Origin of the sequence: Mucilaginibacter gossypiicola, from assembly GCF_900110105.1 — a bacterium.
In the GTDB taxonomy this organism is placed as follows: Bacteria; Bacteroidota; Bacteroidia; order Sphingobacteriales; family Sphingobacteriaceae; genus Mucilaginibacter; species Mucilaginibacter gossypiicola.
Window position 1 is genome coordinate 1 of sequence record NZ_FOCL01000014.1, and the last position, 57671, is coordinate 57671.

The window sequence follows — 57671 nt, forward strand, 5'->3', positions numbered from 1 at the left end:
AACCTGGCCAGCTTTATTCATAAACAAGCTATTAAAATATTTGAATACAGCGATATTGACCTTCATGTAAATGCTTCAGTTAGCGAAACCGGGGTTGCCGTTAGCGGCGAAAAAAGACGGCAGATATACCTTCTTGTTAAGGAGGGCTTAAACAATATTGTCAAACATTCGGAGGCGCAAAACGCATTTCTGGAAATCAGTCTTTACAAAAAACGACTGCATATCAGTATTCGTGATGACGGCCGGGGCTTTGACCCCGATCTGCGTAAATACGAAACCATGGGGATCCGTAATATTTATGAGCGTGCAAAAATATTGAACGCTGATCTGAAAATTGAGACAGCACCTGGTAAAGGCACATCCATTAATCTTAAATTAAACCTTTAGGACTACCCCATAATAGGTATAAGTAAAGCCGGGATAATTTAAGATATTAGCATTTTATATTTACCGCAAGCATGCTTCAGATAATTTTGTTAGAAGATAATTTATATTACCGGCGAGGGTTGGAACAGATTATTCATGACATGAGTGGAGTAAGCCTAATGGGGTCATACGCTAACGCCGAATCCGTATTAAAAAAAATAAACCAGTTAAAACCGGATATCTTTATAGTTGATATTAACCTTGAAGGCATATCGGGTATTGAATTTATACGGCAGGCTAAACCCTTGCTTCCTGATACCGAATTTTTGGTGTGTACTATAAATGATGACAATACCAATATTTTTGAGTCGCTAAAAAGCGGAGCAACAGGTTATATGCTCAAAGAATCATCGGCCGATGAGATCAAAAATGCTATTACTGAAATTGCTGCAGGAGGTTCGCCCATGAGCGCTTATATCTCACGCAGGGTTATAGCATCCTTTAATAGTGCTGCTACAGCAAAACCAACCTCGGTTGCTGCCGAAAACCTGACGGAGCGTGAGGTTGAGGTACTTAACCATCTGGCGCGCGGCTTGCAATACAAAGAAATTGCAGATCGACTTGAAATTTCAACAGGTACCGTCAAAAAACACATTCGTAATACCTATGTCAAGTTACAGGTTCAAAATAAAGTAGAAGCTATTAATAAATTTCGCGCAATTTGATATACCACTTTTTCAGTATTGCAGGGTTTGGGGGTTAACCTTAATTTAGCGTCATAAAGAATTGAGGGGTGGATATTTAAATTAGCTACCTGTTAGTGATTTAAAACCTAAACCTTATCATAAATCTAAATTTGTTAACCGGCACGGTTGTGGCGGTTTTTTTTTGCGTAAGATTTTGCATGAAATGAAGATGTGCTAAGTGCAGATTTATTTTTCGGTATAATGCACGTCATTTAGCCTGATTCTATCTTAAATTTCTTCGATAATCGCAGTACAAATGCTTTGGTAGTATCTTCCAGCATAAAAGTTAAAGTTTATTATGCTTTTATGATAAGATTTGAACGAACCATTTACCAAGTCAGCTCCGTAAGACATATGTTAGAGAGTGAAATGTAATTAAACGACGAAGTGTGAAAATATTAGTTCAGGAATCTCTTAGCAACAAAGAGATTGAAGCCGCTTTTCGCTTATGGAATAATGAATATCCTGAAAAATTAAAGTTTGATGCAATCGAAGATTTTAATGGCTATCTCAACAATCTCGATGCAAAAATGCACTTTTTGCTAATTAACGAACAGGAGGGTATTGTTGGTTGGTCAGCAACTTTCTTTCGTGATAATGCGAGATGGTTTGCGATCATATTAGATAGTAATATTCATGGAATGGGTTATGGAACAAGTATGCTTGATGAAATAAAGAAGCGCGAAAACCAGCTTACCGGTTGGGTAATTGATAAAGATGATGTTCTGCGCGCTGATGGGTTCAGGTATAAATCGCCCCTGCAATTCTATATAAAAAATGGCTTTAACGTCCTTCCCGAATGTAGAATGGAGTCGGAAAAAATATCCGCTGTGAAAATTACCTGGCAACTCGCTGGTGAATTTGAACTCATTTAATCACAGCATTCCTGCGAAGTATTAATAGCCGCTAACTTGCAGGCTATTTAATGTACTCATGGTAGATATATTTAACGAACAATAACGGAGGTGATACCGTCCGGCCGCCCTATTGCTATTCTTTTGATTTCTTTGCGCGTATTCAGGTCAATCACATAAACGTAATTGTTGGGTGTACAGGAAACGAACATCCGGTTCATCGCTTTATCCATGTAAATCCCGGCGCCCTGGCCCATGTTTTCTTTTTGTTCTAACTGCTGCGTTATCCTGTTATAATATAGAAGGTCGCCGGTTTTAACGCTGACCACGCAAACCGTTTTACCATCGGGCGTAATGCCAATGCGGTGCAAACCTGGCACATGGGTATCAATGGTTGCTTTTACCTTCTTGTTTACCAGGTCAACAATGACGATGTGACCATCCGGCCGGGCTGTCCAAAGGTCCTTGCCGTCGGCGGTTATATCAAAACCTTCGGCACCAACACCCACATTAACCAAAGTTTGCCGCCATTCTATACGTTTCTTAGCATTTGCCGGTAATACACCTGTTGGTGGCATATACGGCGGTATCAGCTTCCTTTCGAAAATACTGATTGTGCCCGACTCTACATTGGTGGTATAAAAAGTATTGCCATCAGCGGTCATACGCATCAGATGGGTAAAATCCTGACCGGTTCCCAATACCCGTACCGGCTTATCCTGTTTCACATCGTAAGCTACAACAGCCTTAGATCCCTGCGCTGTGTACCAAAGCGTATCATTATGATAAGCCATACCGTGCGGTACATAAAAAGGTTGCGTATCAATATCCTTAACCGGTTGCATTTTTTTTAAATCGATGACATTGATAACATGCCCCGTGCCGGCAATCACTGCGTTAGATACGTAGGCGATGCTATTGTCTGTAGATAATTCTATCTCGTGTGGGTCTTCACCTACGGGTATCTTGTTAACAGGTTCGAGTGTTTTGTAGTCAAGTACCCACATTTTGTGTTCGCCTTTAGATAACAGCAATACATACTGTTTGTCTTGTGCAATGGCGAAAAGGCCGGTAAAAACAAGCAGTAACGTAAGTAGTAGTTTCATTTTGATCTATTTATTATAAGTGCCTGATGAAATATGCCAGGTAATTATTCGAGTAAACTTCAAATACTATCCCGAAAGGATGTTTCATATAACACTTGCGGTAACATTTATCGTCGGGGGTAATATAGAACATACGGGTATGCTTTGTTTACCGCTATGTGCAACAATTTTGTTAACCACGCTCTTCTCGCCTGTCTATCAGTGTTTAAATTTCACCTCTATATATCACCCGGATATGTTAGATAAAACCAAAGTTTAATTTTTTTTATGGATTTGGTATTTAAATAATAGTTAAGTAACGCTTTTAAACTTTAAAGTTGATTTTGTTATAACTATCTGGTATTTAATTGATTGTATTTTGTTTAATGAGCGTGGGGCAAATCTTGGCTTCTTATTATTGGTTGGAGTTTTTAAATAATAGAGAAATAATCCTAAAACAGTAAAAGAAAATCCCGATAGCGTAAATGATTTCTCAAATCTAAAAACGACTTTTGTTGTGTTTATTTAGACTTATTAAAAATAAGCGTATATTTAATTGTTACATGTTCAAACTTTACCTAATGCTTTATCTCAGCTGTTTTTGTTTGATAGCCGCCGCTCAATCCCCTTATAAAATAAGCGGGCAGGTGCTGAACGAGCAGGGAGAACCGGTAAACGCATCAAGCATCCTGATCAAAGAAAATTTAAGAGGTACTCAAACCGATACCATGGGCCGTTTTGTGATAGATAAATTAAAACCTCGCGAATACACGCTTATCATTTCGGCCCTTGGCTATGAAAAGCATTTTCAGTGTGTTGATATTAGACGGCAGTCTGTTAGCAATATCCGCATTCACTTAAAAATATCCGCTCAAAATCTCAAAGAAGTAAATGTACTTGGGAAACAGGAAAGTCATGATAACCTGATTGATCTTACCCGTACGCCCATGCCGTCAACAGTAATAACGCGCAAGCAGATAGAGATGATGGGCAGCCGCCGGCTGGATGAAGTATTAAAGGAGCAAACCGGACTGGCCATAGTAAATGACATAGGATCGGGTGCCAGGACGGTTGGTTTGCAATTACAGGGTTTTGATAGTGGTTATACCATGATCATGATTGACGGCCAGCCCATGACGGGCCGTAATTCGGGTAATTTCGACTTATCACGTATTACGGTTGCTAATATCGAGCGTATAGAGATTATTAAGGGTGCATCATCATGCCTGTTTGGGAGTGAGGCCTTAGCCGGGGTAGTTAACATTGTTACCCGTCAAAACATATCGCAAAGCCAGGGATTGGCCAGTTTGCGCTACGGCAGTTTTAATACGCTGGATGCCACACTTGAGGGCGAAACCCCTTTTGCAAAAGGCAAAGGTTCGGGTTATATATCAGGTAATTATTATCGTACCGATGGTTTTAACGCCAACCCTTACCTGAGCGAGGGTAAAACAGCCCCGCCTTATGATAGCTATACGATACAAGGCCGCGGAAGGTACACTTTAAGTACCATGAATGCGCTTAACATAACCGGGCGCTATGCTGTACGTAATTCAGTAAATCAAACTGCTTATAGTACAGTGCCAAGCCGGGATATGCTGGTAGAAAAAGATTTGAACGCCTCGGCTATTTTAAATACCAATTTTAATAACGGGCTGCGGTTAAAAACGCAATACTACCTTACCCGTTACGCTACCGATCAAAATATTACCAACCTGGCCAATAGCCAGGTGATACCTACCAACAACTTTGTGCAGTACCTGCACCGGGGAGAGCTACAGGCCTCGCAAACTTACTGGGGCAGCATGGTGCTTACAGGTGGCACCGGTATCCAGTACGAAACAATGAACAACAACTTGTACAGCGGGATTAAAAGCCAGTCGACAGCGTTTGTATATGCACAGGCTGATTGGAAACTCAGTGATGAATTGGGTTTGACAGGTGGCGTGAGGGGCGAGCACCATAGCCGCTACGGCAGCAGTTTGAACCCAAGCTTCGGCGTAAAATATCAACCTGTAAAACCGCTTACCTTAAAGGCGGCCATAGCAACCGGCTTTAAAACGCCCGATTTCAGGCAGTTGTACCTCAATTTTACAAACCTTGCCGGTGGGGGTTATACTGTGTTAGGTACCGATGTTTTCACAGCCGAGTTACAGAAGCTACAAGATGCCGGACAAATAGCTACCGTGTTTGCCAACGCCGCTAAAGTGAGCACACTTAAGCCCGAACGTTCGGTGGCTTACAGTGCAGGTTTTACTTTGCAGATAACGTCCGCTATAAAGGCCGATGTTAACGGCTTCTATAATGATGTGCGCAATTTTATTAATACAGATCAGGTGGCATCGAAGAAAGGTGGTCAGCAGATCTTCTCTTATTTCAATATAGACAGGGCCTTCCTTACCGGTGCGGATGTTGGCCTGAACTTTCGTGTTACTAAAGGATTTAACATTTCGGCAGGGTATCAATTACTATATGCTAAGGACAGGGGGGTAATTGATTCGATTAAAGCAGGCAAAGGAAATTATGCACAGGTTTATGATCCCAATACCGGTCAAACCCGCCGCTCTAAAGTTTCCGATTATTTCGGGCTTAATAACCGTTCACGTCATATGGCTAATATCAAGTTCACTTACGAATATGAGCCTAAAGGTATTACCGGCACATTCAGGGTTAATTACCGGGGCAAATATGGCTTCCAGGAAGCTAACCTGGCTAACCAGTTTCTTGACCCTTATGATACTTATGTATCCAGCTTTTTCCTCTTCAACGCTTCGGTGCAAAAAAAGCTGATGAACAATCATTTTTCGATACAGCTAACCGCCGATAATATCTTGAACTACCGTGATCAGCTGATGCCAGCACAAAGCGGTCGCACCATTATGCTTGGCCTCAACTATCGATTTTTTAAACAACAATAATAAACTCCGATGAAATTACTATCGACCTATAAAAACCATTATCAACAGCTGTTCATTGCCCTGGCTGTGGTTGCTGTCTTTAGCTCCTGTACTAAAGACCAGGTTAAACCACAGCTTCAGGATGGCAGCAGTACCGTAGTTACCGATTTGCCCGGCGATGTAGGCAGTACCATAAACACAGGCTTTAAAACTTTCTACTTCAGTTTTGCTACCGATAGTAAGGTGGATAGCACGGCCAAAAAAAGCACCGCCTGGGATATCTCTTTTGCAAGGGAATATAACTCATACGTAGGGATCAATAACGGTAACAATGAGGGTAGCTACGGTTTTGGGGGGCCGGGTAAAGGAGCGATAGTGGCCGTGAGCCAAACGTACGATTCGGTTAAGGAAGCTCCATCAGATGCAGATTTTCAAAGTAAGGGTGTAACCTCGGTGGGTTGGGATCCGGGTAATGGATTAGGGTGGTATTTCTATGATCTGAAAACGCACATCGCTGTACCTGTTAAGGGGCGCACTTATGTGTTGCGTACAGCTGAGGGGAAATATGCCAAGTTGGAGCTGGTAAGCATGTATAAAGGCGCACCTGCGGTAGTTACTGACCTTAACTGGCCATCACCTTACTTCACCTTCCGCTATTATGTTCAACAGGACGGTAGCCGTAATCTATCAACCAAAAACTAAAAACAATTAATCATGAAAATCAAACATATACTTCAAAAACGCACTACCCGCTCTTTAGCAGTACTTGCGGTTGCAGCTATAACATTTAACTCGTGTTCAAAAAGTGAAGGAGTAAAACCGGATGTTACAACACCGGTAGTTACACCCACCAGGGACGCCGATAAAGTACCTTACTATAAGTTGCAAAGGGTAGAGAATCTGGCCGCCCAAACTGATGATCAAAATCCCACCGAACCTAAAACAGAGATACTGTTCAGTTTAGATTATAAAAAGGAACAGCCCAACACTTATGCCAAAACCACGCTTTGGGATATTTCATTGAGCGGGCTTTACAATAGTTTTTTAGGACCGAATAGCAATACTGATGCCGGAAATTCCGGCTATCAGGGGCCGGGTAAGGGTGGTATTACCATTGTTCAGCAGGCTTTTGATGATGTGACCGCCATACCTGCCGCAGCCGATTTCAAAACAACCAAAGGTTTGATCGGTACAGACGACAAAGGCAGTTTCGGTACGGGAACCGGCTGGTACCTTTACGATTTTGGAGGAACTGAAGTTGGCGATGGTAGCGCCACTAAAGTACACGTAGCCTACGCCCTGGGCAATGCGCTTAAGCTGGCCGATGGTAGTACGCTACCTGCACGGACCGTCATTGTAAAAACAGCATCGGGCGATTATGCCAAGATCAAAATGATCAGCTGTTATAAAGACATTTTTACACCCGACCAAATGTTAACCAACTCGCCGCATATGTATTTCACCTTCGAATACATGATAGTACCGGCAGGCAGTACCAAATTCGAGATCAAGTAATACAGTCCTACACCCCATTATATGAAAACAAAATACCTGGCTTTTTTAATCGCTTTATTTATTGCAGGTTTCACTGCCTGTAAAAAAACTATCAATTACGATCCGCTGGCCCAAAACAGGATAACCGAATACAAGGTGGTAAATGTTCAGGATACCGTAATCTATGGTTCGATAGATAATATTCAAAATACCATTACCGTGTACGTGCCTTATTATTATGGCATGACGGTGATTCAGCCGAGCATTAAAGTTGATGCCGGTGCCATGCTAAGCACGCAGGCATTACCGGTTGAGGTAACCGATGCCTCACAAAGCTATACAGTTAAAGGTGCCGATGGCAGCACCAGAACTTACAAACTGATCATCGCGCAGCAAAACCCTCCTGCTTTAAGTTTAGAATGGTCGGATGCCAACCCGGTTGCGGTTCCGGGTGGCCAACTCACTGTAATAACCGGAAATTTTCAGAGTACTAATAAAACAACCTTGAAAATAACACTTCAAAGCGTTACATCTAATCAAATTATAACTCCTGATCCCAGTACTGCATTTATTCTTACCTGGATTGAAGGAAAAGGAACCTACATCTCAAGTGCAAATACACCAACCTCATTAGATAGTGGTTTGTATAAGGTTAATGTAAGCTTTTTAGGAAACAACGTAACCATGGATAAACCGGTGCATGTGTATTATCCCACACCGTCCATCGCCCCAACATGGAACACCCAAACTGTGGCCGCAGGCGATACGCTGGCTTTTATACCCAACGGAACAGGTTTGTTTTATGACCTGAAAACCGTTACCGCTAAAATACAAGGTCAAAATTATAACATCCCAATTAAAAGCACCAGCCGTTTAGGAGCAGTTATCACCTTCCCTGATGGATTGCCGGTAGGCAATTGGGGCAGTGTACCCTTCGTATTTCAGTTTGGCAATTTTAACCCGGTAACTACTACTGTGCCTTTAATAGTGAAAGCTAAAGGTGGTTGATAAAAGCATTATGCGCCTTGCGTACGAAGGCAAGTAATAATAACCTATGTATAAACAAAACCTTATGCCTATGAAGAAATAAAATTGTAAACACCAATACCAACCGGCAGCTCCTTGTGGGGTGTTAAAGGAATTGCAATACAATTTATCAAAGGCAACCCGTACATGTTTGCTAAGGGACAAATCAAAACGCGCATGTACAGGAGGCCCGATTAATGCCCAATAATAAATCAAATTTTTAAATACATCAAATACTTAAAATGAAAACAATTGTAAAAAACATATCAAAAACCGTTTTAGTTGTACTTGCCGCTTCTGTAGCTTTCACTTCATGTAAAAAAGATAGCAGCAGCAATGTAAACCCATTAAAAGCAAGTAACCAAACAGCAAGCGTATCGCCTACAAACACTTTGCTTTATGGCAACTGGGGCAACCCAACACCTGCTCCCGGAACATTTGGTACCAGGTATTTTAACCTGTCTACCGGTGCACAAGACTCAACCGGGACCATAGCTTATCATCTAACGTTTACATCTACCAATAACCTGCTTATTAAACCCCGTAGCGGTGCTACGCTTAAATATTTGAATACAACCAAAGCTTTTTCGGCACTTGACGCCAGCGATTTGGCCGCCGCTACAACGGTTACTGCCACCACCGGCATAGGTTTAAATACCGTTAGCGATTCGTTGAATACTACATTAAACGCTAACGGATGGTTAAATTATAATATTACCACCCACGTAGTTAGCTATACCCATAACGTGGTGTTTTTCCTTACACAAGGTACTACTACCTACGCTTTTAAAGCAACTGCTTCCAGTGCGCAAGGTACAGCAACATCAAACCGTGGCCTGTACTGGTTTGACCGCGGCGTACTTGTTCCGTAAGCATGCTAACGGTAGCACAGGTTGATAATTTTTAACCTGTGCCCGCTATTTTGATGGAGCAGCCTGCAGCGTTTGGCAGGGTGTTCCATCTGTTTTCATAATTCAATCAAAGCAATGAAAAAAAGAAACTTTTACTTATTTGTTCTTATGGGCATGGCAGTGCTTTTAAGCGTTTTAGCATCATGCAAAAAAGAATACCTAAAAACGCCTTTTAACCAGATAGAAACGTTTTCGGTAGCCGATTCGTTGGGTAACCAGTTAAAAGCATCTATAACTGGTGATAGTATAATTGTTTACTGGCCACCTTTTCAAACAGCGCCTTCAAAAGTAACGCCGCAAATAACAGTATCATCTGGCGCTACGGTAAGTCCGGCATCAGGCGCGCAGGTGACTTTTGCATCGGGCACAACCTATACCGTTACCGCGCAGGACGGCAGCCAAAAAACGTACAAGCTTATTCCTCTCATTAATCAGCCCGCGCCGGTGTTTGAGGTGCAAGAAACCGACGTTTTACAAATTGGATATTATTTGAAACTACGCGGGCAATATTTTATTACAGACACTAATCAAACAAAGCTTTACCTTACTAACAGCGCGAACAAAGATTTTCAGTTGAATTTAAAAAATGCTTCTTTTAATCCGTTTTATTTAAATGTACAATTACCGCAAAACAATAGTCTTGATACCGGCTATTATAAAGTTAAACTGGTAAGTGGTAAAAATACAGTTGTTAAGGGCCCGTATCATTTCGGCGTTCCGCAAATGCCCGTGTTAACTTCGCCCGATCTGGGTAAAAACGTGAAGCAGGGGCAAGTACTTACATTCACTATTCCAGGTCCATTTGCCAAATACTTTTATGGCACCTTTACCGGCGCACAAGCTTTGCTTTATATAGGCGATAATTTTGATTTAGCAACTGCCGACGTTACAAATTCTAATAACGGTACGTTAACAATGACAATTCCAACAGACGCACCGGTAGGTATCATTTACTATGTCGAGTTCCATGATAAGGATGGCAACTTTTTACATGATTGGGCGCCTTCAACATCGAATATCACTATAGTGCCATAACCCGGAATGATTTGCTGAGATGAATAGAGCGGGCGTATTTATGGGTATTTTACTGGCGACTTTAACTGTTGCCTGTAAAAAAGCGGAGGTTGGTTTGGATGCGCCGGTATCGCCGCTTACCGGCACGCGAACACAGTTTACACTCGATTCAATTTATTTGTACGCGAAACAGGTTTATTTATGGAGCAATTCCCTGCCTGCCTATAAAACATTTGATCCGCGGGCAAAGTATACTGCTTATGCATCGGCAGATGATGCTTTTAATACCGAGGTGTTCGATATTTCACAAATAGCTATCAATCCGTCAACAACAAAACCCTATGAGCTGCCTGTAAACGCGGGCGTGGCTAAATATTCCTACCTTACCGGGTATAATGGTAGTAGTGGCGGGGGACAAGCAGCTGTCGTGGCACCATCTTTAGATGCCATATTGAAGGATACGATTATTGATGAAAATATCGCTTATGTAGCATTGGGATCTTTCCCCAAACTAAGCACTTGTAAAAAAATGCTGGATGCTGCTTTCGCCAATTTGGGCACCACCAATCCTACCCGGTTAGTAATTGATTTGCGGTACAACGGCGGCGGTTATGTAGAAACTGCCGAGTATATAGCCAATCTTATAGCACCAGGGTCATTAACCGGAAAAGTGATGTTCACGGAGCAGTACAATACATTGCTTAGTGCGGGTGATGCTTCCATCCTTAAAAATCAAACTTACTATGATGCAAGTGGCAATACCGTAATTTATAAAGGCCGCACCGCCACAATGGCCGATGTAGATTATACTGAAACCGGCAATACGCACATGTTTGCTAAAACAACCGGATTCGAAACTGTAAAGGATATTTATTTTATCACTTCGGGCAGTACGGCTTCGGCCAGTGAGTTGCTCATCAGTGTTATGAAGCCCTACTTTAATGTAAGACTTGTTGGCGGCACCACATACGGCAAGCCGGTAGGCTTTTTTTCTGTTAAGGTAGATGTGTACAGCGTTTACCTGTCCGGATTTTTGATTCGGAATGCAGCGGGCTGGTCTGATTATTTTGAGGGCATGCCGCCAGATGTTGAAGTAGCACAGCAGGAAGGGGCAGCTTTAGGAGATCCGACCGAGGCTTGTTTAAAAGCCACTCTTGGTCTGATCAATGGCTCGTGGCCAGGTTTGGTACAACAGCAGGCTGCTGACAAAACGGTGCAGACTAATACTGTATTCAAATCAAGCCCGGTGAATGTTACAGTACAAGCATCCGGAATGATAGAGAACAGATTTAAATTGAAAAGTAATTAATAACAAAGAGAGCAATCTCTTCATAAAAACAAACTATATATGTTAAGTACAACAATTAAAGAGGCTACCAAAGATGCCCACCTGCAATTAGAAAAGAAAGTAGTTCAGCACCTGAAAGCCATCCGCAGCAAGCAGGATTATGCCGATTTGCTGAGGCGCTTTTACGCCTATTTTAATCATTTGGAGAGCGCGATTGCTCCTTTTATCACTGTTGATGTTTTGCCCGATTATCCGCAGCGCAGGAACTCATCCTATATTAAAACCGATATCGTGGATTTACGAGGAAATATTGATAACCTACCCAACACAACTGTTCCTGTGATCAGCAATGTCCAACAGGCACTCGGCGCTTTATATGTAATGGAGGGTTCTATTATGGGAGGAAGCATTATTGTGCAAATGCTGGCTAAAGGGGGAATTACCGAAGGCGTATCATTTTTTTCGGGTTATGGACCATCAACCGGACAGATGTGGGCCACATTTATCGGTGTATTGAATGGCTATGCTGCTAATGACGAACAAGAGGCTATAGCCGTTAAAACCGCTAACGAAACATTTGAACATTTTGCCGCCGTATTTGCCGAAGCGGAACTACCGGTTAACGGATAATTTGCCGTTGCTGCATAAGGAAAACTAAACCTGTTTATTGACTTGTATTGTTATGAAAATAAAATCGAAAATTGAAGGATCTGATGAGTGGTTGTTTATTGAAGAATTACCTGACGCCTATGCGCCGGGATCACAGTTCTCCGAAAAACATATTTCGATAAAGCGCGATCCGGTGAAAAAGTTGTTTTACTACCAGCTTAGCTCGGGCGGTTTATTTTTACTTCATTCAAGTATGCAGTTTAACAAGTCGGCGCGCATCCTGTCGGAAGTGGAGGGAGAGACGATAGCTTCACAGTTTGTTTTTTACGAGTCGGGTAATACGCTTTTGAAACCGGCAAAAAAAAACAGCTACGGCAGTAACAGGCATAATATCCGCTACGTTCCCTCATCAAAGGGCAGATACGAGGTAATACCCGATATGCAGTACAGCTATTTTTTAATGGTACTTTCTAAAGAGTATTATTTCCATCTGATAGACAGGCACGCTATCATCCATTCCTCTTTTGTTTCGGCCATTGCGGAAGGCAAATATACCTCGCTTGCCGTACAAGATTTGGCTGTAACGCCCGAAATGAAAAGAGTGATCACCGATATCTGCGAATGTAAAAAAACAGGCGAGGTCAAAAAATACTACACCGAATCGAAAGTGCTTGAACTGTTGATGCTTCAACTGGAGCAAATGCAGAAAGACAGTAATGAGGATGATGCCCCGCAAATCAAGACCGAAGATATTGAAAAGCTTTATCATGCTAAAGAGTTGCTGGATAAGGTTTACGTTAACCCGCCAACCATCAAGAAGCTATCAAGGCTCATTAACCTTAACGAGTTTAAACTGAAACAAGGTTTTAAAGCTTATTACGGCACAACCATATACGGATACATTACCCGGCTAAGAATGGAGACCGCCAAAACCATGATCATTAACGATCATAAAAGTATTGGTGAGGTGGCCCATGCCATAGGTTTTAAACACCAGGCACACCTAACCAGTGCTTTTAAAAAGTATTACGGCATTTTGCCAAGCCAGGTCAAGTTAAGCACTTAATTGGTTCAGGCTCGCTACCATTGATCCAATTATTATGGATTGCAACGCCAGTACTTTAATTTAATCTCTAACGGAACATTTGAATGGATGTTAATTGCTGTTCCGTAAATTTTATTTATATTGTTCAGGAAATCAGAAGCATTTCGTTTTGCTGCGCATCCTGCTAATCCGGTTAATTATTGCGACAAAAAAGTAACTGTCATGTTAACAGTTGCCAATTATCGAAGTGCAGGCTAAAAATTGCGACAGATGATTTACCTGAAATATTAATTAAGCTAAAGTGCAAAATTTTAAAGAAGATAATCATCCGACCTTAGACCCCAAATTGATTATAATTGGGGGATTTACCGCATTGGGTGGCTTGCTCATCTATGCGGTAATAGCATGGTTGGTGTGGTTTATGCTTCATTAAACAATTAACAAGAACTGCAGTGTTTTTTATTATTGCTCATAGCTTATTGTCATTATAAGCATTTTCCAACTTCAAATACGCTTTCGGGAGTTAATTGAATCTGTATTCGGATTTGTGTGGTCAATAACATTAAATTATGTTGATCAAGGCTAACACAATCAGAGTGTTCAAAATGAGACAGATATTGTTCGGTTTCATTACAGATTAATATTGCTGGTGAAGTTTAAGTGATTGTAAATGAGTGTATTGATAGCAAGGCACGGCACTTGGTGCAAAGTAGTAACTTGAATCAATATACTTTCCATATCAGCGCGTATGACCTGGTTTTTGTGGGGGCGATATTTATCGGTCTTACTTTTTCCTGCTTACTGTGTTTTGTCAAAAGCGCCAATCAGGCAGCAAATCGCTTTCTTGGGCTTGCTCTGGTCACAATTATTTTATGGATGATCAAAGTTTTGGGTGCTGACATTCGGCTTGAAAGTTATTTTCCGTATTGGAATTGGTTGCCCTTGCAATTCTTACTGGCTCTTGGCCCCCTCATCTTTTTTTATGTCATGAAATTGACGCAACCTGCGTACAGACTAAAACTAAGTAATATACTGCATTTCAGTCCGCTGTTGTTTGAGCTTGGCGCGCAGATACTTGAAATTGAAGGCCCCGCCAAAATAGGTAAATTGACTCATTATGCGGCGGCGTACCATTACCTGAACTCCGTATTACAATTATTGATATTAGGTTCGGTAGGCATATATTTATTCCTGTCACTGAGACTAATAGAACACTATTATCAACAACTAAAGTTCAATCGCGGCGACCGCCACCGTTTTGAATTAACCTGGTTGCGTCGACTGCTTACCGGTTTTGGAACTTTTTGGACGTTGTGGATACCGTACACAGCACTAAATTATTTCTATTATCATCATCCATTAGACGGAGAAATCTACTACCCTTTATATCTTCTTTTTGTGATACTGTTCATTCGTATTACAGCTTTGGTATTTTTAAGACAGCTCCCCGCAATACCGGTTAATGCTTCTCGTATCTCGTTGCCTCCCACAACAGATGGATCCAGGCAAAAGGGGGCCTGGTTAAAAAGGACAATGAATACAGAGCGGTATTATCAGGATCCTGAACTTAATTTAAGTTCTCTTGCCGAAAAGCTTGGGTTGAACCCGCACGAATTATCCCGGATCATCAATACCGTGTATAAAAAGAGTTTTAATGATTTTGTTAACGAATATCGTGTCAGGGAGGTTATCCGGAAAATGCAGGATCCTGATTATGATCATTTAACCTTACAAGGTATAGCTTTTGAGTCAGGTTTTAATTCTAAAACCACCTTTCATCGCCTGTTTAAAGAAATGACAGGCAAAAGCCCCGCTGAATATAAAAGTCAACAGAAAAAAGAACTCCCATCTTATAAACTGGAACTTCGTACTCATTCCGAACCGGTAATTTCGAACCAGAACACCACGCCAAAGTGGTCTCGCCGGAAATTAAACCGCAACTATATGTTCAGGAATTATGTAAAGATGGCATGGCGCAATCTGCTGCACAACAAGGTTTACAGCGCGCTTAATATTACAGGCCTTGCTACCGGCATGGCCGTGGCCCTACTGATTGGTCTTTGGGTATTTAACCAGTATTCTTTCGATCGTTTCCTGCCAGATTACGGGCAGGCCTACGCCGTTAAGGTAAATTATACCAACCAGCATGATGGTACACATACTGTAGGCACAGTAGCTATCCCGCTTGCAGATGCCCTCAGGACATCCATCCCCGGTATAAAGTATGTGGCGGAAGCTGACATGGACGATTTTCAGACACGCAACCTGACGGTAGGGGATAAGAAACTGCTTATAGACGGCGGAACGGTGGCACCGGATTTCCTGAATATTTTCCGCTACCCATTGTTAAAAGGCGATGGCAGCAATGTGTTGAAGGATCCCTATTCCATTGTGCTTGATCAAGCTACATCCAATTCATTGTTTGGAAATACCGACCCAATAGGCAGAACCATCAGGATAGATAATAAGCATGATGTGAAAGTTACCGGTTTAATGAAGAATTTTCCCGCTAATTCATCCTTCCAATTTCATTTTTTAATACCGTATAGCTATGCAGAGCAAACTGAAGATTGGGTAAAGAATGCCCGTACCCAATGGGACAATTCATCGTTTGAGATATTTGTTGGATTGCAACCTGGAGTTACGGCAGCACAGGTTACGGCCAAGATCAAAAACCTGATCTATGAAAACAATCCCAATGTAAGGGCATTTAAACCGGAGGTTTTCCTGCACCCTTTAAAGGACTGGCACTTATATGCTGATTTTAAAAATGGTAAAGTTGCAGGTGGTTTTATTGATTATGTGCGAATGTTTGGCATTATTGGATTATTGGTTTTACTGATAGCCTGCATCAATTTCGTGAATCTCTCTACCGCCCGCTCCGAAAAACGCGCACGCGAAGTAGGCGTTCGCAAGGCAATAGGCTCCAATCGCAAGGATCTGATCTTTCAGTTTTTGACCGAATCAGTTTTGATGACATTCGCCGCTTTTCTGCTGGCTGTTATTTTCGTTCAGTTAGCCCTACCGCAATTTAATAAGCTAACTGGTAGTTTAATACAAATACCCTATGGTAATCCGGTTTTCTGGTGTATCATGATAGGGTATGTATGTGCAACCGGCTTGCTGGCCGGCTGCAGGCCCGCTTTTTACTTGTCGTCATTCAACCCGGTAAAAGTGTTAAAAGGGGCATTGCAGATTGGCAAAGCGGCCACTACTCCCCGGAAAATCCTGGTTGTATTGCAATTCAGTTGCTCAGTGGCATTTATCATCAGCACGGTTATTATTTACAAGCAGATCAGGTATGCCAAAGACCGCCCTATAGGTTATAGTGCCGATAGGTTGGTTTCAACATTTATAACTAAAGATCTGGCCGACCATTATGAATCATTTAAGAATGATCTTGTCGCCTCAGGAATGGTAGAGAGCGTCACCAAGGCATCCAGCATGGTTACCAATATAAGCTGGCACACTAACATTGCAAGCTGGCCCGGGCAAATGGCAGGTGAACAGGCCATAAATGTAGGGGCAATTATTACCGACGATAATTATTTTACAACGGTTGGCATGAAACTGCTGAGCGGCGAAAATTTTTCAAGTGATTATAATACCGACACCAATAATATCATCGTGAACGAGACGGCAGTCAGGCGAATGGGACTAAAAGCCCCCATCAATCAATTGATTAGCTTCAATGGTATTAAAGGCCGATCGAAAATCATCGGAGTTGTAAAAGATGCCCTGATGGAGTCTCCGTTTACGGCAGTGGAGCCTTTGATCTTTACCCATGGCGAGTTCGGCACACAGATAATTTATCGTTTGACGCCAGGAATAAGTCAACATACTGCTATTGAAAAGATAGGGCATATATTTAATAAATATAATCCGGCTTATCCATTCACCTACTCATTTGTGAATGATGCCTATGATCGCAAATTTAATATGGAAACGCTGGTTGGCAAGCTTGCTGGTGTTTTTGCCGGACTGGCAATTTTTGTTTCATGCCTGGGTTTGTTTGGCTTGGCAGCTTATGTGGCCGAACAACGCACCAAGGAGATAGCTGTGCGCAAGGTGCTTGGCGCCTCTATCAGCCAAATATGGATGATGATTTCAGCAGATTTTATTCTGCTGGTGACCATCAGCTGTGTTATCGCTTCTCCTGTGGCTTGGTATTTCCTCCGCAACTGGCTGCAGAAATATGAATACAGGATTACGATAGGTCCAACTGTATTCTTGCTGTCAGCCGTAATAACCGTATTGATCACGCTGGTGACCATCAGTTTCCAGGCTATGAAGGCGGCTTTAACTAACCCTGTGAAAAGTTTAAGGAGTGAGTGATTCCGGCTCAGCCTGATAGGAAATATGTTTACAGTTAGGCTTCAATTGTTTCGACATCGTGTCGCTGGGCGGACAAGTGACACGATGTCTTAATTTGCTATTTTTTTACTTGTTGAGGTGTTAATTGAAAGGTAGTTAGGTAGATGTTTTTTCGATTTGCCATTTTGCTTAATTTATTTCAGGGTTAATTATGCTGACTGATCCTTAATTAATACGGCAGCCTCGCCGATGTAAAATGTTTCGCGCCCCTCCCAAAAACCGATTAGCGTCTTTCATATAATCGATTCATTTTAAGTACTCAGAGCAGAAAATTGATTGAACACATTCATGAAATGTCGATCCGGGATTTAACTACCTCCGGAATCGAAGAGTCCCTGCAACTTTTCTGCTCATCCGCCAGGTATTATATGAACAGGCGGCGTGATTTGAACATACCGGTTTTTCTCCGCCTAATTGATATTTACAATAGCTCGTAATTTCATACCCACCATAGTTAATGCGCTTTCCTTACTCTGCATGTAAATGCCTGAATCTGCCTGATGTGTTTTGATAGCAGTAATAATATGTTTGCCTTGACAATAGTCTCTGATTTATCCGGCATCAGTTGCAAATGCTGCCCCTGAATTTGGGATGATGTAAACCAATTATTATGACGGCGCTTTTCGTGAACCGGGATACTTTTCTCATTCTGCTAAACTGATAACGATTGCCCGGTGTGCATGCTACCGGGTATTAGTGATTAGTTGAACAAATCATAAAGACGAGCATCCAATGATTTAGCGTCATCTGGCAATAAACCAATTTGACAATTAACAATCAATTATGAAATTATCTTTACTTCAATGGAAGTATAGGCACAAAGCATTAAGTCTTTGTGCTATACCTGCAATTGTAAGCTGTATTTCCCTTAGTAGTACAGCAACCCTTGCAAATGCACATTCAGTTATTAAAAGCAGCACCTTTCACCTTGTTCCGGATAATGTTATCACAGGTACGGTAACCACAAAAGGGCAGCCAATGCCTGGTGTAACGGTGGCTGTTAAGGGGCAAAAAGGGGGAACAATCACCGATGCTAACGGACGTTTTACCATTAAAGCCGGTGATAACGCCATCCTGGTATTCAGCATGGTAGGCTTTGTGAAACAGGAAGTTCCTGTTGGTACAAAGACCAGTATCTCTGTTGAACTTGTTGAAGAATCAACCTCACTTAATGAAGTTGTGGTTGTTGGCTACGGCACCCAAACCCGCAAAGATCTGACATCATCCGTTTCCTCCATTAAAGGGGAGGACATTGCAAGGGTTCCGGTAACAAATCTTGATGCTGCCGTGCAGGGAAAAGTTGCCGGTGTGCAGGTAGTTCAAAACTCGGGTGCACCCGGCGATGAAACCTATATCCGCATCCGTGGTAACGGCTCTTTATTTGGTGAAAACAGGCCTTTGTACGTAATTGATGGTGTGCCGATGAATAATATTCCTGCGGGCGTATCTCCGCTTGGCGGCGATGGGCAGCGTATAACGGCTACCAATGATATTAACCCGAATGACGTAGAATCTATAGAGGTGTTAAAAGATGCTGCGGCTACTGCTATTTACGGTTCCCGTGCAGCAGCCGGTGTAATCCTGATAACTACTAAGAAAGGCAAGAGCGGACGGGCCCGCTTTAACTTTAATGCTTATACAGGTGTTGCAACTGTAACCAAAAGGCTCCCGCTGCTTAACGGAGATCAGTATGTGGACCTGATAACTGAAGAACGCGCCAATGCTAACCTGCCTGTTGACCCGGCAATTGTTAAAACGGGTACCAATACCAACTGGCAGGATGCAATTTTCAGAAACGCGCCTATTTCGGAGTACAATCTGTCAGTTTCGGGAGGGGATAAAAATATTACCCATTATTTATCATTCGGCTACCTGGATCAAACAGGCACAGTTGTAGGGCAGCAGCATTTCAAGCGCTTTAACGGCCGCGTAAACCTGGAATATAAAGCTACCGATAACCTGAAAATAGGCATCAGCGTTAACGGTATGCACTCCCTGAACAATCGTATCGACAACAGTTTCTCCGGGCAATCGGTACTTGCCAATGCATTGATATACAATCCCAATTATCCCATTTATAACGCCGATGGAAGTTACTATTATGACGTTAACCGCAGGGCTACCAACCCGGTAATGCTGGCCAATAACCTCCGTTTTGTATCTATTGTTGACCGCTACGTGGGGAATGTTTTTGGCGAATATGCCATCCTGCCCAATCTGAAGTTCCGCACAAGTTTCGGTATGGACAACCAGGGTATCCAGGACGATCGCTATCAATCCACAGAAATCAACAACAGGAGTGCGGCTACCGGTGCGGCCGATTTTTTTACGCAGATGCTTTGGCTGAACGAGAACACATTAACCTATACAGCTAATTTACCCAAGGGGCATTCACTTTCTGGAGTGATAGGTGAAAGTACACAGGTAACCAGTATCCGCCGTATCGGCGCGGCCGGAAACACCAGTGCTACAGATCTGATTGAAGCCATAACCGGTTTTACCAATCGCACCGAAGCAAGCGATTACCGCTCAAAATCTGGCTTGCTCTCTTACTTCGGCCGTGTTAATTATAATTACCAGGACAGGTATCTTGTACAGGTAGCAGCGCGTATTGACGGTTCTTCGCGCTTCGGTAACAACCAGAAGTATGGGTTTTTCCCGACAATATCCGGCGGCTGGCGTATCAGCAATGAATCGTTCATGAAGAACCAGCATTTTATTGATGACCTGAAACTGCGTGCAAGCATTGGTGTTTCGGGCAGCCAGGAAGGCTTAGGAAACGATTTTCCGTCATTGGCTACTTACGCAACCGCAGTTAATTACGGCACCGAACCAGGTATTGCAGCTTCAACGCTATCAAATAAAGATTTAAGTTGGGAAGCAACCACGCAAACCAACCTGGGGATTGACCTGTCTCTTTTCAATAGCCGTGTTAATATTACTGTTGATGCCTATCTGAAACAAACTAACCGTTTGATCTTTAAACTCGATCTGCCTTATACGTCAGGCTTCGCCCGGACAAATGGTGCTAACATCGGCAAACTGCAGAATAAAGGTATTGACATTAACGTGAGCACTGATAATATCAGGGGTAAATTTCGCTGGAGCACAAACTATAACATGTCCTTTAACCGGAACAAGATCACCGAACTTCCTCAGTTGGTTGTAGGCGATCCCAGCAGCTCGGATTTTACAGAAAGTTTGCCCGGCCTTTATGGCACAACACTGCCAACCAGTATCTACCGTGTGGGTGAAGCTGTCGGGTCGTTTTTTGGCTACAAAAGTTTAGGTGTAGATCCTGCTACCGGGAATATGATCTACCAGGATACCAACGGCGATGGAAAGATCAACGCTGCCGACAGGGTTATCATCGGGAATGCGCTGCCAAAATTCACAGGTGGCTTTACCAATACATTCAGCTATAAAGGGTTTGACCTTAGTGTTTTCCTTTATTTCTCCTATGGTAACCAGGTATATAACCAAACCCGGGCAATCCTTGAGCGCATGGCGGGCTACAACAACGGTAATACTACCGTTTTGGGCCGATGGACGCCTTCCAACACTAATACCAACGTGCCTAAAGCAATTTTTAATGACCCGGTTGTTACCAACAGCCTTACTAATGGTGAAATGTCTTCGCGCTGGGTAGAGAACGGCTCGTTCCTCAGGCTGAAAAACATTACGCTGAACTATAATCTCCCCTCATCATTTTTAAAAAGGATGCGGATCCAGTCGGCAAAAGTATTTCTGAGCGGCCAAAATCTTGCCTTGTGGACAAAGTATTCCGGTTATGACCCGGAAGCACAGAACCAATCGGTTAAAAATTCGCAGCTGGGTATCGATTATGCTGTGCAGCCGCAACCACGTACCATTAGCGCAGGCATCAATGTTAGTTTTTAATTCAACCATCATGAAAAAGTTTTTAATAACGCTCCTTATACCAGTATTACTGTTTAACTCATGTACCAAGGTACTTGACCAGGTTCCGCAGGATAAAATCACGGAAGAAAATTTTTATAAAACCCCGGCCGATGCGGAAGCTGCAGCTACAGGGATCTACGATGCTGTTCAGGCATTATCCACTCAATACCCGGTAGCCTTTGATGCAGCTTCGGATCTGGCCAATGCTTTACTGATCAATTACAGCCCTTTTTCGCAGCATGGTATCACTGTAGATAACGCCATAGTTGCTTCTTACTGGCAAAATAACTACACAGGCATTGGCAGGTGTAATGATGTACTGAAAAATGTACCGAAAATAGACGGCAGCTTATTCGCTGCCGGGCAAAAAGAAAGGATTTTGGCCGAGGCATATTTTACAAGGGCCTACTTTTATTTTAACCTGGTGAAGGCCTATGGCGGCGTGCCGCTGGTAACCATGCCTTACGATTCGTTTAACGCTGATTTCACCATCGCCCGTTCTACGTCTGATCAGGTATTCGCACAGATCGTGGCCGATCTGAAAAATGCTGAACCCAATCTTCCCTTAAGTTATGCTTCCAATATCGACACGAGGGGCAGGGCTACGCAGGGTGGAGCAAAAGCCTTACTGGCCAAAGTATACTTAAGCATGAAAGATTACAATAACGCTGCTGCTAAAGCATTGGAAGTAATGAACAATACTACCTATAGCCTTGTTTCTGGTGCTTCGGCATATTCGGCCATGTTTTCAGCTTCATCAAAAAACAGCAACGAATCTATTTTTGAAATCCAGTATGTAAGCTCATCGTCTGAAAGTAATGGTTTATTCAGTTTGTATGTACCTACGCCGGCCCCTTCAGGTATCCAGGGCGGTAGTTATCAGATAGTACCAACAGATAAGATCATCAATGCTTTTGAAGCAGGTGATATCAGAAAAAACGTTTCTGTGAGCAATAGCCCTGCCACGCCACCTGTACCGTATGTTGGGAAATATTTGAGGCTTACCAATGGTACCGATCCCAATATTATAGCCATCAGGCTTGCAGATATCATTCTTGTGCGTGCGGAAGCGCTTAACAACCTGGGGCAAACTGCCGAGGCAACGGAAGCACTTAACATGATCAGGAGGCGGGCATTTGGCCTGCCGGTAACAACAGCCTCTGTCCGTGATTTTCCCAGTGCAAACGATGTAGCTAACAGCTATAACCTTACACAGGCAATTGAAAATGAGCGAATGAAAGAGCTTTGCTTTGAAGGGCAACGTTTTTATGACCTTGTCAGAACAGGCCGTGCTGCGGCGGTACTTGGTATTTCGGCTAATCAAATGCTGTGGCCTATACCATTGCGCGAAGTTGGCCGTAACCCTAAACTACAACAAAATCCAGGCTATTAATTTCAATAATGATATCTATGAAAAAGAAAGTAATTTATGCGCTTCTGGCATGTTTTGCCGCAATGGGTACTAATTGTAAAAAGCAAATTGTAGCTGGCAATGGCCATTCAAAACCTGCTTTAACCACGGGTAATCAAAACTTACCTGCCTCCGTAAACGATTACACCGTAACGTGGTTCGGGAACAATTTTGCTGATGTCACTAATCACGTAGGTAATGCTGCCCGGTCAATGTGGGTTTCGCCCGATGGTATAGTTTATACAGCATCAGCCTGGGATGAAAAGAGCAGAAATATTGGCATCTACCAAAATGGTGTTACCATCGGTGCAATGGGGGGGACTAAAGATTCGCAGGGAAGCGCCATTGGTGGTGATTCGACATCTATCTATACAGCCCAGCAAGCCCCGAATGCCGGTTATATTGGTCGCTACGGTCGAACCACAAAAACGCGTAACCTGCTGTTTAAAGCAAGTAACGGAACTGGTGACGCCATTCGTGGGATTTTGGTAAACGGCAGCGAGATTTTTGTAAGTGATTTTGCCGGAAACCGGATTGGTGTATATAGTAACGCCGGGGTTTTACTAAGGGAGTGGACGGTTACCGAACCAGGACCGTTAGCAATGGATAGCCAATCCAACCTATGGGTTGCCCAGATGAGTACCGGCCAGGTAAAGAGCTACAGCACCGCAGGTGTTGCCGGTGCGGTAATTGATATGGGAGCCAATAGCAGGCCTTCTGCACTGTATTGTGATAAAGCAGCCGGGTTACTTTATATTGGCGATCAGGGGCCGGATCAAAACATCAAAATTTATTCAAACCTGTCGGCTACTCCGCAATTGCAATCCACCTTCGGCGTTACCGGTGGGTACCTGGAATCCACAACGGGTATCAGAGGGCAAACAGGGGATAAGCGGTTTACCAGGGTAGTAGGGATAGGAAAGGATAATACAGGAAAGCTGTATGTGCTCAATAACCCCTGGGGTGGCTCATGGGATTTAGGCCGCAACGGTGCTACTGATATTCATTGTTACAGCACATCCGGAACGTTGCTATGGGTATTGCAGGCGCTTAATTTTGAAGGTAATGCCGGGGCAGATTCCGGGACAGACGGCGCTGATTTTTACAGCGGGAACATTTTCTACACTTATAGTGGTACCGGCGGCGGAAGATTTAAAGGCAATACCATAGATCCGTTCCGGTACCCTACCGACCCTCGTATCAACCTTGCTGACCCATCAAGGGGATTGCATTTCGGGCATTTTGCCAATGTTAGCGGAAAAAGAATCCTGATAGCATGCGGTCAAAATCCTGATACTTTCTATAGCTTTTATTTTAACAGGAATACCGATGGTTATATCGGCATCCCGGGCGATTCTTTTACTAAGGTAAGGAACGGTTTTGCCTTAGATTCGTTGGGTGGGGTCTGGATCTCGCAGGATAAAACCAACGCTATTCAGTATTACGAACTTACCGGCTTTGCAGGCAGCGGAAAGCCGATCTGGGCTTCACCGGTAAGTACAGCTGTGCCCACAAGTATAGCACCTCTTAACAGGCTGGCCTATCTGCCCAATGGCGACAGGATGATACTGGCCGGCGGGAGCGCCGACTGGACGCTGATAGGCAACAGGATAGAAGTCTATAATGGATGGAAAGCTGGCAACCGTACTCCAAATACAGTTATAACCCTTACCAGGGGGCAGGCCAAATCATTAACTGCTTCGGGTAATTACGTATTTGTGGGCTATTATGCAGTACCTAATATCGATATTTTTGATCTTGCAACCGGTACCCTGGTACTAAGCATGACTACCAATAATGATGTGTACGTTGGCAACGATGTTGATTCGATGTACGGCATTAACGCCTACAGAAAATCAAACGGGCAATACCTGGTAACCAAAGATGATTACAATGCTAATAAGGTGGTACTTTATCAATGGACACCCGGCCAATAATAACCGCAACTTTAAATGAATACAATTATTTCGATACTATTAAAATGCCTGTTCCTGTTACTGTTAGGAAGTCCGCTTGTTGTAACTGCACAAATGACCTCTCCCGGGCAATGGGTAAATTACGACCAGGTTTTCAATCTCAAAACGGGTTTAAGGCAATATGACTACGATGTTGCGCTCATCCGTTCAAGTACCAATACCAATATACTTTGGCCCGGCGAACAGCCGGGCTATACCATTCAGGTTGTCAACAACTTGGATGGTCCTCTTGAGGTTAAAGGTAAACTGGAAATTATCAGGTACGGTACCAAAGGCAGGCCGAATGATGTGTGGCTGCCCGAAGTGGTAAAGTTTGCTACGGTGTCGTCGTCAGATCTACCCGTTTCCATTAAAACGAAAGGTTTTACCAATATCGAAGTAAAACCAAATATCCCGGCCACTTTTGGCGGATATGCCCTTGTTCTTGATTTGGGCCAATATGGTCGCCGCCTTGTTTGCAGTGTGGTAAGAACTTTTGCGGCCAATCCTAAAAGGCTGCAATATCCCAAGCAATCGCTGGATGATATGGATCCGGATTTTCTGCAGCGACTTGGCGTTCAGGCAATAAGGATGGGTGTTGATTATTTCCCAACAACTGATGCTGATTATCAGAGCAAATTATCTGCCTTGTACGAAAAACTAAAAAAATACCGCGACAGAAATATCACGGTTTTACTGATGTTTGGTGCAGGTACTGCAAAATTACCGCTTGATATGCCCCGAGCATTGTTAAACGATGAGGGCGTGATGCGAAAAACCAAACAAGATTGGGTTTGGGGGCCTTCTTCCGATCCTGATTTTGGGAAATTTGTGAACAGGTTCTGTGTGGATCAGGGCTGGCCGAAGGGCCCGGTTACTGCCGTTTCTTTATGGAATGAGCCATGGGAAGGAAGTTCAATTTCGGGCTGGCAGTCCGATATCCTGCGATACCGGGAAATTTATAAGGTAATGGCCGACGCCGTTTTAGAAGGCCGCAAAAAAGGTGCAGATGTATTGGTAGGAGGAGGGGATTCCAATTCGAATGCCTGGGACAAACTTTTTGCCGATGGCAAAATGACGTTCCTGCCCATCTTCGATTTTTGTTCCATTCATTACCAGGGTATGGAAACCCCAAGCATTTACCCGGAGTGGATCAACCGCAAATCGCCGAAAGGCAGGGTGAAGATCTGGGACACGGAAAGTTGGGTAGGCAACACGGATGACCGAATTGGGCTTACCGTAGCAACCAACAGATCTACCGGGTACGACCGTTCTATGGGGATCTATGCCGGATATCTTTCAACAGGGGGGAGGGGCTCAGAGCATTTTAAGCAAAAAGTCATGACAAATTCAGGTCATGTTATGATCGATAGGATCCCCGATGCCTGGTCACCTGCTGTTGGAGTAGGCGCGGTGCAGCATTTGATTGGAGAAAGGGATTTTAACAGGCTATTGTTTAAAAAAGGCTTGCCCTGGGTAATGCTGTTTGACGGTAATGACCATAACCCTGACGATGGCACAGCGGTTGTATGTGGTGATATTGGCGAGGCTTTTGGTGCCGAACGGCTGCTTTTCAGGAACGTTAGGGGTCTTAAGGAAATTGAGGATAAAGAACGGATCCGCAAGCAATTGAATGATAAATCGCTTAACACCGCTCAGAAAGACAGCCTGTCACATTTATTAAGAATAACTGAGCCACTTTCAGGCGGCTCAATGGTTATTCCTGCCGACAGCCACTTCAGGCTGTATGATTTTTACGGCAATCTCATTCCCCCCAATGCAGGGAATATTCAGGTTCCGCTTAATACGCAGGGGTATTACCTTAGATCTGATGGCTCTAAAGGCTCTTTCGACAGGCTTGTTAAGGCCATGGAACATGCCAGGATCTCGGGATATGAGCCAATAGAAATTGTTGCTAAAGATATGACGGCACGCATTGAGCAAACAGCCGTGCTTAATCTTCAGCTAACTAATATTCTTAACCGGCCGGTAAGCGGGCAACTGCAGGCTACACTCTCTGATTTTAAGTTGTCTTATAATAAAAACATAAATATCCGTCCTCACGAAACTATCACTGTGCCACTGCAAATAATCAAAGGTAAGGCTAACGTGGCCAATGTTTATCCTTTAAGTGTCCGCATCGAAACGCCGAAAGATGGTATTGCAGTATTGAATGAGGATATGCACGTCAACACCATTTCACGGATCCCGATAAAGGTAGATGGTAACCTGGACGAGTGGCAACAGGCTATACCGCAAACGGTAAGCAGCAAAGGGACAGCAAGCGTGAGCCTTACAGAAGCCGCCTGGTACCCGTTTAAAAACTTTGATAACAGGGCTGAAGGTTATGCCAACGGTTATTTTGCTTACGACGATAAGAATTTTTACTTCGCTGCTAAAGTTGCAGATAATACACCGCACCCGGGTACTTATCGTTTTGAAAACAGGCCCGACGATTCATTTTTTTATCCTGATACCGCTTATATCATGGATATGGATAAAACTCTGATGGCAAGGGAAGATAGCGTCACTGCAATAGGTAATGACAACGGTGCTTTACAAATGCCCTCTGGTAACGGAAGGATCATGCATTTCCTTTCGAGCAGCGATGTAGCTTACGCATTTGGTATCGATCTTGATCTGCCTGCACAAAAATATACCAGGGTATCTTTCTATATGCCCAATATTAGGGTGCCCAACGCTACAATTGAAGTGTTTGACGGGCAGACTGGCAATTTCCTGTTGCGAAGAAAAATAGATAACTTATGGCAGGGAGCTTTTGAAACATTGGATCTTACGGGTAAAGTAAGGGTTGTTTTTCGCACCTATAATTGGTGGACATCAGTGAAAGTTGCCGGGATCTTCTTCGATGATCCTGCCGATAAGGAGGTCCATGATAAAGCCGTTTTTGTTAAGGAGGACCTGGATACCAGGGGCAATTGGAAAGGGATTTACGGGAAAAATGGATATAATATCATTGGAGCCGCCGCAAAGATGCCTGAAGATGTTAAACTTAGTATCCCCGAGGTGAAAGTTAAACTTCCGCTTCCATGGCCTGATGGGGTACGGCATTATACCTATCGTAAAAATCCGGTAACGCCGGATAATTCAGGGCTTGGCTATTCGTATGACAATGTGATTCTGGCTTTTAATGTGTTGCCTGCAGGAACCGATGGTATGCTGGCAAATCCCCCGGGAACCATGCCTGGATATACCGGTTACAAGGATACTGATTATGAGTATGCCATGAACAGTGTAGCGCCGGAGTATGGCGGTGGCACAGAAATGTGGCGCTTGCTCACCCCGCAGCTTAACAGGAAGCACTTCTTTCCCCGCCAGCCAAAATCTGCAGGCGAAGGGCCGGTAAAGAACAGCCAGCTGGTTATTAAAAGGATTGGCAATACATTGATCACAGAGTGTGCCATCCCATGGTCGGAGATACCGGATGTTCATAGGGCGCTGGAAAGCGGAAAGAAGATAAAATTATCTTTCCGGGTAAACGACAATGCATCTCCTGCTGCCACGATGGAACTGGCTAAAGACCGGAGTGTTTCCAAAATAAATGCCAGGGCCTTTCACCCCGACTGGAAAACGCACTGGGCAAACGAAGTGGAGTTTGGTTTTGAAAAATAACCATTCAGGAATAGAAAAATGCGTAATATCGTTTGAACCATAAATGTCCAAAACTGTCCGCTGAAATCTTCAGCGGACAGTTTTATATAAAAATGAACCTATGAGATTTAAGAGATTAAATATATTTCTTTTCCTTGCTTTCATGATCCCGGGATATTGCTTAGCCCAGGCAACCGGTATTAAGTGGACTGATTTTCACGCACCGCTTCAACAGGTTTTGAATGGGATATCTGAAGGGAAAGGCAATTATCCTTATTTGAATTTTATTACCAATACCAATAATATCGTCATCCGCCTGGCTTATGAGCCAGCTCAACATATCAAACGAAAAGCTGTAGAAGGCACTTGCAAATTGTATGCTTTGGATGATGACGGAAAATGGACTGAATTTGATGGAACCAGATCAGAAAAAGATTCGGTTATATTATCGTTTCGGGATATTTCAACGGATAACCACCAACCCCGCAAAACTATCGAATACAGGCTGTTTTTGCCAGCAAACCAGGCACCGACGGATATTGCCATTGGTACAGATGCACAAAGCCAATTTGAGTTGCTACCACTTCAGCCCGAAAAACAAATTGTTATTTATAAGCAGGCAAAGGACAGTGAGGCGGGAGCAAGTTGGCCGGCCCGGCTGGAAAGAACCCTGGATCGTCCGCTTGTTGTTTTTGATGGGAAAACTGATCGAAAGGCATTCCTACGCGAAAGCAAAAAGCCCGGTACAAAAGCGGTATTCCTGGAGCTTTGTGCTTACAGGGATGCCGGTATGAAAAGTGAAATTATTAAGGATGCGCGGCAAATTCAGCAGGCGGGTATTCCTGTCTTTATCGTGCCTTGTGAGCATGCTCCATCTAAGCAAACACAGGCAGCATTGAAGGAAATAAGCAGGCAAACAGCAGGATTAAAAGACATCCATGTGTTAAGCCACCCGGCGGCAGATGATTGGACTGATTTCGATTCGCAAGTGCGCTTTGCACTGCAGGAACCGGAGGGCGGAATTTCAACCATGAGACCTTTAACCCAGCACCGTGACAGAAACTACGACTGGCGGCAACGGCATGCAGATGAACTGGCTTTGATCAGGCAAAAGGCGCCTAAAAATATCATATTTGCCAATTCCATTATTCACTACTGGGGCGGTCTGCCGCAATCATCCATCGCAAGGGGAAAAGATTCGTGGGACACTTATCTGCAGCCATTGGGTGTGCAGAATATGGGCTTTGGCTGGGACAGGATCGAAAACGTGCTTTGGAGAATCTATCATGACGAACTCGACGGTTTTAAAGCCGATCATATTTTATTGATGATAGGCACCAATAACCTGCAATCAAATACCGATGATGAAATTATTAAGGGGCTCAGGCAGCTTATTGCTGCTGTCAAAATAAGGCAGCCTCAAAGCGGGCTAATTATTTCAGGGATCATGCCACGCCGTAATATGGAAGCAAGGATCGCAGTTCTTAACGGCTCCATTGAAAAGCTTGCACAGGAGATGGGAATCAAGTACATCAATCCCGGAATTGTATTCCTGAATGAAGCTGGCAAAATTAAGGAGGAATTATTCGGAGACGGGCTTCATCCTAATGAAGCCGGCTATGGCCTGCTTGCCCCACTTATAGCGAAAGCATTTACTGAAAATTGAGTTTAATGTAAGCCAAAAACTTAAAGAGTAAAAAGAAAAATCGCGTTTAAAAACAGGAGGCACCTACGGAGCCATCTTAAGTTTTTTAGTTCTACAAACATGGTACTCCTATGGAGTTTAACAATCTTGAAAAAACAACTCCGTAGGAGTTACTTATTTATAGATAATGAAATGAAGGCTTTAAGGCTCCGGTGCCTCGTGTTCAACGTTAAAGGCATTTCTTATTTTTATATCTTTTGACATGGTTTAAGCTCGCCCCATTAGTGGTTAAACTCATCGCCATATATCAAATGATGTTGCTGATCATATACCCTGATAAAATCAAGCTGCCCTGATCCTTTAAACCGGCAAAAAAGCCCCCGGATGTTACCAATAGGGACATTGTATACTGTTTTATATTTAAAAATATTGTTAATATAAACCATGCTGGTTTTATTCCTGGTTTCGATGCGTACCACTGTCCATTTTGACAGATCAACACCCAATGAAGACAGATTGTGGAAGTTTCCGGTTAATTGAGTATCCCCGAATTCAGTATCAGCAAACTGGGTGCATCCGGGCTTAACAAATTTAAAACGGCCCCTGCCGCTTTCGCCGGTAAACTCCAGGCTGGTATCAAAGCAATCAAAGCCGCCCATATCCTGGCTGTTGCGCAAGCGAAATTCTACGGTCATTTGATCGCCGTCCACATGAAAGTTTTTGATATTGCGGTAATCAACCCAGTATTCTTCTTTGGTATTGATGTTAAGCCCGCCTATTATTGAAGGAGCAAAATACAAGGAGCTTTTATCGCTGAATTTGTTGGAGTCGGTTACCACCCGGGCGTTCTGGTCATTATTGCCTACATAGCAAACCCATCCGTTTGTTTGTACATCAACGGTGTTTTTTGCAAATACACGGCCATCCGCAATCAGCCTTATTTTGTAAAAATTTGGTGTTTTGTATTGGTAGGTGAGCTCGCCTTTAGGGCCAAGCAACAGTTTATATTCGCCACCGCTTCCAAAATCTATAAAAGCATTTTTATAATCCAGGTTAGATAGGTCATAGCTGATGGCTGCAGTTAGCGGCGCATGACCTAAAGTGTTTTTAACATTAAAAATAACATTGGGCCTATTGAAAAAGAGCTTTACGCCGACGATCAGTATGATTAACAGAAGCGCTCCTGCGGCAAAAAAAACAACTTTTGGTCGTCTGTTACCGGTAGTGATTTCGGGTTTAATAACAGGGGCCGGGCTTTCGGAAGGTTTGGGGTCGTTATCGAAATTCTCTTTTAAAAAAAATGCCCAGTCTTTGTAGCCAAGATATTGCGCCATTGCATTCTTGGTGGCAATCTGTGGTTCGTAATTATCGTTTACCTTGAAAATACGTTTCAGTGTGCGTACGCTTATCGACGTTTTGGTTACCTCAAAGATTTGCTCATGAAGCTTTGTATAATGATAGTCGATCCAGTCACCACTCGGCCCCGACTGCATTTTATCCTCAATTAGCTGAGTACATTTTAGCAAATAATCATGGTTTTTCATTCTTAAGTCAACGATCGTGCAAAAGGCATCAGTGGTGGAGTAATTGAGTTATTAGGTGGCTTTCAAATATGCTAAAATGCAATCTTACTTTATTACAGTTGGTGTTATTTTTTTAAGATTTTTTTGAATCGGCGCCCTGCTTTATTATTTGAAAACAGTAAAGCGGTTAGCAATAATACAGGTAAAATAATGAAAAATCCATGTTTGCGTATTCTGCTTGACTATGCCCGAGAATGCATTTATCCTGAAATATACTAATTGATAGTTTCGCCTTCAATATCTCCCCTGCACTCTGGCAGGGCCGGTCACCAATTTGAACACACTAATAAATTATGAGAAATTATTTTCTGCCGTTACTCCCTTTTACGGGATCATATCTACTTGAACGAATCATCCTGTCTGCACCGCATATTCAATCATTAACAACAAGAATTAAATGATAGTGCCGATGAAGAAGATCATTGCGTTGCTCCTTGCCTGCCTTATTTTTCCGGGTATAACGCTGGCAGCCGACTATCTTATTACAGATTATGGAGCGATAGGAAACGGCAGTCAGCTATCTACAAAATATATTCAAAAAGCTATCGATGTATGCAGCATCGGTGGTGGTGGCCGGGTGGTGGTGCCCCCGGGAGATTTCTTGACGGGTACTATACATTTAAAAAACCATGTTGAACTTTACCTGGAGAGGGGCGCAAAAATTTCGGGAAGCAAGGACCGTGCTGATTATCCCAAATTTGCCGGAGAGCGGGGGCTGATATTCGCTTTAAACGCAACTGATGTGGGTATTACGGGTTACGGCGAGATTAACGGTAATGGAGAAGCATTTTTTAAAGGGGATAATGCACCCGACAGGCCATTCCTGGTGATGATCAAAAAATGCAGCAAGGTAAGGGTTGCCGGTATCAGCCTTAAAAACTCTGCGTTCTGGACATTTCGCCTGTTATATAATGACCAGGTTAATGTTGACGGCATCAATATATACGCTCATGTGAATTTTAATAATGACGGACTGGATATCGACAGTAAAAATGTAACGATCAGTAACTGCATTATCGATACCGATGATGACGCCCTGTGTTTTAAAAGCGACAGCAGCTTTATTTGTCAAAATGTGGTTGTATCAAACTGCGTACTTGCCTCCAATTGTAATTTTATTAAGATGGGTACTGCTTCTGTGGGTGGTTTCAGAAATATAAGCGTATGCAATTGTGTTTTGCGGAGGGCTTCTGAATCACGTTTTCGCTTTTGGGAACGGAGCGTACCGGGGGTAAAGGAGCCGGTGACCGGGCTTGCAGGGATTGCATTGGAGATAGTTGATGGTGGAATAATGGATGGCATTAATATCAGCAACATCGTAATGGATGGCGTGCAAACGGCGCTATTTATCAGGCTTGGCAGCAGAAGTAATTCCACAGGCGCTATCAGAAATGTAATGATCAGCAACGTAACAGCCAAAAGTGTGAGCCGCATAGCGAGCAGTATTACAGCAATACCTGGTTTTAAGGTAGAAAATATTGTGCTGCGTGATATCAATATTCAAAGCCCGGGAGGCGGGGAGATAAGTGAATATACGGCCAAAGTGCCGGAACAGGAGCTTGCTTATCCCGAAAACCGGATGTTCGGTACCAGTTTGCCGGCCTACGGGATTTATCTCAGGCATGTTAACAACATCAGTCTTTATAATATTCAGTTTAAACCAGCCGGCAGTGAGGCACGGCCGGCCGTATATATTGAGGATGGACATGAAATCCGCATCGCTGGTTTAAAAGCAGTACCTCCTATGGAGGGTGTGCCATTGGTGGAACTCAACGAGGTTTCCGGATTGAGTTTTGAAAGTTATGTACCAGGTCAACAAATTCCGCTTCTTTTCCGGGTGCGTGGTGTGCAATCAGATTGTATCAACATAACCGGAAAAAACGATAGCAACATCCGCCGCCTTTATGAACTAAAAGATTTGGCACTGAAAAAGGCGCTTACCATCAGATAATATTTATTGATCTCTCGAATTAACAAATGAACATTACCATATCTAAACCTAAGAGCAAAAAATACTTCAAACCCGGCTATGCCCTGAAATTACTGTTACCAATATTTTGCTTTTTAGTTATACAAACAGGTGCCCAGGAGTACCAGGCTGGCGCATTCAAATTTACTATTCCCAAACAGGAAGGTGTAAGCGTAAATATAAATCATGAGCAATCTCAAAGTGGAATTTTACTCCTGACCTGCCGCTTCACTACTACCGGTTCGTTTAAAAATGAAATTAATATTAAATGGAGTTCACCGCTCCGGGATATTAGCGGCATCTGGACTACCAATGCTAACGAAGCACGTTTTATGCATGCAGGCCTCAAAGTACAGGCTAACCTTGCCAGTCAGGCACCTGTTTTAGCTATGTATAATGATGCGGGGCAAAACCGGTTAACCATCGCCCTGTCCGATGCATTTCACAAAACTGTTCTGTCCGCAGGTATTAATGAAGATAGTTCTGTACTAAATTGCAGTGCCGGCATTGAGCTTACGGGTGAAGAGCGGAACAAGAAATCATACCAGGTTACCCTGATGTTCAATGACCGGGACGAAAGGTATGAAGAAGCGTTGCACCGGGTAGCTGCCTGGTGGGCGGCCATGCCGGAGTATCACCCCGCCGTGATCCCACCTGCGGCAAAGCAACCTTTATATTCAACATGGTACAGTTATCATCAGAATTTCGATGAACCTATGCTTCTTAAAGAGTGCGTAGAAGCACGGAAGCTGGGCTATACCGGAATTATTGTTGATGACGGCTGGCAAACTGCAAACCATTCTGGTGGCTATGGTTTTACCGGCGACTGGAAGCCGGAGCGTCTTGTTCATATGGCCGATTTTGTGAAAAAAGTGCACTCAGCCGGGATGAAGTGCCTGCTTTGGTATTCAGTACCTTTTATGGGGTATCATGCCGAAGCTTATAACCGCTTTGAAAACAAAATACTATACAAAAGCGACCGTCAATCTGCCGCGATACTTGATCCGAGATATCCCGAGGTACGAAAGTTCATAGTTGACCGGTATGTGCAGGCGCTCAGATCATGGAAGCTTGACGGGTTTAAACTTGATTTTATCGATAGCTTCACTAATCAGTCCGGTGATCCGCCGGTTGCCGGTAAAGAGGCAGATTACCAGTCGGTTTATGCGGGTGTTGATGCGTTGATGTCGGAGATAAAAAATACGCTCACTACGATCAAGCCGGATATCCTGATCGAGTTTCGGCAATCCTACACGGGCCCGGCAATGCGTAAATATGGAAATATGTTCCGGGCTGGGGATTGCGCGGCTGCTGCACTTACAAACCGGATCAGGATAGCAGATATCAGGTTGCTGGCCGGCGAGACTGCCGTTCATTCTGATATGCTTACCTGGAATTATGAAGACGGGGCTGCTGTTGCAGCCCTGCAATTCCTGAATGTGATCTTCTCCGTTCCGCAGCTTTCTGTACGATTAAAAGATATCCCGGCTTCACACCTGAATATGATCCGGTTTTATACCCGTTACTGGCTCAAAAACAAAGATGTTTTGGTAAACGGCAAATTCAGGGCTTATGGGCCCGAGATGAATTACCCGGTACTCAGTAGTGAAAAAGGAAATAAGCTGATAGCCGCAGTTTATAACGATCAAAGCAAGCCCCTGCTTTTAAATAAACCTCTTGTCGATATCATTAACGGGAAAACTACCAATGGAGTATTGGTAAAGTTAATGACAGACAGAAGCTACAGAGCTGAGATATTTGATTGCGAAGGAAAAAAAATACGCGTTAGCAGGTTGAAAGCTGGTTCAGGTATTTGGAAGTTGAATATCCCGCCCTCGGGGATAGCTTGCCTGTGGTAACCGTATTGTAAATCAGGGCAGCTAAATACAATTGATATTCCTGAACAGCCAAGTTCTCGATGCTGGTGTTGATCTTGACCGAAAAATTACAGCCAATTTTTCTACCTGATCCCAATTTTTAATGGATCAGGTAGAAAAGTTGGGGGACATAAAAAGATCAGGCATAGATTTTTAATGTTTCACCAGAAATTTTTAACAACAAAAAAGCGATTAGTGTCTTTCACCTAATCGCTTCATTTTCAAGTACTCAGAGCGGGAATCGAACCCGCACTCCGTTTACGGGAACAGGATTTTAAGTCCTGCGTTATTTGAAATCATATCATAATAAATGTGCTTTTTTTGACTTTAAATGCGGTTTTTATCTCAAATGTTTTCACTTGATATCATAAAAAACCACAAAATGTTTCACCAATGTTTCACCATTGTTTCACCGAAATCCGTATCTTTACATCATCAAATCAGTTTTTATATGGCTTCGGTAAGGGTACGTTTAAGAGATCGCGAAAATTCGGACGGCGAGCATTCAATTCTCATTCAGATAATAAAAGACCGCAAAAAATCAGTTATAACTTTGCGTCATTCAGTCAAGTTGAAAGACTGGAACGCCAAAGAGGGCACCGTTAAAAAGTCGCACCCTAATTCTACCTGGTTAAATAACCTCATCGCAAAGCAGGTAGCGGAGGCCAGTGATAAACTTATTCAGCTTGAAGTTAATAATACTGATACTTCAGCGCATGTTATTAAACGTGCGGTAAAAGCCGCTAAAGACAATACATTTTTCAAACAGGCAGATTTATATATAGCTCGGCTTGAAAGAGCGGGAAACTTTAACCGTCTTTCAGCAGAAAAGCCACGCGTCAAACGGCTGAAAGAGTTTGTAAATAACCGGGATATTCATTTCCAAGAGATCGATACAACTTTTCTAAAGGATTTTAAAGCCTGGCTTAAAGGTACGCGTTCAATTACCGAGCGTACCGCTGTTAACCATTTGGTAGTTATCCGCTCAATCTATAACCAAGCCATTGCTGATAAACTGGTTGATCCTAAATACTATCCTTTTGGTAAAGGCGGCGTTGTTATTAAATTCCCTGATAGCAAGAAAAGCGGCTTAACGCCTGCCGATATTACGGCCCTTGAAAATGCCACTTTAACAGAAAAAGCTAATCACGCACGAAATCTGTGGCTATTTGCTTTCTACTTTGGGGGAATGCGCGCTTCCGATGTGCTGCGGTTGAAGTGGTCGGATTTTGAAGATGGTCGTCTTTATTATAAGATGGGAAAAAACGAAAAAGGAGGCTCACTAAAAGTATCACCAAAGGCAGAAGCGATACTGGCTCAGTACAAAAGAGAGAACCCGAAACATAACCTGGTCTTCCCTGATTTAGAGAAGCTACCAGATTTGAATAATAAGGCTGAGGTTCAATCTTATATTAAAGTGCGCATCAAAGCCAATAACAAGCACATGCTAAAGGCGACGGAGAAAGCGGAGGTAAATAAAGAGGTTACCTCACATAAAAGCCGCCATAGCTTTGCACAGATGGCCAAAAATATAATACCCGCACATCAATTGCAGCAGGTTTTCCGACACTCGACCCTGCAAACAACTGAAAGCTACATGAACAATAATTTTGTGAATGAGGAAATTGATAGTGCAATGAACAATGTACTTGCTCGACTTTCTATTCAAGAGGAAACAGGCAAGACAGCATCGTAAAACTGTTGCTTGAAAGGATTATATCAAGATAACTATAAGATACTTTTTAAGTGACTACCGATTTTGAAGTTACAAAGTATTTTGTGACAACAACATGTTTGACAGCTTCATAATAATGTGTACGTATCGAGACTTTGATATTGAAATCAAAAATTCCAATTTCTGCTGCACTCCTTTTTAAGACGGTGCTTAACTGAAATATTAACTTATTTATATGAAGCAAAAATGATGATGTATAGAAACTTTTTGCGAATAAGCCTTTCATTTTACTGATATTGAACTGTAAGCCCTCCGTTAAAGATAAATTATACAAAGATTCTACACCTTTTAATAAGGCAAATTCGCCAAAAATCGGATTGACCAATAGCCATTCTTCTAAACCAATTTTTAGGTGCGAAAATAACTTACTTGGCATTACTGAAGTGTCAAAATCTAATGTAGCGGTTAGAGGTCTAAGAGTCCTCAAATCTTGATTGTCTATTGCAATTATATGCCACCTTCCATCTTCAAATATGCTTTCGACGTTGACCAAAACGTCTCTGTATTTAAAAATGTCGGTTGGCCAACGAGATTTCATCATCTGTCGATCTTTGAACGGATCGTAACTTGAGTCATCCCGCCTCATTTGTAAAAACATTAACTCTACAATTATGCTATAAGTGTTGCGTGCTTCGTCGATGGTGTAATAACGTGGGATGCTTGCACCTCGAAAAATATCCGGCATTTCATCACGTACTATTTCAGGGTAAAATACCTTGAAATTTACTCTAATTTTAGCCGGATGTTTAAAATCAAATGTGTGATGAAAAGTACTTATTTCTCCCACTGAAATATTGGTTTCGTATTCACGAAATAGGTAATATTCATTATTTTTCCATTTTTTTTCTTTTATATCTTTTTCCCACATGTCGATGGCGCTATCAAATTGGCAAGTGGATATGTATTTAAAATAGAGTTGAATGAAATCATGAAGTGAACTTATCAAATCTTGTCTTGGCGTTCGTCACGGAAACGAATTAAGACAGATCGCTTATAGCGGATGCTTCGGCCTATCTTGATTGGTTCAAGGTTGTAACGTTTGGTGCAATCCCAAACGGCTAATGTTCCTGGTGAGAAGTCTAAAAATTTCGCCGCTTTCTTGCGGCATAGTAATTCGTCTGTTTCGTTAACTATGTCCATGCTTTCCTCTGTCATTAATGTACGAATCCCCCGTCAAGCGAGGGAGTCGGTATATAAGAGGCGCTAAACGCATAATCAACGAAAAACGGGTTTGATTAATAACGATTAAAAAACACGTGTAGAGAGTATGGTAATATGGCAACAGTTTTGAATACAGGAGTATGTTAAGTACAAAGTAGTGATTTTGTTTGCTGGATATGGCGATGATCTTGTTCAGAGAATAGCAAAAAGGTTTTGATGCCAATATTCTCTTTTGGATACTCCAACTATCCGAACTGCCGTTTTGCCAAAATAGTGGAGAAAATTATAATTGATAATTGTTATATTTGTGATATAATAGTATTAGTTAATAGATTTAAACAAGTATACTAATATCATGTTATCACTTATTTCGCCATCTAAAGCACAGCTAAAGATCGCTGAAAATGTTCGTGCCAGACGTCTTTCTATGGAATTGACCCAGGAAGGCCTTGCAGAACGTGCAGGCGTGCCATTACCTACCTTACGGAAGTTTGAGCAAAAGGGTTCGATTTCGCTGGAATCCTTTTTAAAACTGCTGATGGTTACTGGTGGCACGGAAGAGCTAATTAATGTACTGAAACCGTCAAAGCCGCTTTTCACCTCCATTGACGATGTACTTAAAGATACTGACAAGACTTCACGAAAAAGGGGGCGTAAAAAATGAGTGCTCCTATAACAGAAATAAAAGTCGGCCTGGATTTCGGTACAGGAATTCGGCCTGTGGGACGACTGGCCATACGCGACCGCGTTATTTATTTCGAGTACAATAATGATTTTATCTCTGGGGGAATGGAGATATCGCCATTCCGCTTGCCTTTGCAAAGAGGCGTGATCGAATTACCCGCCCGTCCGTTTGAAGGATTGGCCGGGGTTTTTAGCGATAGTTTGCCCGATGGCTGGGGACGATTGCTGTTTGATCGTCTGCTCAGATCGCAAGGAATTTTACCTGCCAATATCTCGCCACTGGATCGCCTCGCGCATGTTGGCTTATCGGGTATGGGGGCGTTAGTTTATGAACCGGACAACAGCCCCCAAAGCCATCAGGAACTGATCGACCTGGATCATTTGGCTGTACAAACAGAAGAAGTATTACAAGGCAGCTCGGAAGAAGTGCTGCAAGAGCTACTGGCCCTGAATGGCTCGTCTGCCGGTGCACGTCCAAAAGCACTTATTGCTGTGAGTAACGACCGTAAACAGATCACTCATGGCACAGAACAGCTTCATCAAGGCTTTGAATCTTGGCTGGTCAAATTCCCAAACACACAAGATGGACAGGATGCCGGAGCCATTGAATACGTTTATGGGCTAATGGCAAAACAAGCCGGTGTGCTAATGCCGGACATACATTTGTTCCCATCTCAAAAAGGTAACGGTTATTTTGCTGTCAAGCGCTTTGACCGAAATGGCGGACAGCGGCTGCACATGCATACGGCAAGCGGATTACTGCATAGCGATTTCAGAACCCCTTCCCTGGATTATGAAGACCTGCTCAATTTGACGGGCGCACTGACCAAAGATATTCGTGAGGTAGAAAAAATGTATCGCCTCGCCGTTTTCAATGTACTGGCCCATAACCGGGACGACCATGCCAAAAACTTCAGTTTTTTGATGGATGAAAACGGCACATGGAAATTAGCGCCCGCCTACGATCTCACCTTTTCAAGCGGCCCCAATGGGGAACAAAGCACCATGGTCATGGGCGAAGGCAGAAGTCCGAAAATCAGTCATTTGATAAAACTTGGCCAAGAAACCAAGCTATCTAAAAAACTTATCGATGAAATTATTGACCAAACGGAGAGTTCCATCGCAAGATGGAAGGATTTGGCTCAAAATTATCATGTAACAAAAACAACTATTGATTTTATTGCATCTACTATTATCGGCAGCAAGTAATTGTTGCTGTTTCTTTGAGGCAGAATTACAAACGATTTAAACGTGTGCTTGAGTATGCCGTTTAAATTTTCCGGCTTCAAGGATAGCACTTGTAGCCTTTTCAACGGACTCCCTTACCGGGTCGTTATCCAAACGTGAATACACCTGTGTAGCAGCCAGCGATTTATGATTGAGAGATTTACCGATAATAACCAGTGAAGCCCCTGTTTTTGCCTGCCAGCTTCCAAGCGTACGGCGCAGATCATGCAGTCGCAGGCTCTCTATACCTGCACTTTTTAGGATACGCGCCCACCCTTTTTTAGGCTCGACCAGGTGCCCAGTTTTACCGGAACCAGGAAACACAAATTGCGAACCGTTATTTTGGCGTGCCTCCAACACCTGCATCACTTCATCAACCAACATCACGGTTTGCGGCTCATCGTTCTTGGTGCGCGGAATGCGCCATTCCTTACGCTGAAAAGAAATTTCCGTCCATTGCATAGATAGTACGTTGTCACGGCGTGCGCCTGTTAACAGCGATATCAGCACATAGTCACGAATGATTGTGTTCGACTCGCGATGTAATGCCTCAAAAAATCGTGGTAATTCGTCTTTTTGTAGGAAACGGTCTCGGCTGCGGTTGGAAATCCTCTTTGTTCCGGCGGCAGGGTTGCCTTCGCAAAGTTCATATTGCATTCCCCAGTTAAATACAGCGGAAATCAAGTCCAGTACCCGGTTTGCGGTAGCCGCAGATTTTAAGATAGGTTTACCATCTTTATCCTTTTTTCCTTTGGCCGGTTGTCGCATAATACCGTTATAGATGGCCGCGATATCCGCCTTTTTGATCTCAGAAGGCCGCTTTTTGCCCAAAGGCTTTTCAAGGTAGCACCGATACCGGCCTTCGTCTTTTTTCCACGTCCGGCTGTTAAAGCGGGCGTATTTTTCTATGTATTTTTCGAACAGTTCCCCAAAGTTTAATTCCGCTTTATGTTTACGTTTGACCTGAGCAGGGTTGGCACCGGAGGCAATCTCCGCATTGGTCACCATTGCCATTTTACGGGCCCGCTCAATCGAAAGGTCGGGATACCGACCCAGTGTAATCCTTTCTGGTTGACCGCCCTTAATTCTCTTGAACACGCAAAATGTTTTAACACCTGTCGCGCTGATGCGGCATTGGAGGCCACTGATCTTTGTGTCGCGCAAGACCATTCGCCCATGTGGCGCTTTAGCTGCTTCAATAACTGCCTTGGTAAAGTTTACTGTTTTGCTCATTCTGTCTTCCGATCTGGTCATCCTGGGGTTACGCCGGGGTTACATTATAGGTTAAATTCAGTGCAAATCAATTAATAAACCATCAGCGTTAAAATAAAATAAAGCATTGATATATCAATAACAATCAATATTAGTTAAATAAGCATAATAATCCGAGCGGATCGCTCATAACGGTCTGGTCGACAGTTCAAATCTGTCCGGGCCCACCATTTTATCAAGCACTTATTTAGTACGATGATTTTTGAAAATAGTCTGGGGTTACGCGGGGGTTACATAAAGATACGTGGTACCAAACCGATTCAACAGACATTGATTCACGTATGCTAATAACTTAGACGGCGAAAGTTACTTTAAGACGACTTCATGAATCCGGCAAATAACTTGGTTATTCAACACCACCATTATCAACCCATTTCAGATCGGTAGAAAATTCTATATCCACATACTCCTTGAAATCTTTAGCCGACAATTTATCGAAAAGTTCCAGATATTCGACTTTAACTGTATCGTCCAAAGATGGGTTCGCTGCGATTAGTTCGCGGAGTTCTGATGGCTGATCGAACATATCCAGTACTTGCCTAACTATTGACGTTTTTGACCGGTCCCTGATATCAAAATTTATGCTGGATTTGATAAATTCTTTGGGGTCTTTACTTACAAGATAAGCTTTCATTTTCGCAACAAGTAACGGCTCAAAGCACCAGCGTTCATGATAGCCTCCACCACTGGCCGGCTCCATAAAATGTTTTCGTGCCCCCCAAAATAATAAATTGGTTTCTTTACTGAGCCCGTGACTACTTTCTGCCATTCTGGTGAAATAGGATAGCTGGTGGTTGATTAATTCGTTAAGAGGTACAACAAATCGGTCCCCTTTTTTCTTAAGATGATAGATTAGTTCATTTTCAAATAAGAAAGGAGGGATACCAGTGCTAAACAGATGCTTGATAAAATCCGGATATGATCGAGAATCATTTTTGTACAATTGGCCAGTTATCATATCATGATAATTGTAAATCTTATCGACTAAGCTCTCATAGTCAAATTTATAACAGCCTTCTTTAGCAACATATGTTCGGCCAAATGAAAAAATCCAGCGGATGACCTCCTCAAAGCGGTAACGATCTTTTGAAATGTCCTCTTGCATAAGCCTAATCATCAATTCCTTATGTAGATTGTGGTTCGCGCAATAGGCCATATAAGCTTGCATGTTACCGGATGTGCTTGCAGCTTTGAAATCTTTATCTGATAGGTCAGAATGTGAAAGCCGGTACCGAAAGTATATTTCAAAATATAGCGGATAGGATATCGAATTTTTAGCTTCAGGACGGCTATATGTTCTTCCTTTGAATAAAGTCATAAACAAACCATCAAGTAATGACACATCTTCGGGATTCAACCAGTTAAATTGCTCAATATGTGTTTTAAAAACAGATAAATCATCAGGCATTTTATCTGAAGATTTTTGTTTGATCATTCGAGGGCTATAGTATTGTTCGTGAGTAGACCTAACCGGACTCTCGTAAAGGAATAGATCAGACTGAGTGTAAATAAGATCATAGATAGATGGGAATCGAAATTTGATTAATTCAAGTATCAACAGGCATTGAAAATCCACCTCCGAGCCGATTAACTCGTAAATAATTTTAAACCCATTGACAAAGCGAACAACATCGCGCCCCTGGCGTAACACACTGCTGTAAGCTTTTTCGTAACGACTACGAAAACCATTGGGTATCATAACATTTTCAAAGACGGCGTAATGCTCACTTGAAATCATTCTTCGCAAATGTTGTTGGAGAGTTATTAGTAAATCATCTTCTTCTCGTTTCGGCAGCGGAATTTCGAGTTGGAAAATTTTATCTAAATAGTCGAGGCCTCCTGCTTCATTTTGCTTTTTTAAAGCTTCTTGAATATAGGATCTGTCATAGCCAACAAGGTAAAATACATTTGGGAAGCTACCAGTATTCCGAATTAACTTAAGTACCTCTAAGATTTCAGCAGGATAAAGACGGTCCAGATCATCTATCGTTATTACAATCTTACGATCAAGTCTACGCAACATTTTATCGATCTGTTGGAACTCACCCGAACTTTGAGCAGAACCTTGATTGCTAAAGAAATTTAACCAGTTTAACGCCGAAAGTGAGTAATCATTAAAGCTTGCCAGTTTTCTGCCATAGCTGTAGATAAGCGAGGATATCTTTCTATCAACTTCAGCGATATTGCGTGCCATTAAATCAAAAAACTCTTTTCGTAGATTTTCAGGATTGCCAGCACTCCATGGATCAAATGATATTTTCAACGCTTCTTTACTGTCTAACTCAAGGTTAATTAAATTCATAAAGGAAGTTTTACCGCTCCCGTACTCACCTAAAATGCCAATTGCAAACGACTTTTGATTGTTTGTTAGCCGGATTAAACGGGCTATCTCTACTGCAGTAGCCTTACGTTTAAAATGATCATCCTCTTCGCTGACAACCGCGTTATCTTCAATAAATCCCTGAATTGAGGGGACAGGATTTAGGATTGACGTTTTTCGTTGCAAAAAGAAACTAACAGGCAATGTTAACGATAAGGCAAAAGCCACCATATCCCAATAATTAATTATGGAAGATGAAGAAGTTCTTGTAAAAGTCCAGTAATTGTTTGTGCGTTGAAAGATGTAAAACAACACACCATAAATGACTGGCTTAATAAGGGAGTGCCAATTCTTTTCCGTAGAAATCCAGATTACGGCTCCTGCCAGGCTGGCGGTGAGTATTATGTCTGACCAAATACTTTGCTCAAAAGATGCAAATAAAGGTTTTGCAATTGTTGCATCCAGTAATTTGCTAATAGGTATTTTAAAGAAAAATAGCGTCAATGCCAAAATCAATGCACCGACAATTGGAAGGGCTGCAGGTTTGAGTTTCGAGTTCAAGTTTTAGCTAAACGGGTGTTAGGTGTCATGTAAAGGAAACAAAAAACTATCAGAAAAAAAATATTCGTTCCCAAAGCCAAAAGTTCGGCGATAAGGTTAAGGGCGTGCGGGCATAGTACTAATATGCGCTAATTCAAAGTTCGAAAAATAGAGTAATATTATAAATAATAAACGCCCCGTTCTCTCGTAGAGCGGGGCGTTAAACCTAAACCTTATCACAAAAGCAGATGGGTACATCTGCTGATAATGCAAATATCAATAATTCACCAACTGGTAGCAATATAGCCCGCTGGTTTTAATCATGGCTTTCAGATCGGCCAGTGATTGTTTTTTATCATGCTCCAGATTGACGTTGAAGATCGGGCGCGGATCGAAGCCCTGTTTTATATCATAAGGGTCTAACATGAGATAAAACCGCAACTGGTTATAACCACATTTTGACGCATCAAACCCGCTCACCCTTACAAAGACCTTGCTTAAGCTGTCTGCCGCTTCCGGCATAGCAGCAAACGATGACGGCAGCATGTTAGAAAAGATTGGCTGGTACAGCGTGCCAAATCCGTCATTTTGCGGAGAGTAAGATAATTGTCCTTTATCGCCATTGACTAACTCCGTGGTGAGTGTGTTCCCAACCTTTTTATCGCCGGATATATCATTGCCGATTTTTAGCAAACCATAAAGGCCAGTGCTAAACTCCATACGCGTGGTTTTATTCTGTTTGTCCGTTACTGTGAGAAGCGTAGAAATCACAACATCTTTTACAATATATGGATTTTCGGAAAGCGGCTTTGCAAGTTCAACGCTGCGAACTGTTACCGGGGTAGTTAACAGGCGAGCATAAAGCGCATTTTTTCTAACGGCATCGGGATAACTGCCGTCATGGTAGATATAAATCAGGTTGTATTGTGTCCAATCCTTTGCAGTGTTCAGGAATGGTGCTCCGCAAAGCACAAGATTAAGCTGATTATAGCCGGTTTTAGACTTGTCGAACCCTTTTAGCTTGATGGTTATAGAATTGGCCGTATCAAGCATTTTGCCATTATCAATACTACCACCTTGCGCAACTGGATAGTTAGCATTCGACCATCCTCCATTAAACACATGATTAACATTGTCGTAAGGGCCTACATTAGGCTCGAAGTTATTAGTATTTATAAAACTCATGTTATTGGCGTTGCCAGTCTTTACCACAATATGATTACCGCCACCAATAAACTCGGCAGCAGTAATTTTTTCATTGGCATCTGTGGCCATTCTGATTGTGCTAATGCCGACCGTTTTCACCACATAATTCTTATATGTCGTTGTATTGCCGATAGTCACCCCTTTATTGGGATCGGTTTCCGTACCACCGCCACCACCGCCGGTGCTGCCGCCATTATCAGGCGCAGGCGTACTGCTTTTACCACAGCTAAACAGGCAGAAAGCTGCCACAATTGAAAAGAATAATAATTTAGGTTTCATAGAATATAGTGTTATTGGTTTGTAGCGGCTTTAAGCTTTTTCAGTTGCAGGTAATCAAAAACCGCCCATACAAGAACAAACAAGCCAAACCACTCATTAAAGCTTCCCCAACCATCACGGTTAAACATGGTGAGTTGTTGAAACGGGTTGAAGATAAGAGCGCATAAAGCAGCCACGGCAGCATCTGCTTTTTTGAGATTGCGCCAATAGATCAACGCAATCCATACAAATCCGGTGCAGCTTAAAAAGCGCAGCAACTGGTAAAAATCGATGTCTGTTGAACTGTATTTTGGGAACAAAAAAGTTGATAATAGCAGCCCGGCTACTATCGCTTTGATAATAGCAATTCGTTGTAGTGTTTTATGATCCATATTAAAAAGTTGTTTTATTGTCGAGAATGAGGACAAACACGCCCTGGGAATTAATAATGCCTTTTGTTATTTTCATGGTACTTTTATCTGTCACCGAGGCGATAGCATAATGGCTAAAACTGTCAGGCTTCACTTCATTAAAGGCCGGAGGAAATAGTGTTTGGCCTTTATAGTTAATTAGGCCTGTTTGGTTAGGGCGCGGAAAATGGGTGCGATCAATTAAAAAGCCCTGCTCGTCATACGACATCATTCTTACACCTTTAGCGTCGCCCCCTAACGATTTATCCTGCACGATTTCATTTATCGTATGAATTTGGCCTTTATGATCAAGCAGCATTGTTTCGCCGTTTACTTGCTTACAGCAGGCATAACCATTCATGAAATAGCCAACAGTGGTAAAACGGTTTGCCGCATCGCGAATACCGGTTGTATTGAGGCTGCCGCCCCCGTCGCAGGGATAGTACCTAATTCCATTTGGTTTGCCGTCTCCCACTTTGAGAGCAAGGTTGCCTGTTTTATCAATATAAGCGTAGTTAAAATCAGCCTGTTCGATAGGCACCACTAATGCTAATCCCTCGTGAAAATCCCCCGGTTCAATGCTATATTGAAACGGGATAACCAGTTTACCTTGCTCATTGATAAAGCCCCACTGTTCTTTACCGAACTGGTCTGTTTTTTTAACAGCGGCCAGCCCATCGTGGAAATCTGAAACGCCATCATATTCAAACGGGATAAGCATTTTACCACTTGCATCGACAAAGCCGAATTTCTTAATTCGATCAACCCGCATCGCATTCCGGCGTACCTCTATTTCTTTTGATGATTTTATGAACCGGGAGATTTCAAAAGACCTGTAAAGGGCGTTCCCGTAAAAGGTCGTATCAAAACCATTAGGCAAAGCCGGGAAACGTTGTTGCAGCTTTATTGAAACTGGCTTGTTATCGGCATTTTTCCCCGTAACGGCTGTATTACGATCACTGAAAGCAAGATTTTTCCAGTAAGGGATAACGGTTTCATCTTTTACATTTATAAGGGAACTTTGATTTATAACGGTATTATATATCCGGAATAATACAAAGTTATTTCCAGCAACCGAGATAACATTATCACCATCTCCCCAGTCAATCAAAAATTTTCCCGTTACATCAATCAATGCAGATGCAGTACCGCGATAAATAACGGCAACCCCATTAGTCAAATCCTTAATGTCATCGCCTTTCACTTTGACAGCATCGGGGGCGATATCGCCAGGCTTAAGCCCATTGTAATGTTTTTCGGGGACGTTAACGATAATTTCAGAGGCCAGACCGGTTGGTTTAGTAGTGTCAGCTGGCTTGGTTATTTGTTTTTTTTGTTGGCCGTTTGTGTTGCAGCCAAATGCGAGAATGGCAGAGGTTAGGAGTAAAATGTGTTTCATATACCGTATTTGATAGCTAATCAAAAATAGGTAATTAGAATGATTTTTAGGCCAATTGGCCTAAAAGATATTTTTAAGATGGAGTGACTTTTGTTTATGCCATCATTAGACGAACAAGACGGAGTAATTGCTTTTGGTAAAAATGTTCGACGTATAAGGAAAGAGAAAAACCTGACGATGGAAGAATTGGCTAATATTGCCGAAATTGAAATATCACAAATCTATCGGATTGAGAATGCGAAACGCAATATCCGCCTTTCGACTGTTTTTACGATTGCGAAGGCTTTAGGGGTTGATCCACATGTGCTATTTATGAATACCCCATACTGATTCAGCTTGGTATCTTTATTTTTTTATGGTTAATATATAATGATATTGAAATATTCAAATTGTTATATTTACCGTTGAAAGCGTGCTAAGCTCTCAATTGATTCCAATAAAAAGCCTTACCTGTCATGAGAATAAAAACAGTCTCAATTTACAACTATAGAATGCTTTACCGAGTGCCGGTAGATATTGAAGATGATATTACGTTAATAGTTGGGAAAAATAATAGCGGAAAAACCTCGTTCTTCGAAATCATAAGAATGATGGTATCAGAAGAGTCACGGCTAAGTTTCGAAGATTTTTCTCAAAAGTGCTATAAGGAGTTTAAAGAAGCCGATAAGCTATACGGTGAATATTTGCTTGCTGACGATGAAGCGAAGGAGTTACTGCTTAAAAAGTTGCAGGATCATAATCCCAAAATTGAACTTCAATTACATATAACTTATGATAAAGAAAAAGACTCTTTAAAAGAGCTAAGTGAATTTATAACAGATTTGGATCCCGCAAGAAACGATGCTTGTATCTGTATTAGTTATGAATGCACCAATACGCTAAGTTTATTTAAGGCATTTCGCGCTCGACCAGATTCCACGGTATCATTGCTGAAATATCTAAAGGAAAATATTCAAGTATTTTATCGCACCAATTGTTATGCTCTTGACGCCCCTTCAGGTAAAAGGAAAATGTTAGAAGGTGCTTTCAAGAATAAAATCTTGAAGGTAGTTTCATTTGAAGAAATCAAAGCTTTGCGAATACTGGACGATAAAAAGGGTGACCGCAATAATACCTTGGCTTTAGGATTTTCCAAATATTATAAAGAAAGAGATAAATCGACGGAGGAAGTGGAACGCTTAGAAGGAGCCTTAAAGGATATAGGCAAGGATTTAAAAGAAAAATATCGAGTTATCTTGGCCAATATCTTAAAAGATTTAAAAACATTTGGCGCAGATACACCGATAATAATTCCCGATATTATTATTGACTCAGTATTTGATTCTGAGGCTGTGATGAAAAACAACATTCGGTATTTCTATAAACAAGATGAGATTGATCTTCCAGAAAGCTATAACGGATTGGGATACAGCAATCTTATTTATATGATTTTGGAACTTGCCAGTTTTATAGAGAAACATAAAAACGCCAAGGACGAGAAGATATCCGAGTTTCTTGTTATCATGATAGAAGAACCGGAGGCGCATATGCATCCGCAGATGCAACAAGTCTTTATCCGACAGATTAACGATTTACTGAAGAATGCGAAAAGTCACGGAATTACAATCCAATTGATCATTACATCACATTCGTCCCACATTATTTCGGAGGCTGGCATAGACCTAAAAAAGGGGTTTAATAGAATTAGATATTTCATAAAAGGTCAAGGTGAAGTTATACCGAAAGACTTCAATCATTTGCAAATTGATAACGAAAAGGCAACCTTCCGATTCTTGAAACAGTATTTAAACTTGCACAAATCAGACCTGTTTTTTGCGGATAAAGTGATAATGGTTGAAGGAGTAACAGAGAGATTGCTTATGCCTCAAATGATCGCAAAAGTAGCCCCTTCTTTACAACGCGAATACATCACTGTATTGGAGGTTGGCGGGGCTTATACTCACAAATTCGAAGAGATACTTGCATTCATTGACATCAAAACTTTGATAGTTACTGATCTTGATTCGAAAGATGCGGAAACAAACATTGCCTGTGCTGTAGATATCAATAATAAAACGTTGGTTACATCTAATGAAACACTAATTTCTTGGCTACCCAAAAAATCGATCATTGTTGAAATATTAGCGAGTACTGAAGATGAAAAAATATTTCAAGAAAAAGTTCGAGTTGCTTTTCAGATAAATGAGATTAACGCAGAGTATTATTCGCGAAGTTTTGAAGAAGCATTTATTGAATGCAATAAAAAACTTTTGTTAAGTTCAAAAATGGTTGAAGTAAACGGAGTTGAAACAGAAAAGAAAGTAAAAAATTATTTCTCTCTTTTAAGAGGCTGGAAAACAGAAGATTTAACTAATGCAATAAGTTATGAACTTGCTCCTACCACTTCAAAGGCGAAAACTAACTTCGCTTTTGATGTAATGTCTTTCGACGAAGAGATTTTCGGAAGTTGGCAAGTGCCGCAGTATATTAAAGAAGGCTTAGAATGGCTTTCAGGTATTTGCGTTGTAAATTATAAGATTTCCGTAGAATGAGTGCATTTGAAAAAATAGTAGAGCTAATTGGCACGAGGCAAAGCTTTGTATTAGAAGCTGGTGCTGGTTCAGGGAAAACTTTTACGCTTATTCAAACTTTGAATCATGTTCTAACGGCTTATAGTTCAAGTCTTCGGTATAATAATCAACTTATTGCCTGTATAACTTATACTAATGTAGCAAAAAATGAGATTTTAGATCGGCTTGAAAATAATCCAAATGTCTCTGTACTGACTATACACGAGTTTTTGTGGGCTAATATTAAAAATTTTCAAAAACAGCTTCTGATTGCTCTGGATGAACTCAACACAAATATGCACGCGAGTAAACCGGACAAATTTGTCCCCGATTTACTAACACGAGGAATTGTTCAAGAAGTAACATATGATGATTCAGGCTTTCGAGATTTCGAAAATGGATCGTTGCACCACGATGATGTAATCACGCTTGCCGCTGCCTTATTTAAAAAATACGAAGTCTTAAAAAAAATCATAGTATCAAAGTATCCGTACATTTTTATTGACGAATACCAGGATACAGCGATTGATACTGTTGATGCTTTAGTTAATGGCCTCTTGCATAATAACTCTGAAAATCTGCTGTTAGGTTTTTTCGGAGACTCATATCAAACAATCTACGAAGGAGTTGGATCTTTAGATAGCTATGTGAACGCTGGCAAACTTCAATTGGTTAATAAGGAAGAAAATTATCGATCGTCTGTTCAAGTTGTGAGCGTTTTAAATAAAATAAGAAGCAATATCACGCAAATCGTGCCAGATAATCGAAAACACATTAACGGATCTGTTTCCTTTATTAATTGCGATAATTATCCGGCACGAGGACGAATGAGAATTACGGAATATGAACAATCACTCGTTCCGCAAAAAAACGCAAACTATAATAGGGTTATAGCTCATCTTATTAATCAAGGGTGGAGCTTTGGCGAAAAAAGCCCGGATAAAATTTTGATCATTGCCAATCGACGAGTGGCAGAGAGAAGCCACTTCGGAAATTTATACAATCTTGCTGCTACACGTTATGGGGAGCGTGCTAATGAGGTCTTAATGAAAAGGGAGCATCCTTTAGTGCGCTTTTTCCTCGGCAGCGTAGACAAAAAGACGTCAAAAGAACGAAAGAGTGGAATTGAGCATTTGATAAAGTTTTGGCAGGAACAATCTTACAACGATGTAATTTCGTTTCTCAATTCCTATGGAGTATTAAGCCCAAACGACACAAATCCGTCTTCATTTGTTTTACGAAAGCATTCAGACAAGATTTTTTTAAATGAAAAGATGGAACAGCTTTTAAGAATTCGTGAATCTGCCACCGTAAAGGAAATATTCGATTTCATAATTGCAAATAATATTCTCAAAAAATCTGAAAGTTTAGAAAATTATCTAAAAAAAATTGCCAACCCAGTGGATGAATTTTTAAGTGAAGAAGATCGTGATCGACAAATCCGAGATATCACATTTTTCAATGGTGTAATGCAGCTATCTTACGAAGAAGTGGCTTCCCTATTTAAGCATACCCAAAATCAGACTGTTTTTTCTACAAAACATGGGACCAAAGGAGATGAATTTCGAAATGTCTTAGTAGTTATCGATGACACCAGCTGGAAGCAAAAATATAATTTCGAAAAATTCGTAACGAATAGTGACACTGATGAAAGTAGGTTGCTAAGGACAAAAAATCTATTTTATGTATCCTGCTCGCGTGCAAAAGAAAATTTAGTGGTTTTGGCGCTTTCAAAATTTGAAGACGAGGCTATGGCTGTTATTAACAGTTGGTTCGAAGTTAACAATGTGCGATCAGTCGCCGATATATAATTCAAAATTATAAAGTCCATTGGTGAACATTTAAAATGTTTCACCAATGTTTCACCCGAAATTTTAAGCAACAAAAAAGCGATTAGTGTCTTTCACCTAATCGCCTCATTTTCAAGTACTCAGAGCGGGAATCGAACCCGCACTCCGTTTACGGGAACAGGATTTTAAGTCCTGCGTGTCTACCAGTTCCACCATCTGAGCAGGCGTCTAACCTTTTAAAAATAAAACCCTTCTTTCAATCAGAAGGGCTTTGAGCGAAAGACGAGATTCGAACTCGCGACCCCGACCTTGGCAAGGTCGTGCTCTACCAACTGAGCTACTTTCGCGTTGGTGTTTTCCTCGCTTCGAGTTTGCTTTCGTTAACCGTTTGCTTATCTCGTTTGCGGGAGTGCAAATATAGGCAGAATTGAATACTCTGCAAGAGAAATTTTAACTTTTTTTAAAATAGTTTATAACTCGCTGTTTTTCAAAATGTCTGATATCAACTCAGCTTCAAATCCCCGGCCTATGGCATACTGCTGTAACTTATAGCGACGCTTAAGCTGGTTCTTTTCGGTTAGGGTAGCGGCTTTTTTTTGCAATAAATGGGTTAATGCGGCAAGGTAATCGTCAAGATCAATGTTGAGGAGCGCCTTTTTGATCAGCACATCAGGCACTCGTTTAAGCTTAAGACCCTGTTTAATTTTAATACGCCCCCATGCTTTTTGGTTGAATTTGCTTCTGGCATAGATGCGCGCAAATCGCTCCTCGTTAAGGAAATTACCTTCAATTAACTCACTTATAATGTGCTCAACAGCATCAGGCCATAGTCCCCACTCGTAAAGTTTGTCGCGTACTTCCTGTTGGGCACGTTCCTGGTAGGCGCAAAAATGTTCGGCTTTGGCACGGGCAACTTTCTCGTCGGTAATTTTAATTGGTTTGGGCTGATCCATTTAAAAGCCAAAATTCGTTAAAAATTATTCTATTTGTTTTAATATCTCCAAATTAGCAGCATGCCCAATAATTCATACGCTATATCCGCTATAAAAAAGATCATCAAAGCTGATGGCAATATTGTTGAAGAATATACCATAAGCGCACTTTTTACCGATAGCCGCCGGATCAGCAACCCGGCCGAGGGCTTGTTTTTTGCGCTTAGCGGAAGGCGCAACGGCCACGAATTTGTTGCCGAAGCTTATGCCGGTGGTGTCCGCAATTTTGTGGTGGAGCATGGTCCTGAGTTTAACCTGCCCGGCGCTAACTTTTTAATAGTGCCCGATCCGCTTGCCGCTTTGCAAGCCCTGGCAGCTTATCACCGTAACCGTTTCAAGTTGCAGGTAATTGGTATTACCGGTAGTAACGGTAAAACCATTGTTAAAGAATGGCTGTACCAATTGCTTTCGGCCGATAAAAACATTGTACGGAACCCTAAAAGTTATAACTCACAAATAGGTGTGCCTTTATCTGTATGGCAAATTAATGATAGGAACGACCTTGGTATTTTTGAAGCTGGCATCTCCACCGTAAATGAGATGAATAGACTGGAAGCCATTATCAAACCCGAAATAGGAGTGCTTACCCATATGGGGCCTGCGCATGATGAAGGGTTTGAATCGCCAAGACAAAAGCTTTTGGAAAAATTAGGATTGTTCAAAAACAGCAGGCTACTGATCCATAATTACGATCAGCTGATAGGCTATGAAAAAGATATCGCGGCAAAAGAAACTTTTACCTGGAGCCGCAAATTCCGCGAAGCTGATCTGTATGTTTTCAGTGAGACAGTGATCTCCAAAAATTATTACTTCCGTGCCCGTTATCAAGCTAAAGAGATAGAATGCCTTGTTCCTTTTACCGATCAGGCTTCGGTAGAAAATGCCATTACCTGCTGGGCTACTATGCTGGCTTTAGGCTATAGCGCAGTGGAGGCCGATAAGCGTATTGAGCGCCTGGCCCCTGTAAGTATGCGGCTGGAGTTGAAAAACGGGGTAAACAACTGCTCGGTTATTGATGACTCATACAATTCAGATCTGCAATCGCTTGAAATAGCGCTTAACTTTTTATCGCAGCAAAATCAGCATCAAAAAAAGACGCTCATCCTTTCAGATATTTACCAATCGGGTTTGCAGCAGGATGTGCTGTACAAACAGGTGGCCGATTTGATCAGGACTAAAAAGATAGACAAGTTTATTGGCGTTGGTGAAGCCTTGCTTAGCCATCAGTCGTATTTTGATGTGGCCGAACAGCATTTTTATGCTGATACTACTACGTTGTTGCAGCAGCTAAAGGCACTTAATTTTAAAGATGAAACCATCCTGATAAAAGGTTCGAGAAGCTTTGAGTTTGAGCAGATAAGCCGTGCATTGTCTCAAAAGGCACATGAAACGGTTATGGAAATCAATCTGAATTCTTTGCTGAATAACCTTAATTTCTATAAGTCAAAACTTAAACCTGGCGTAAAAGTAATGGCCATGGTTAAGGCATTTAGCTATGGCAGCGGTACGTTTGAAGTGGCCAATATGCTGCAATACAACAAGGTTGATTACCTGGCGGTGGCTTATATTGATGAAGGGGTGGCATTACGGCAAGCCGGCATCATCCTCCCCATCAAAGTGCTTAACCCCGAAGCTTCGGCGTTTGATAAGCTCACCGAATACAAGCTTGAGCCGGTAATCTACAGTTTTGGTTTGCTGGATGACTTTGTAGGCTATGCGTCGGCGCAAGGGATTGCCGGCTACCCGGTACACCTTAAGATTGATACGGGTATGCACCGCCTCGGTTTTGAAAACTACGAAATCGAAACCCTGTGTGATATGCTGGAAGCTAACCGTTATGTGCGCGTGCAATCAGTATTTTCACATTTAGCAGCAAGCGAAGCCCCCGAGCATGACGAGTTTACCAAAAAACAGATCAAGCGTTTTGAAAAAGCCTTTAAAGAGATAGAACGTACGCTGGGTTATAAGGTGATCAAGCACATTTGCAACACAGCGGGTATCATTCGCTGGCCTTCCGCACATTATGATATGGTTCGGTTAGGGATAGGCTTGTATGGAATTGATTCATCTGTGCCGGCTTCAGAGGCGGGCTTGCAGCCTATTGCCAGCTTAAAAACCAGTGTTGCCCAGGTTAAAAAGATAGGGGCGGGGGATACCATAAGTTACGGCCGTAGCGGTAGCCTTTTGAAAGACGGTAAAATAGCCACCATCCGTATAGGTTATGCTGATGGTTACCTGCGTGCTTTTGGTAAAGGGGTTGGCAAAATGCTGGTGAAAGGTGCCCTGGTGCCTACAGTGGGCAACATTACCATGGATATGTGCATGCTTGATGTAAGTGGGTTGGATGTGCGGGAAGGCGACGAGGTAATTATATTTGACGAGCACCAACGCATTGAAGAATTGGCAAAGCAGATAGGCACCATTCCCTACGAAATATTAACCAATATTTCGCAAAGGGTAAAAAGAGTGTACTTTTACGAGTAGGATTAAATGCTCTGTTAGATTTCTTGTAAATAGTCGGGTGATTTAGTTTTAGTCGGGATTTTTAATATGCTCGGTTATGCAGGCAATCAGATTTTCTTTCGCTTTTTCGTAGCGGGTAGCTGTAAATTCCGTTGCTGTTTCCCATTTGATATCTGCTTTAGCAATAGCAACATCCTCTTTCAAGATTATCATTGACGAATCGGCTAAGGTTAATCTGTGGGCGGGGGATTCTTTCAATAATTTTAACCATTTTGCATGTATCCATTGTAACGTAAGCCCTTGTTGATGTCCCCATTTACCTAAATTTTTGATTTGTTTAATTAAAAATATCAACTCACGCATTAATTCAACTTTTTTCATAAAATCGATTGAAAGATATAAAACCCTAAAAGTGTTTGATTGAGCTAATACAGGTAGTTTTAGAAGCGCATAGCCTGTTGGAGTATCGGAGCGTAATATAAACATTACCTTTAATAAAAGGTTTCTTTTAATTTCAAATAATTCAGTCTTTTCCGCATTATTGAAATGGTTTTATTTTAAAATAGCTGTGTATACTAATTAAACGATACCTGTAATACGATGTAAGCATAATATGCTTTATGGTGGTCATCTAAACCGGTCAGTATGAGAACCATCATAGTGACTTTATGCGCTGCAAGCACACTTTTTGATTTAAATTTTATACCAATTTAAAAGAGTGTATTTTTACCCGTAAAATCAGCGGCTTAAAATGAACAGGTTAGCGCGGGCATTATTCAGGTATTTTATAAAAGGCATGTTGGTGGTTGTGCCGGTAGGCGCTGCCATTTTCCTGATGTACTGGGCCGTTGCAAGTATTGATAAAGCGCTTAACCTAAGTGATTTGTTGGTTGATAAAACCGGAAAGCATGTTTATATACCTGGTTTAGGCATCCTGAATGTGGTTGTGGTTATCATGATCATGGGGGTGTTGGTTACCAACGTAATCACCGAGCCTATTAAGGCCTGGTTTAAGCGCTGGTTTGCCCGTTTACCCATCTTTGCATTTCTATATTCTTCAATCAAAGATCTGACCGAGGCCTTTGTTGGCGAGGAGAAAAAATTCAATGAACCTGTATTGGTTGAGGTTAATGAATTTGGTTTAAAGAAGATCGGTTTCCTGGTTCAAAAGGATCTGGCAAAGATTGGGTTACCCGGCGAGGTTGCTGTGTACTTTCCTTATTCCTACTCATTTGCCGGGCAGGTGGTTATTATTGCTGCCGATAAAGTAAAGCCAATGGATAAGAGCGCGGCAGATGTAATGAAGTTCGTAATATCAGGCGGGGTAAGCGGGTTGGATTAAAAGGTTTTATAACTATTTTAAATAAAAACGCATTTCCTTATGAAAATACTTAACCGTACCAGTTGTATATTATCTTATGCAGTAAATCTGGATTTTTTTGATAGGGTAAGAAAAATTTCAAATAGCGGTAAAAGTGGTCACAGTTACTGGGAGCCAACCGAACATGGCTCGCACAGGCTTACGCATACACTAACTTTTGATGCCGGAGACGATGAAAGTGGCGAATGGTTTATTCAATACCGGGCCGTTATGATTTGTGATGTGGTGATAGAGGATGTAAGGGAGGATGCCCTGCAAATGTTGGCCTTTGAGCAGGAGTTTAATGAGTCGATGGCTAACTTTATCAAAGAGAATTCGTTATCTCATATCTCTGAATTGCATATACCTCCATTTATGATCAATGAATGGAATATAAAGAAAATGGAAGACAGTATGCGCCGTGCTATAGCAACCGATTATGATGAAAAACGTGCAGAGGTACTGAAGCAAATGAAAGGTAATTTGGGTTTCACGCCAACGATCAAAACCAGGGTCACTATAAATAAAACAAGCGGGTAGCGTTACAATTCTGCTTCTACCGGCTTTGAATCGGCCACTCTGTTTTTTTTGATGCTCCTGATCGCCAAAAAAACAGCGATCAG

General features: G+C 42.1%; 40 protein-coding genes and 2 tRNA genes (1 of these 42 running past the window's edge). 29 read left to right on the top strand and 13 right to left on the bottom strand.

Annotated features, from left to right (window positions below):
* The 3 genes from BMX50_RS29140 to BMX50_RS29150 all read left to right on the top strand — a co-directional run.
* On the top strand, positions 1-387 hold a 387-nt coding region (locus tag BMX50_RS29140; protein WP_208864828.1), incomplete at its 5' end, for a sensor histidine kinase.
* A 71-nt stretch (positions 388-458) separates the two neighbouring features.
* Entirely contained in the window at positions 459-1091 is a 633-nt protein-coding gene (locus tag BMX50_RS29145; protein WP_091219380.1) for a response regulator, read from the top strand.
* A gap of 410 nt (positions 1092-1501) precedes the next feature.
* On the top strand, positions 1502-1987 hold the full coding sequence (locus BMX50_RS29150) for a GNAT family N-acetyltransferase (protein WP_091219384.1): 486 nt from the start codon (positions 1502-1504) through the stop codon (positions 1985-1987).
* A gap of 71 nt (positions 1988-2058) precedes the next feature.
* Here BMX50_RS29150 and BMX50_RS29155 read toward each other — a convergent pair whose 3' ends face one another.
* A complete protein-coding gene (locus tag BMX50_RS29155; RefSeq protein WP_091219388.1) occupies positions 2059-3072 on the bottom strand; it encodes a YncE family protein in 1014 nt (337 codons plus the stop codon).
* 542 nt (positions 3073-3614) lie between these two features.
* Here BMX50_RS29155 and BMX50_RS29160 point away from each other — a divergent pair.
* The 15 genes from BMX50_RS29160 to BMX50_RS29230 all read left to right on the top strand — a co-directional run bounded on the left by BMX50_RS29160 (position 3615) and on the right by BMX50_RS29230 (position 30274).
* On the top strand, positions 3615-5969 hold the full coding sequence (locus BMX50_RS29160) for a TonB-dependent receptor (RefSeq protein WP_091219393.1): 2355 nt from the start codon (positions 3615-3617) through the stop codon (positions 5967-5969).
* A 9-nt stretch (positions 5970-5978) separates the two neighbouring features.
* Positions 5979-6650 carry an HmuY family protein gene (locus BMX50_RS29165; protein WP_244281139.1) on the top strand — a complete coding sequence of 224 codons (672 nt, stop codon included), beginning with the start codon at positions 5979-5981 and terminating at the stop codon, positions 6648-6650.
* A 12-nt stretch (positions 6651-6662) separates the two neighbouring features.
* On the top strand, positions 6663-7463 hold the full coding sequence (locus BMX50_RS29170) for an HmuY family protein (protein ID WP_091219396.1): 801 nt from the start codon (positions 6663-6665) through the stop codon (positions 7461-7463).
* A gap of 21 nt (positions 7464-7484) precedes the next feature.
* On the top strand, positions 7485-8450 hold the full coding sequence (locus BMX50_RS29175) for a hypothetical protein (RefSeq protein ID WP_091219399.1): 966 nt from the start codon (positions 7485-7487) through the stop codon (positions 8448-8450).
* 260 nt (positions 8451-8710) lie between these two features.
* Positions 8711-9340, top strand: coding sequence for a hypothetical protein (locus tag BMX50_RS29180; RefSeq protein ID WP_091219402.1), 630 nt, complete (start codon positions 8711-8713; stop codon positions 9338-9340).
* Between the two features lie 114 nt (positions 9341-9454).
* The gene (locus BMX50_RS29185) at positions 9455-10414 is read left to right on the top strand and encodes a hypothetical protein (protein ID WP_143065289.1); all 960 of its coding nucleotides are present in this window, start codon (positions 9455-9457) and stop codon (positions 10412-10414) included.
* A 19-nt stretch (positions 10415-10433) separates the two neighbouring features.
* A complete protein-coding gene (locus BMX50_RS29190; protein ID WP_091219406.1) occupies positions 10434-11702 on the top strand; it encodes a S41 family peptidase in 1269 nt (422 codons plus the stop codon).
* A gap of 39 nt (positions 11703-11741) precedes the next feature.
* Positions 11742-12311: a biliverdin-producing heme oxygenase gene (locus BMX50_RS29195; protein ID WP_091219409.1), complete on the top strand. Its 570-nt coding sequence runs from the start codon at positions 11742-11744 to the stop codon at positions 12309-12311.
* 52 nt (positions 12312-12363) lie between these two features.
* Complete coding sequence (locus BMX50_RS29200; protein WP_091219412.1) at positions 12364-13356, top strand: helix-turn-helix transcriptional regulator; 993 nt, start codon at positions 12364-12366, stop codon at positions 13354-13356.
* A gap of 966 nt (positions 13357-14322) precedes the next feature.
* Positions 14323-17670, top strand: a complete 3348-nt coding sequence (locus BMX50_RS29205; protein ID WP_167668137.1) for an ABC transporter permease — start codon at positions 14323-14325, stop codon at positions 17668-17670.
* An 822-nt stretch (positions 17671-18492) separates the two neighbouring features.
* Positions 18493-21609, top strand: a complete 3117-nt coding sequence (locus tag BMX50_RS29210) for a SusC/RagA family TonB-linked outer membrane protein (protein ID WP_091219418.1) — start codon at positions 18493-18495, stop codon at positions 21607-21609.
* A 10-nt stretch (positions 21610-21619) separates the two neighbouring features.
* Complete coding sequence (locus tag BMX50_RS29215; protein ID WP_167668138.1) at positions 21620-23023, top strand: RagB/SusD family nutrient uptake outer membrane protein; 1404 nt, start codon at positions 21620-21622, stop codon at positions 23021-23023.
* Between the two features lie 17 nt (positions 23024-23040).
* The gene (locus tag BMX50_RS29220) at positions 23041-24978 is read left to right on the top strand and encodes an NHL repeat-containing protein (RefSeq protein ID WP_091219424.1); all 1938 of its coding nucleotides are present in this window, start codon (positions 23041-23043) and stop codon (positions 24976-24978) included.
* 15 nt (positions 24979-24993) lie between these two features.
* Entirely contained in the window at positions 24994-28629 is a 3636-nt protein-coding gene (locus BMX50_RS29225; RefSeq protein ID WP_208864829.1) for a hypothetical protein, read from the top strand.
* Positions 28630-28729: 100 nt separating this feature from the next.
* Positions 28730-30274 (top strand): GDSL-type esterase/lipase family protein, encoded by a 1545-nt coding sequence (locus tag BMX50_RS29230; protein WP_091219427.1) that lies wholly within the window; start codon positions 28730-28732, stop codon positions 30272-30274.
* A gap of 260 nt (positions 30275-30534) precedes the next feature.
* Here BMX50_RS29230 and BMX50_RS29235 read toward each other — a convergent pair whose 3' ends face one another.
* On the bottom strand, positions 30535-31797 hold the full coding sequence (locus BMX50_RS29235) for a hypothetical protein (RefSeq protein WP_091219429.1): 1263 nt from the start codon (positions 31795-31797) through the stop codon (positions 30535-30537).
* A 448-nt stretch (positions 31798-32245) separates the two neighbouring features.
* Between BMX50_RS29235 and BMX50_RS29240 the strand changes: the two genes are divergently transcribed.
* The 3 genes from BMX50_RS29240 (at position 32246) to BMX50_RS29250 (ending at position 37378) form a co-directional block, all read left to right on the top strand.
* Positions 32246-33787, top strand: coding sequence for a glycoside hydrolase family 28 protein (locus BMX50_RS29240; protein WP_167668139.1), 1542 nt, complete (start codon positions 32246-32248; stop codon positions 33785-33787).
* 26 nt (positions 33788-33813) lie between these two features.
* The gene (locus BMX50_RS29245; RefSeq protein WP_091219436.1) at positions 33814-35664 is read left to right on the top strand and encodes a glycoside hydrolase family 36 protein; all 1851 of its coding nucleotides are present in this window, start codon (positions 33814-33816) and stop codon (positions 35662-35664) included.
* A gap of 367 nt (positions 35665-36031) precedes the next feature.
* Positions 36032-37378 carry a phage integrase SAM-like domain-containing protein gene (locus BMX50_RS29250; protein WP_167668140.1) on the top strand — a complete coding sequence of 449 codons (1347 nt, stop codon included), beginning with the start codon at positions 36032-36034 and terminating at the stop codon, positions 37376-37378.
* A 46-nt stretch (positions 37379-37424) separates the two neighbouring features.
* On the opposite strand, the gene BMX50_RS29255 is transcribed toward BMX50_RS29250, so the two are convergent.
* Entirely contained in the window at positions 37425-38285 is an 861-nt protein-coding gene (locus BMX50_RS29255) for a hypothetical protein (protein WP_091219442.1), read from the bottom strand.
* Between the two features lie 648 nt (positions 38286-38933).
* On the opposite strand from BMX50_RS29255, the gene BMX50_RS29265 reads away from it, so the two are divergent.
* Positions 38934-39242, top strand: a complete 309-nt coding sequence (locus BMX50_RS29265; RefSeq protein ID WP_091219451.1) for a helix-turn-helix domain-containing protein — start codon at positions 38934-38936, stop codon at positions 39240-39242.
* Complete coding sequence (locus BMX50_RS29270) at positions 39239-40471, top strand: type II toxin-antitoxin system HipA family toxin (RefSeq protein ID WP_091219454.1); 1233 nt, start codon at positions 39239-39241, stop codon at positions 40469-40471. Before BMX50_RS29265 ends, BMX50_RS29270 begins: the two co-directional genes overlap by 4 nt.
* 36 nt (positions 40472-40507) lie before the next feature.
* Here the strand turns inward: BMX50_RS29270 and BMX50_RS29275 are convergent, their stop codons facing one another.
* The 5 genes from BMX50_RS29275 to BMX50_RS29295 all read right to left on the bottom strand — a co-directional run bounded on the left by BMX50_RS29275 (position 40508) and on the right by BMX50_RS29295 (position 47894).
* Complete coding sequence (locus BMX50_RS29275) at positions 40508-41722, bottom strand: tyrosine-type recombinase/integrase (RefSeq protein ID WP_091219847.1); 1215 nt, start codon at positions 41720-41722, stop codon at positions 40508-40510.
* 385 nt (positions 41723-42107) lie between these two features.
* Positions 42108-44642: a KAP family P-loop NTPase fold protein gene (locus tag BMX50_RS29280; RefSeq protein WP_091219458.1), complete on the bottom strand. Its 2535-nt coding sequence runs from the start codon at positions 44640-44642 to the stop codon at positions 42108-42110.
* Between the two features lie 255 nt (positions 44643-44897).
* Positions 44898-46106, bottom strand: a complete 1209-nt coding sequence (locus BMX50_RS29285) for a hypothetical protein (protein WP_091219463.1) — start codon at positions 46104-46106, stop codon at positions 44898-44900.
* A gap of 11 nt (positions 46107-46117) precedes the next feature.
* Positions 46118-46477 carry a DUF6804 family protein gene (locus BMX50_RS29290; protein WP_091219466.1) on the bottom strand — a complete coding sequence of 120 codons (360 nt, stop codon included), beginning with the start codon at positions 46475-46477 and terminating at the stop codon, positions 46118-46120.
* A 1-nt stretch (position 46478) separates the two neighbouring features.
* Positions 46479-47894, bottom strand: a complete 1416-nt coding sequence (locus BMX50_RS29295; protein ID WP_091219469.1) for a WG repeat-containing protein — start codon at positions 47892-47894, stop codon at positions 46479-46481.
* Between the two features lie 96 nt (positions 47895-47990).
* Between BMX50_RS29295 and BMX50_RS29300 the strand changes: the two genes are divergently transcribed.
* From BMX50_RS29300 to BMX50_RS29310, 3 genes are all read left to right on the top strand, one after another.
* Positions 47991-48224 carry a helix-turn-helix domain-containing protein gene (locus tag BMX50_RS29300; RefSeq protein WP_091219474.1) on the top strand — a complete coding sequence of 78 codons (234 nt, stop codon included), beginning with the start codon at positions 47991-47993 and terminating at the stop codon, positions 48222-48224.
* A 125-nt stretch (positions 48225-48349) separates the two neighbouring features.
* A complete protein-coding gene (locus BMX50_RS29305) occupies positions 48350-50425 on the top strand; it encodes an ATP-dependent nuclease (RefSeq protein WP_091219477.1) in 2076 nt (691 codons plus the stop codon).
* Positions 50422-52254 carry a UvrD-helicase domain-containing protein gene (locus BMX50_RS29310; RefSeq protein ID WP_091219482.1) on the top strand — a complete coding sequence of 611 codons (1833 nt, stop codon included), beginning with the start codon at positions 50422-50424 and terminating at the stop codon, positions 52252-52254. Before BMX50_RS29305 ends, BMX50_RS29310 begins: the two co-directional genes overlap by 4 nt.
* Positions 52255-52370: 116 nt before the next feature.
* On the opposite strand, the gene BMX50_RS29315 is transcribed toward BMX50_RS29310, so the two are convergent.
* From BMX50_RS29315 to BMX50_RS29325, 3 genes are all read right to left on the bottom strand, one after another.
* Positions 52371-52455: transfer RNA gene (locus BMX50_RS29315), tRNA-Leu, on the bottom strand.
* 52 nt (positions 52456-52507) lie between these two features.
* Positions 52508-52580: transfer RNA gene (locus tag BMX50_RS29320), tRNA-Gly, on the bottom strand.
* Between the two features lie 123 nt (positions 52581-52703).
* Positions 52704-53186 (bottom strand): regulatory protein RecX, encoded by a 483-nt coding sequence (locus BMX50_RS29325; RefSeq protein WP_091219485.1) that lies wholly within the window; start codon positions 53184-53186, stop codon positions 52704-52706.
* A 60-nt stretch (positions 53187-53246) separates the two neighbouring features.
* Here BMX50_RS29325 and BMX50_RS29330 point away from each other — a divergent pair, with 60 nt between their 5' ends.
* Positions 53247-55709: a bifunctional UDP-N-acetylmuramoyl-tripeptide:D-alanyl-D-alanine ligase/alanine racemase gene (locus tag BMX50_RS29330; protein ID WP_091219488.1), complete on the top strand. Its 2463-nt coding sequence runs from the start codon at positions 53247-53249 to the stop codon at positions 55707-55709.
* A gap of 48 nt (positions 55710-55757) precedes the next feature.
* Here BMX50_RS29330 and BMX50_RS29335 read toward each other — a convergent pair whose 3' ends face one another.
* Positions 55758-56174, bottom strand: a complete 417-nt coding sequence (locus tag BMX50_RS29335) for a hypothetical protein (protein ID WP_091219492.1) — start codon at positions 56172-56174, stop codon at positions 55758-55760.
* A gap of 265 nt (positions 56175-56439) precedes the next feature.
* Here BMX50_RS29335 and BMX50_RS29340 point away from each other — a divergent pair, with 265 nt between their 5' ends.
* Together BMX50_RS29340 and BMX50_RS29345 are read left to right on the top strand one after the other, a co-directional pair.
* Positions 56440-57030 carry a DUF502 domain-containing protein gene (locus BMX50_RS29340; RefSeq protein ID WP_091219495.1) on the top strand — a complete coding sequence of 197 codons (591 nt, stop codon included), beginning with the start codon at positions 56440-56442 and terminating at the stop codon, positions 57028-57030.
* A 39-nt stretch (positions 57031-57069) separates the two neighbouring features.
* Positions 57070-57588 (top strand): hypothetical protein, encoded by a 519-nt coding sequence (locus BMX50_RS29345; protein ID WP_091219503.1) that lies wholly within the window; start codon positions 57070-57072, stop codon positions 57586-57588.
* Between the two features lie 2 nt (positions 57589-57590).
* On the opposite strand, the gene BMX50_RS29350 is transcribed toward BMX50_RS29345, so the two are convergent.
* On the bottom strand, positions 57591-57671 hold the end of the coding sequence (locus BMX50_RS29350; RefSeq protein ID WP_091219510.1) for a TCR/Tet family MFS transporter. It continues 1176 nt past the right edge of the window; only the last 81 of its 1257 coding nucleotides appear in the window; its start codon lies beyond the right edge, outside the window — the gene reads right to left on this strand; the stop codon is at positions 57591-57593.

Bases quoted from the DNA above. Each gene is read 5' to 3' on its own strand.
- BMX50_RS29145 (WP_091219380.1), top strand. From the start codon at position 459: ATGCTTCAGATAATTTTGTTAGAAGATAATTTATATTACCGGCGAGGG.
- BMX50_RS29300 (WP_091219474.1), top strand. From the start codon at position 47,991: ATGCCATCATTAGACGAACAAGACGGAGTAATTGCTTTTGGTAAAAAT.
- BMX50_RS29310 (WP_091219482.1), top strand. From the start codon at position 50,422: ATGAGTGCATTTGAAAAAATAGTAGAGCTAATTGGCACGAGGCAAAGC.
- BMX50_RS29195 (WP_091219409.1), top strand. From the start codon at position 11,742: ATGTTAAGTACAACAATTAAAGAGGCTACCAAAGATGCCCACCTGCAA.
- BMX50_RS29155 (WP_091219388.1), bottom strand. From the start codon at position 3,072: ATGAAACTACTACTTACGTTACTGCTTGTTTTTACCGGCCTTTTCGCC.
- BMX50_RS29205 (WP_167668137.1), top strand. From the start codon at position 14,323: ATGAAATTGACGCAACCTGCGTACAGACTAAAACTAAGTAATATACTG.
- BMX50_RS29170 (WP_091219396.1), top strand. From the start codon at position 6,663: ATGAAAATCAAACATATACTTCAAAAACGCACTACCCGCTCTTTAGCA.
- BMX50_RS29335 (WP_091219492.1), bottom strand. From the start codon at position 56,174: ATGTTTATATTACGCTCCGATACTCCAACAGGCTATGCGCTTCTAAAA.
- BMX50_RS29340 (WP_091219495.1), top strand. From the start codon at position 56,440: ATGAACAGGTTAGCGCGGGCATTATTCAGGTATTTTATAAAAGGCATG.
- BMX50_RS29215 (WP_167668138.1), top strand. From the start codon at position 21,620: ATGAAAAAGTTTTTAATAACGCTCCTTATACCAGTATTACTGTTTAAC.
- BMX50_RS29165 (WP_244281139.1), top strand. From the start codon at position 5,979: ATGAAATTACTATCGACCTATAAAAACCATTATCAACAGCTGTTCATT.
- BMX50_RS29225 (WP_208864829.1), top strand. From the start codon at position 24,994: ATGAATACAATTATTTCGATACTATTAAAATGCCTGTTCCTGTTACTG.
- BMX50_RS29200 (WP_091219412.1), top strand. From the start codon at position 12,364: ATGAAAATAAAATCGAAAATTGAAGGATCTGATGAGTGGTTGTTTATT.
- BMX50_RS29325 (WP_091219485.1), bottom strand. From the start codon at position 53,186: ATGGATCAGCCCAAACCAATTAAAATTACCGACGAGAAAGTTGCCCGT.
- BMX50_RS29330 (WP_091219488.1), top strand. From the start codon at position 53,247: ATGCCCAATAATTCATACGCTATATCCGCTATAAAAAAGATCATCAAA.
- BMX50_RS29235 (WP_091219429.1), bottom strand. From the start codon at position 31,797: ATGAAAAACCATGATTATTTGCTAAAATGTACTCAGCTAATTGAGGAT.
- BMX50_RS29245 (WP_091219436.1), top strand. From the start codon at position 33,814: ATGAACATTACCATATCTAAACCTAAGAGCAAAAAATACTTCAAACCC.
- BMX50_RS29290 (WP_091219466.1), bottom strand. From the start codon at position 46,477: ATGGATCATAAAACACTACAACGAATTGCTATTATCAAAGCGATAGTA.
- BMX50_RS29270 (WP_091219454.1), top strand. From the start codon at position 39,239: ATGAGTGCTCCTATAACAGAAATAAAAGTCGGCCTGGATTTCGGTACA.
- BMX50_RS29285 (WP_091219463.1), bottom strand. From the start codon at position 46,106: ATGAAACCTAAATTATTATTCTTTTCAATTGTGGCAGCTTTCTGCCTG.
- BMX50_RS29255 (WP_091219442.1), bottom strand. From the start codon at position 38,285: ATGTGGGAAAAAGATATAAAAGAAAAAAAATGGAAAAATAATGAATAT.
- BMX50_RS29345 (WP_091219503.1), top strand. From the start codon at position 57,070: ATGAAAATACTTAACCGTACCAGTTGTATATTATCTTATGCAGTAAAT.
- BMX50_RS29220 (WP_091219424.1), top strand. From the start codon at position 23,041: ATGAAAAAGAAAGTAATTTATGCGCTTCTGGCATGTTTTGCCGCAATG.
- BMX50_RS29210 (WP_091219418.1), top strand. From the start codon at position 18,493: ATGAAATTATCTTTACTTCAATGGAAGTATAGGCACAAAGCATTAAGT.
- BMX50_RS29190 (WP_091219406.1), top strand. From the start codon at position 10,434: ATGAATAGAGCGGGCGTATTTATGGGTATTTTACTGGCGACTTTAACT.
- BMX50_RS29180 (WP_091219402.1), top strand. From the start codon at position 8,711: ATGAAAACAATTGTAAAAAACATATCAAAAACCGTTTTAGTTGTACTT.
- BMX50_RS29275 (WP_091219847.1), bottom strand. From the start codon at position 41,722: ATGAGCAAAACAGTAAACTTTACCAAGGCAGTTATTGAAGCAGCTAAA.
- BMX50_RS29230 (WP_091219427.1), top strand. From the start codon at position 28,730: ATGAGATTTAAGAGATTAAATATATTTCTTTTCCTTGCTTTCATGATC.
- BMX50_RS29295 (WP_091219469.1), bottom strand. From the start codon at position 47,894: ATGAAACACATTTTACTCCTAACCTCTGCCATTCTCGCATTTGGCTGC.
- BMX50_RS29250 (WP_167668140.1), top strand. From the start codon at position 36,032: ATGTTTTCACTTGATATCATAAAAAACCACAAAATGTTTCACCAATGT.
- BMX50_RS29240 (WP_167668139.1), top strand. From the start codon at position 32,246: ATGAAGAAGATCATTGCGTTGCTCCTTGCCTGCCTTATTTTTCCGGGT.
- BMX50_RS29185 (WP_143065289.1), top strand. From the start codon at position 9,455: ATGAAAAAAAGAAACTTTTACTTATTTGTTCTTATGGGCATGGCAGTG.
- BMX50_RS29160 (WP_091219393.1), top strand. From the start codon at position 3,615: ATGTTCAAACTTTACCTAATGCTTTATCTCAGCTGTTTTTGTTTGATA.
- BMX50_RS29305 (WP_091219477.1), top strand. From the start codon at position 48,350: ATGAGAATAAAAACAGTCTCAATTTACAACTATAGAATGCTTTACCGA.
- BMX50_RS29175 (WP_091219399.1), top strand. From the start codon at position 7,485: ATGAAAACAAAATACCTGGCTTTTTTAATCGCTTTATTTATTGCAGGT.
- BMX50_RS29265 (WP_091219451.1), top strand. From the start codon at position 38,934: ATGTTATCACTTATTTCGCCATCTAAAGCACAGCTAAAGATCGCTGAA.